Origin of the sequence: Cognatundibacterium luofuense, assembly GCF_018139685.1 — a bacterium.
GTDB lineage: Bacteria > Pseudomonadota > Gammaproteobacteria > Burkholderiales > Burkholderiaceae_D > Undibacterium > Undibacterium luofuense.
Map to the genome: position 1 here is coordinate 1 of NZ_JAGSPN010000012.1, position 57,671 is coordinate 57,671.

Sequence of the window (57,671 nt, forward strand, 5' to 3'; positions counted from 1 at the left end):
GACTGCCCGGATTATTAAAGGTAATAGTCTGAGCAGCTTTCGGTGTCACCGCTGTCGATGCGGACGATGCACTGCCTGTACCGGCACTGTTCGTGGCGGTCACTGTAAAGGTGTATGCCGTGCCGTTGGTCAGACTGTTAACCGTAATCGTACAAGCCGATGGACCGGTACATGAACCGGTAAATCCGCCCGGACTGGAGGTCGCTGTATAAGTCGTAATTGCTGCACCACCATTCGAAGCCGGTGCGGTAAAGGTCACTGTTGCTGAACCAGTACCTGCGGTTGCGCTGACACTGGTCGGTGCACCCGGAACCACCGCCGCAACCGCGAAGGTTTGCTGTACCTGGGTCGCTGCATTGTACGTACCGTCACCTGCCTGATTCGCATTGATCGTACAGTTGCCTGTCGTCACAAAGGTCAGTGTGCTGCCGGACACAGTACACACGCCTGTTGTTGCACTGGTAAAGGCAACGCTCAGACCGGAGCTTGCTGTCGCGCTCAGAGTCGGGGTCGTACCGAAGTTCTGGCTGCCCGGATTATTAAAGGTAATCGTTTGTGTGGCTTTCGGCGTCACCGCTGTCGATGCGGACGATGCACTGCCTGTACCGGCACTGTTCGTGGCGGTCACTGTAAAGGTGTATGCCGTGCCATTGGTCAAACTGTTAACCGTAATCGTACAAGCCGATGGACCGGTACATGAACCGGTAAATCCGCCCGGACTGGAGGTCGCTGTATAAGTCGTAATTGCTGCACCACCATTCGAAGCCGGTGCAGTAAAGGTCACTGTTGCTGAACCAGTACCTGCGGTTGCGCTGACACTGGTCGGTGCACCCGGAACTGTTTTCGGGGTCACTGCTGTCGATGCGGACGATGCACTGCCGGTACCGGCGCTGTTCGTGGCAGTCACAGTGAAAGTGTAAGCCGTGCCATTAGTCAAACTGTTAACCGTAATCGTACAAGCCGATGGGCCAGCACATGAACCAGTGAATCCGCCCGGACTTGAGGTAGCAGTGTAGGTTGTGATCGCTGCACCACCATTAGAAGCAGGTGCCGTAAAAGTAATGTTAGCGGAAGCATTTCCCGCCGTAGCACTGACGCCAGTTGGTGCCCCCGGTACTGAAACACTCGGCGGAGGAATAACCGTAATCGTTATTCCTTCTGTGTAATTGGAAGTGCCCGTATTGAATTTGTATTGATTAAATGTCTGGTTCGTTGTGGCAGTTCCGATTGTAAATTCAAGATAATCACGGTCAACGGTTTCCTGATTTACGTAAAGCTGAGATCCATTGGAGCCGTTTTGTGGTGTTGTGTCATAGACGCCACTCTGAACCGATATCCCCTGACGGAATCCGTTAACTTTCGGATCACAATTCGAATATTCCGTTGTCGTAAACTCACGTTTATAGACTTTTGCTGTGCCAGAACCTGTAGAGGTCACGTTCGCATCGTTTGCAATATCGAAGGTGATGCTACAAGCGGCCAATGCCGACCCGGCATTTAACATCTGCAAGAAGCCCGCAATCATTAACAAAAACAGAGTACGGAAAACAGAATGTATCAGGCGATTTACGCTACGAGGATTCAGATTCATAAAGCGATCTCACATGTTGATTATCACTATCACAAAAAAAATCATCAAAAAAAACGGCGTTTTTGAGATTTGATAGCAATAGATTTAATTTTTACAATTTTAATTACTCCCATAATAATCTGAAAATTTCACAGAATCCGATTTTCATTTAATTGTCATATTTACCAATTACATGTCAACTACTTGTCTTGATTAAATAAACTCAATCATCATCAGCGTTCTTTAATTTTTTCATTACATGTAAATTAATTTTCATTTCTTTTACATGTTGTTTTTTGTATTTTTTCTCAAACTTTGATTGACGAATAGCGGGTTTATTTTGATGATCATCACCTGATGTTGACATATTCAATATCAATTTTTGATATCAGGAGGTAGGCGTGGATCCATTTTTAGGGGAAATCAGACTCTGTGCATTTTCTTTTGCGCCAAGAGGCTGGGCTTTTTGTAACGGTGCCTTATTACCGGTCAGACAAAATCAGGCTTTATTTGCATTACTGGGGATAACTTATGGAGGCGATGGCGTAAATACCTTCGGCTTACCCGATTTGCGCGGCAGAACTGCGGTCAGCGCGGGGTCAAGTCAGTTGACAGGTACAAACTACACTCAGGGCGCACAGCTTGGTACAGAAACTGTCACTTTGACGTCAGCACAAGTTCCATCACACTCCCATTTACTGCAAGTCAGCACTTCAGCAGGAACAAGCGCCACTATCGGGGCTGCGGTTAACATTCCAGCAACTTCATCAGTAACCGCTCCGGCAGTTCCAGAAGCCACTTATGGTGATGCATCGTCGAATCTGACTGCAATGTCATCCAGAATGTGTCAGCTATCCGGTGGTAATCAGCCCCATGCAAATGTGCAAGCATCGCTGGTACTGAATTACATCATTGCGACGCAGGGAATTTTCCCTTCCAGAAACTAAGGAGAACACGATGGCAGAACCATTTATCGGAGAAATCCGTATTTTTGGTGGTAATTACGCACCGGACGGCTGGCTGCTGTGCAACGGACAATCGCTGCCTATCAGCGGGTATGAGCCTTTATTCGCACTAATCGGCACCACTTATGGCGGCGACGGTGTCAGCACATTTAATATTCCGGATTTACGCGGACGCCTGCCGGTTGGCATGGGTTCCGGGCCAGGCTTAACGCCGCGACAACTGGGTCAACAAATCGGGACGGATTCCGTAACGCTGACAAATACCAATATGCCAGCGCACAACCACACCATTAGTGGTACCACAAACGCAGCCACTGCTACGACGCCTTCAACCAATAGCACATATGGTGTGACCACAAGTACGTTTTACTTTGTCCCTGACGCGGCAATTACTGAAAGCCCGTTTGCGGGTAACGTGCTTTCCAACTCGAACGCTGGAAATTTACCCCACGAAAACAGAATGCCCAGCGTTGCGCTCAGTTATATGATCGCGACAATTGGCGTTTACCCAACTCAACCTTAAGTCCGGAGTAACACATCATGGCAGATCCATATATCGGTGAAATCCGTGCATTCGGATTTAACTTTGCCCCCTATCAATGGGCATCATGCTCTGGCCAGCTCATGCCTATCAGTCAAAACACAGCGTTGTTCAGTATCCTGGGCGTGCAATTTGGCGGGAATGGCCAAAGCACCTTTGGCTTACCAAATTTAAATGGTATGGCTGTGCGTGGGCAACAAAATAACATCTTAAATGATGTTAACGGTGCCGAGACTGTCACACTGACATCACAAACTGTTCCGCCACATACCCATACCGTGGTTGGCCGGAGCGGACGCGCAACGGATAATAAAGCGGCAGGAAATTTACCTGGTCAGTTTGTTAAAGCAACCAAAAACTACACTGTTGCAAACAGTGCAAATTTGCAATTAAATCCGGCGTTAGTCAGCCCGTTCATCGGTAACTCTCAGCCACATGAAAACCGCCAACCGCTGCTGGTCATGAATTTCTGCATCTGCCTGTATGGCAACTACCCATCACGCCCTTAGTCTGACGATGGCTGGCAACAGCCATCGTCCTACTTTTATTGCATCAAAATGACGATTTCCCTCTCCCTTTTTCAGGCTCACACTGGCAGCTGTTTCGATATTTTTTTCGATAATCAACAGCAACTCCGTCTGCAATTACAAGAAGTCAGCCAGAAACCTTGCGAACCTGGCTATCAGGCTTTTTCGTTGCTCTTCTTTTGTGACGGAATTTATCAACTGGAGCAAAACACTTACCCATTGCAACATCCGGAGCTGGGGGAAAACATGATCTTCCTCGTCCCTGTCGCCCAACAAGGAACCGGTGTACTGTATCAGGCAACTTATTACATCAAAGCTGAATGAAAACCTTGATTCCTTCGCATCCAGAGCTGACACTGCGCCCTGTTACAGATTCAGATCACGCATTTTTACTGGAACTATATTGCTCGGTACGCTCTGAAGAATTAGAACCGGCTCCTTGGACACAAGAGCAAAAACACAGTTTTCTGGAGAGTCAGTTTGCACTGCAATCCCGGGCTTACGATGCATACACTGGACAAGCTTACTTTATCGTGAGCGCCAGATCACAGGACATCGGACGCCTGTATCTGCAATATCGCGACGATGCCTTGTCTATCGTTGATATTTCTCTGCTGGGTACATCTCGTGGCTTAGGTTACGGGAGCAGCCTGCTGCATGATGTTATTCAGGCAGCGAATCATTTGTGTAGACCTGTGCAAATTCACGTCGAAAAATTTAATCCCGCAATGCGGTTGTACCAGCGTCTCGGTTTCCTGCCCGTTCAGGACAAAGAAGTGTATCTGAAACTGGAGCGCCCTTTCGACCGGTAATTAAGCACGTCCGCTACGCTGGATACGCTTGTTTATCAATAACAGGAAGAAAGCCGTTCTTTTGGTTTTCTTCCTGACACTGTACTTTTCCGGTAGGGCACAATCAGAACACAGGCCCTCTTCACACCTTATGCATCAACATTGTCCCCACAACGGCTAAACAGGCCGGAAATTCCCTGCAAACCACCACAAATGCGGCATTCCGCACAGGTTTTCACGGACGTCCGCAGAAACAGTGGCTGTCCGGACAGGTGCTTTGACGAGATCTGCATACTCATCGTCTGCGGTGGCGGATCACGGAAACGATGGCGGGAGAAGTAAGGCTGGTGCAGATGCGTTTGATGTCAGATCAAGACGGGATTGCCAGCACAACATTGCCGGAGCCAGACGAAAAGCCGGAAGCACGCTGCTGAGCAGCGGGGAGTATCTGAGCAATTTGAAAATAAATTTTCGTGATTTTGCTTTGAATGGTAAATCAACGTATCATTTTTGCGAAAATCCGGGAACTTTCTGCGCTTTTCTTTCGTCTGTAGCAGGAAATCAGCGTAAAGTACCTGACATGGCATACGGGCAACAGGATTCTGGCCCGGCCTTTGCATTCTGCTCCGGAGACTAGATTGAACAAATTTCTGACCATTCCCGTTTTGCTGGCCGGTATGACCGGCGCGGCAGTCAGCCATGCCGATGAAGGCCAGTGGCAACCGCATCAGTTACTGCAACTGAAAGCGGAACTGAAAAAAACCGGTATCAGCATTCCAGCGGAAAAACTGGCGGATCTGCGTAAGCATCCGATGTCGGCGATTGTGTCGCTGGGCGGCTGTTCGGCTTCGTTTGTGTCGCCGCAGGGTCTGGTGGTCACCAATCATCACTGTGCTTACGGCGCAGTGCAGCGCAATTCCAGCGCGACGCAAAACTATATTGCGAACGGTTTTCTGGCGAAAACCATGGCGGATGAGTTGCCGGCCGGCGCGGATTCGCGCATGTATATCACCGATAAGCTGGAAAACGTGACCGACCGTATCAATGCCGGTATGACAAAAGGCATGAGCGGCAAGCAGCGCCATCAGCATATCGAGAAAAAAATCAAAGAACTGATCGCAGAGTGCGAACAGGATAAGGCTTACCGTTGTTCGGTGCCGAGCTTCCACCGTGGTCTGGAGTATTACCGTATTCGCCAGATGATGATCCGCGATGTACGTCTGGTGTATGCACCGTCGGACAAAATCGGTAATTACGGCGGCGAAGTGGATAACTTCGAGTTTCCGCGTCATACCGGCGATTTTGCTTTCCTGCGTGCTTATGTGGGTAAGGATGGCAAACCGGCCGATCCTTCTGCGGACAATGTGCCTTACCAGTCGAAAGATTTTCTGGTGGTGTCGGCACAGGGTCTGAAAAACGGTGATCCGATTCTGCTGGCCGGTTATCCGGGCCGCACCAGCCGCTATAAGCTGCCGGAAGAAATCCGCTTTGCGCGGGATGTCAGCTATCCGGCACGGGTGGCCGAATCGCGCGCCGATATCGCCACAATCGATGCGGCCACTGCCGGTAATCCGGAATTGCAGGTGCGTTACGCCAGCGTAGTCAAAGGCATTCAGAACGGTTTGAAGAAAACCCAGGGCTTGCTGGATGGCTTCATGCGCAAGGATATTGCGGCGATCAAAGATACGCAGGATGCGGAGTTCCGCAGCTGGATCGCGCAAACCAAGCGTGACGACGCGTTTATTAAAGAGCTGGAAAATGTGATTGCCGCCGACATGCGTTTGTCGGAACGTGAATTCGGCTGGTCGGTTGCCACCAACAGCGATTTGCTGCGTACTGCGCGCACGCTGTACCGTCTGGCACTGGAAAATGAAAAGCCGGATGCAGAGCGCAAAGCCGGTTACCAGCAGCGTGACCGCAGCAGTATCGCCGGTCGCATGAGCCGCCTGCAGCAATCCTTCGCACCGGAAATCGATCTGGCCCGCTTCAGCGCCGGTCTGAACCGTTATGCGGCACTGGGCGCGGCCAGCCATCCTGCCGGCCTGGATGCGCTGCTGCCGAAAGTCAGCGAACTGGCAGTGATGTACACCCAGACGGGTTTGCTGCGCGCCGATGAGCGTCTGGCATGGATGACACGTCCGGTGGCGGAATTCCGCAACAGCGATGATCCGTTTATCCGTCTGGCGGTGCGTCTGCATGATACCGGTATGGCGCTGGAAAATGAACGTGAAGAAAACGATGGCAATCAGTCACGCATCATCCCGCAATACATGCAGGCGGTGATCGACTGGAAGAAATCGCTGGGTAAACCGGTGTATCCGGATGCGAATTCGACACTGCGTGTGACTTACGGCACGGTAGCGCCATACAGCGCACGTGATGGCGTAATCAAAGGTCCGTTCACAACAGTGGAAGGCATCGTCGAAAAACATACCGGCAAGGCCCCGTTCAACGCACCTGCAGCCCTGTTGCAGGCAGTGCGTGAGAAACGTTACGGCGATTTCCGTGATCCGGTGCTTGGCACGGTGCCGGTCGATTTCTTGTCGAGTGCAGATACTACCGGTGGCAATTCCGGTTCTGCAGTGATGAATAAGCAAGGTGAGCTGATCGGTCTGAACTTTGATTCGACTTACGAGTCTATTACCAAAGACTGGTATTTCGATCCGGCAATTACCCGCGCGATTCACGTCGACATCCGCTACATGCTGTGGGTGATGAAAGAAGTGGATCATGCAGATAATCTGCTGAAAGAAATGACGATCCGATTCCCTAAGCGGTGAGTTTGTAGTTCCTGAGTACCAAGTCTGTTACTGCTATTTCAACGGAGCCCTCGTGGCTCCGTTTTTTTATCTACGGAAATCCGGTGCATTCCGCGCTTCCGGTTTATGAAAACTGCATAGCAGAGCCCGCCTGTATGCATTATCGTCATTGTCTTTGCCTGTTTCCGGTGGAGACGCTGCATGCAACCCCGCTTTTTTGATTTCCGCACCCTGCATGATCAGCTGATCCTGCTGTTTGTTCTATTGTGCGCAGCCGTTTGTACCGTTGTCCTGACGGCCTGGGAATTCAGTTTTCCGTTTGTAATGAGTCTGGATCAGCACGGTAATCCGAATGCGTTTTTCGGTTTGCTGTTCTTATTTTTGCTGATCGCTGCGCTGCTGCGTCCGCTGTTATGGCAAATGGGTGGTCACAGCCAGCCTGCACTGCTGTTTTCTTTGCTGACGTCTTCAATGCTCAGTTATCTGTGCGGCTGGACCGGCATCTGTGTGGCAGCGATTTTACTGGCCCGCTTTCTGATCCGGCGCGGCTGAGCTTCAGATATCCACAGGGTCCACTTCCACTGACCACTTCACCCGGCTGCGCAAAGCACGCAGCGCCGGAATCCATTCCCGCAAATACGCCTGCAAGGCCGGACGGGCTGCCGATTCGATCAGCAATTGCGCACGGTCACGGTTCGCTAAGCGGGTCAGTGTCATCGGCACCGGATCATGCACCATGATCTGCGGATGACTGAGCAGTTCTGACGCCTCTTTCAGAAAAGCCACAGCCTGCGCCAGCTCTGCGGCTTCAGCGCGCAATAAAGCCTGATACACATATGGCGGAAAACCGGCTTGCTGGCGCTCGAGCAAGATGTCTTTGGCAAAACCCGGATAATCATGGCGCATCAGCGCGTGATACAGCGGATGATCGGGATAGCGGGTCTGCACCAGTACTTCGGCCGGGGTCAGATTGCCACCGGCGCGCCCTGCCCGTCCGGCCACCTGCATCAGTTGCGCGAACAAACGCTCACTGGCGCGGTAATCCTGAGAAAACAGCGCCGCATCCGGATTCAGCGCAGCCACCAGCGTCAGGCGTTTAAAGTCATGGCCTTTGGCGACCATTTGCGTACCGACCAGAATATCGACTTCGCCGTCATGCACCTTGTCAAATGCGGCCTCGGCACTGCCTTTCAGGCGGGTGGAATCAGCATCAATCCGGAATACGCGAGCCTCGGGGAACAGCGTTGCCAGCACTTCTTCCAGCCGCTGTGTACCGCGTCCCAGTGGTTGTAAGTCGATATTGCCGCAATCCGGACAAGTATGCGGGATCCTTTGTTCCAGTCCGCAATGGTGGCAACGCAAACGGTGATCGCGCTTATGCAGCACCAGATTGGCGCTGCAGCGCGGACAAGGGCTGACCCAGCCGCAGGCTTCGCAACTGAGCACCGGTGCATAGCCGCGCCGGTTCAGGAACAACAGCGACTGTTCGCCGGCTTCCAGCCGCTTCGTGATCGCGGTAATCACGCGCGGACTCAGGCCTTCGCTGGGGCGTTCACGCTCGAGATTCACAATCCGTATCAGCGGCAGGGTGGCATCTTCGACCGCACGCTTGGTCAGAGTGCGCAACTGGTAACGTCCCTGCTGTGCGGCATACCAGCTTTCCAGCGAAGGCGTGGCCGATCCCAGCAGCACCGGAATCGCACGCTGATGCGCGCGCCAGATGGCCAGATCACGCGCACTGTAGCGCAAGCCTTCCTGCTGCTTATAGGACACATCATGCTCTTCATCGATAATGATCAGACGCAGCTTAGGTAAGGACGCCAGTACCGCCAGCCGTGTTCCCAGCAATATGCGTGCATGTCCCAGATGTGCGTTCAGCCAGTGCAATGTACGCTCACCTTCAGACAAGCCGCTGTGCAGGGTGGCAACCGGCATGCCAGGAAACCGGGTGCGCAAATGGTTTTCCAGTTGCGGTGTCAGATTAATTTCCGGCACCAGAATCAGAATCTGTGCATCCGGTTCCTGCGCCAGCAAACGGGCTGCACTCTGCAGATACACTTCGGTTTTACCGCTGCCGGTGACGCCGAACAGCAAGTGGGTGGCAAAGCCATTGCCCTGGCATACTGCATCCACAACCGCCGCCTGCTCTTCATTCAGCACCGGAGCAGTGCTGACCTGCCAGACCGGCTGTGCAGGCTGCTTACTGATTTTTTTGAGTGCCTTGTCCAGCGCGACGGTTTTCAGCGCTTTCAGGTTTTTGGGCAGTGCGGGCAGCATCACTTCACCAACCGGACGGTGATAATAAGCAGCAGCAAACTGCGTCAGCGCCAGCCATTCCGCGTTCAGTGGCGCCAATTGCGGACGGGTCGCCAGGACGCTGCGGATTTTGTCCGGTGGCACATCTGTTTCCTGCAAAACGTCCATCACCATTGCTGCAACCTGCTGCCGTCCGAACGGCACTAGCACCAGTTGTCCGGGTTGCGGCTGAACCTGCTGTTCCGGTGGCAGAATAGCCGGATCAAAGCGGTAATCGAACAGACTGGCCAGCGGCGTATCAAGCGCCACACGCAGATAAATTGCAGAATTCATGCTGGATTTCAGGACAGTTTTTCACTGTCAGATCAGGGATTGCAGAAGATTGTAAGGAAAAGCCGTACATCTGTGGATAACTTTGTGAAAAAAGACCGCTTGACAGTGATAAAAACTAAGCGGGACGCGGCTTTTGCACGATCTCCCTGTAATTTCGCCCATTTTTTTATTCTTTAAAATCAATAACTTATATTTTTTACGCAGAAGCAACGTCGTTTTTCTGCTAATTCTCCACAGCGCACGGATTTTGTGCATAAGTCACCTGTGCACAGTTTTGTGACGCAATGCGGAAACCCAGTATTCATGCGGCTTTCCAGCCATTTTCCATGTAAAAACCGCAAGCTTGCTGGGTGTTGCCATGCAACATGCAGTGATGGCGCGCCGTCATGCCGGTTTTACAAAAAAACAGCCTGCTGTCCGGCAGGAGCAACAGGCTGAGTATGCTGACAAACGGTGCAGCCAGCACCTTTTTGCGGCCGGTATCAGGCGGCTGTCTGACGCTGACGACGGCTGTATTCGTGTACGGTTTCCACCAGCACGCTGACTGCTTCCGGTGGCGTATGCTGGGAAATACCATGTCCCAGATTAAAGACATGGCCGTGACCTGCCGACGGCGTACCATAGGCGTCCAGCGTCGCAATCACCTGTTCGCGGATCTGCGCCGGTTCTGCAAACAGAACCGCCGGATCAATATTGCCCTGCAGAGCGACTTTATCGCCGGCACGGCGACGCGCTTCGCCCAGATTCACAGTCCAGTCCAGACCAATCGCATCGGCCCCGCTGTCCGCAATCTGTTCCAGCCACAGGCCGCCGCCCTTAGTGAATACGATTGCCGGAATACGCTGACCATCTTTCTCACGCTGCAAACCACTGACGATGCGGCGCATGTATTCGAGTGAGAAAGTCTGATAAGCACCGTCTGCCAGCGCACCGCCCCAGCTGTCAAAAATCATCACTGCCTGCGCACCGGCATCAATCTGCGCATTCAGATAGGTGGTGACTGCCTGTGCATTCAGCTCCAGAATGCGGTGCATCAGATCCGGACGGCTGTACATCATTTTCTTCACGGTATGGAATTCACGTGAACCTTCACCTTCCACCATGTAGCAAGCCAGTGTCCACGGGCTGCCGGAGAAACCGATCAGCGGTACACGACCATTCAGCGCACGGCGAATCGACGTTACCGCGTCATACACATATTGCAGGCTGCCCTCTTCCGGCACACGCAGGTTCTGCACATCGGCTTCTGTCGCCAGACGACGTTCAAATTTCGGGCCTTCACCATCGGCAAAATACAAACCCAGACCCATCGCATCCGGCACGGTCAGAATATCGGAGAACAGAATCGCTGCATCCAGCGGATAACGGTCTATCGGTTGCAGCGTCACTTCGGTCGCAAAATCCGGATTTTTTGCCAGTCCCATGAACGAACCGGCTACTTTACGGGTGGCGCGGTACTCCGGCAGATAACGGCCGGCCTGACGCATCAGCCACAGTGGTGTGTAGTCGGTTTTCTGACGCAGCAGAGCACGCAGAAATGTGTCGTTTTGGAGCGGAGCAAATTGTGAAGACATGGTATTCCGTCTGGGTTTTCTGGGAAAAATGGCCGGCGAATCCATCGTCGGCGCGTATCAGCGTACATTATCGCTGATGATGGGGCTATCCACATCTGATCTGACGCAATTTGCCGGAAAAACACTGTCCACAAACCGGTAAATTTCTGTGGATAACTTTGTGGAGATTTTTTTTCAAAAACAGCGTTTTTTCACAACTGTTAACCACTGTTAACAGAATTTTTATATAAGCACTTGTTTTTAAAAAGATTTTTTTAAAATTCATCGCTGAAGAAAATATTCAGCCTGTTTTTTAAGCACCAAAAACTGTGCATAAGTCTGCAATCCTGATAAAAAAACTACTGTTCGTTTACACAGCATGTGAGTGATCGCTACGCGCCTGAATCCATATGGATCAGATCTCCCCAAGTTGTCCACAAGGCATAATCAGACACTGGTCTGCGTTGCTTGTAAAACGCCGTTGACAACACGCCATGACTATTGTCAGTCAGGAACCCTGATACTGGCATATTCAGGATGTGGCGCAGGATACTTCAGCTGCAGGTTATCCAGAATTTCTCTGACAATATGGGCGATAACCAGATTGCGCTGCGTTTTGGAGTCTGCAGGAACAATAAACCATGGCGCATGCGGTGCATTAGTCGCCCGTACAGCGTTTTCATATGCCCGCTGGTATGCATCCCAGTGCGCTCGCTCTGCAAGGTCTGAGGGATCGAATTTCCAGTGTTTCTGCGGATCTTTCAATCGCTCTTCCAGCCGCTGTTTTTGTTCCGCTTTGGAAATGTGCAGAAAAAACTTCAGAATCACTGTCCCGGTATCAGTCAGCATGCGCTCAAAGTCGCGGATATGACCATAACGCTGTTCGCATTCTTTTTCAGAAATCCAGTCGTGAACACGGGTAATCAGCACATCTTCATAGTGGCTGCGGTTAAAAATCACAATTTCGCCGGCGCCCGGCACAGCTTGATGAATACGCCACAGATAATCATGATCTTTCTCCTGCTGCGTCGGCGCCTTAAACGCCACAGTACGTGCACCCAGCGGATTAATATCCCCAAACACGGCTTTAACCGTGCCGTCTTTGCCCGAAGTATCCATGCCTTGCAGAATAATCAGCAACTTTTTACTACGGGACGCGGTAAACACATCCTGCCATTCTGCAATATGCTGTGCCAGTTCACGCGTCAGTTCTTTATCCAGTTGCTTGGCATCGGGTACACCTGCGGCGGCAGCTCCCAGCCTGCGTAGTCCTGCGTCCTCGTCCTTCAGCGTAAAGTTTTCAGTTGCTCTGAACATATCAGCATATTTCATGTTTTCTCCCCCTGCATCAGTGAATTCGTGCTGCACGTAAGCGATGTTCAACCATCAGACAGGCATCCATGACAACCAGCAAACCGGCACTACGTGCAGTTTCTGCCGCACCTGCGTGAACAATGCCGGATTGCAGCCACAGGCAGCCTGCTCCGTTAGCAATCGCCGCTTCTGTAATGGCGGGAACAGCATCTGCCTGACGAAACACATCTACGATATCCACAGGGCCTGTGGCAGAGGCTTCAGATAAATCGCGCACAATCATTTGTCCACGCCAGATTTGTCCGGCCAGCCCAGGATTAACCGGGATCACTTTGTAACCCTGATCAGCGAGATAGGCAGCAACATAGTGTGAGGGGCGCTCAGGATTAGCAGAAAAGCCAACAACTGCGATTGTTTTTGCTTGCTGCAGGCAGCACAGCACAGGATCAGGTGCTGCGTTACAGCTGCGTATTTGATCTGACATGCTCATTTCCTCAGTAAATTTGCCGTAACGATAAAACCAGTCTGCACAGACCAGACATATTTATTTCTTCAGATAGCGGTGAATGGTTGCCAGCTGTGCGATGGCTGACGCCAGTTCTGCGTGTACTTTGGTGTGATCGACGCTGGCATCACGATGTGCCAGCTCACGCTCAGCGTGGCGACGTGCTTCATTCGCTCTCGCCTCATCCAGATCACGCGCGCGAATTGCGGTGTTTGCAAGAACAATCACTTTATATGGCTGAACCTCGAGAAATCCGCCTGCGACAAAGACCAGTTCCTCTCTTGCCTGCCGCGGCAAGCGGATACGCACTGCACCCGGACGTATACGTGAAATGAGCGGTGTATGCTGAGGATAAATACCCAGTTCACCGCTTTCGCCGGGGAGTACAACAAATTCCGCCGCTCCCGAAAAAATCGCTTCTTCAGCAGAAACTACTTCCACTTGCAAAGTCTGAGGCATGAAAACTCCGTGTATGAAGTATGCAGCGAAAAACGATGGTAAATTTCGTTAGCACGATGCATGAATCATAACGTTCTTTCCATCATCTCAGTACCTGCCGGTCGAGAAATTTGAAACAACAGGTAGCAACAGCGAACCACTTTACGCTGCACCAAAAACAAAAGGCAGCCAGAAGGCTGCCTTTTGCTGTCTTATCCACTGAAAAATCAGCGTTTCTGACGCAATTTCTGAATTGCTGCAAGTTGTGCCACCGCTGCTGCCAGTTCGGCTTGTGCTTTCGCATAGTCGATTTTGGAGTCACGGTTCGCCAGCGCCTGCTCAGCCAGTTTCTTGGCTTCAGCAGCTTTTGCTTCGTCCAGATCATGTCCGCGAATCGCGGTATCTGCCAACACAGTTACACCATCTGGTTGCACTTCAAGAATACCACCGGCCACGAAAACAAATTCTTCGTCAGCACGGCCGCTGATCTTGATGCGCACTGCGCCCGGTTTGATACGGGTGATCAGTGGTGTGTGTTTCGGATAAATACCTAATTCACCGGACTCACCTGGCAACGCGACGAATTCAGCTTCTCCGGAGAAAATAGATTCTTCCGCAGAAACCACGTCAACGTGAATTGTGTGTGCCATGTTAGACCCTTTGTATACGCTTGAAAAAGCTTATGCTGCGGTCACGGGTACCGCAGCATGACTCACTGCATTAAGCAGCCAGTTTTTTCGCTTTTTCGATTGCTTCGTCAATCGTACCTACCATGTAGAACGCTTGTTCTGGCAGGTGATCCAGTTCGCCGGAAGCGATCATACGGAAGCCGCGGATAGTTTCTTTCAGTGGTACGTATTTACCAGGCGCGCCGGTAAACACTTCAGCAACGTGGAATGGCTGAGACAGGAAACGCTGCATTTTACGTGCACGTGCAACGATCAGTTTGTCTTCAGGAGCCAGTTCGTCCATACCCAGAATCGCGATAATGTCACGCAATTCTTTGTAGCGTTGCAGAGTACCCTGAACAGAACGTGCTGTTTCGTAGTGCTCAGCACCAACAACTTGCGGATCCAGCTGACGGGATGTGGAATCCAGCGGGTCAACCGCAGGATAAATACCCAGCGCAGCGATGTCACGGGACAGAACAACAGTGGAGTCCAAGTGAGCGAAAGTTGTAGCAGGAGACGGGTCAGTCAAGTCATCCGCTGGAACATATACAGCCTGGATCGAAGTAATCGAACCGGTTTTTGTAGATGTAATACGTTCTTGCAGACGGCCCATTTCTTCTGCCAGCGTAGGCTGATAACCCACCGCAGACGGCATACGACCCAGCAGCGCGGATACTTCAGTACCGGCCAGAGTGTAACGGTAGATGTTATCTACGAAGAACAGAACGTCACGGCCTTCGTCACGGAAAGATTCCGCAATGGTCAGACCAGTCAGCGCAACGCGCAGACGGTTACCAGGCGGTTCATTCATCTGACCGTAAACCATCGCTACTTTGGAGTTTGGCAGATTGTCGAGGTCAACAACTTTTGCGTCAGCCATTTCGTGATAGAAGTCGTTACCTTCACGGGTACGCTCACCAACACCGGCAAACACGGACAGACCACTGTGTGCTTTAGCGATGTTGTTGATCAGTTCCATCATGTTAACGGTTTTACCTACACCCGCACCACCGAACAGACCAACTTTACCACCCTTCGCGAACGGGCAAACCAGATCAATAACTTTAATACCGGTTTCCAGCAGTTCCTGGGATGGGGACAGTTCGTCGTAAGCTGGCGCTTTACGGTGAATAGATGCAACGTTGTCCTGGCTGACAGGGCCACGTTCATCGATAGGGTTACCCAGTACGTCCATGATACGGCCCAGTGTTGCAGGACCGGTAGGAACCATAATAGGTTTGCCAGTGTTCGTAATGATCATGCCGCGACGCAGACCGTCAGAAGAGCCCAGCGCAATGGTACGGACCAGACCGTCACCCAATTGCTGCTGAACTTCCAGAGTCAGCTCGGAGCCTTCCATTTTCAAGGCATCGTAAACCTTAGGCATCGCGTCGCGTGGGAATTCAACGTCCACAACCGCGCCGATACACTGAACGATTTTGCCAGTTGCCATGTTCGTTCCTTCAATAATTTTAGATTCAGTTTAGACCGCTGCCGCACCGGCGACGATCTCGGAGAGCTCTTTGGTAATCGCAGCCTGACGGGTCTTGTTGTAGACCAGCTTCAGTTCTTTGATCACATTACCCGCATTTTCACTTGCCGCCTTCATCGCCACCATACGGGCCGACTGTTCGGACGCCATGTTTTCAGCAACAGCCTGATAAATCAGCGCTTCAACATAACGAATCAGCAATTCATCAATCACGGTTGGCGCATCCGGCTCATAGATGTAATCCCATGAATGGGAAGACTCATCTGCCTTCAGCTTGTCAGAACTCAGTGGCAGCAATTGCTCCAGCACTGGTTCTTGTTTCATCGTGTTGATAAAACGGGTATATGTCAGGTAAACCGCGTCGAGCTTTCCTTCCTGATAAGCATCCAGCAATACTTTTACCGGACCAATCAGTTTATCGAGGTGCGGTGTGTCGCCCAGTTGTACAACCTGGGAAACCACTGGTGCACCGATACGATTCAGGAAGCCAAGGCCTTTATTACCAATCGCAACCGTTTCAACTTGTAAGCCTTTACCTTCGAGTTCACGCAGCTTCTGGGTAACCAGACGCAGGACGTTGGTGTTCAAGCCACCGCACAGGCCTTTGTCTGTTGTCACCACGATCAGGCCGATTTTTTTGGCCTGATCTTGCTGAATCATGAAAGGATGCGTGTACTCTGGATTGGCTTGTGACAGGTTCGCAGCGATATTACGAATTTTCTCACTGTATGGACGGGCAGCACGCATACGATCCTGCGCTTTACGCATTTTCGATGCAGCTACCATTTCCATCGCTTTGGTGATCTTTTTCGTATTTTCTACGCTTTTGATCTTGCCACGTATCTCTTTGCCTGCAGCCATGAGTATTGACTCCTTCTAGCTACAGTCGATTAATATGCGCCGGATTTTTTGAAATCAGCAATTGCGGCAGCCATGGCAGCTTCGCCATCTTTGTCCAGTTGCTTGGTTTCTTCGATCTTAGCGAGCAATGCAGCGTGGCTGGTCTTCAGGAAGTTATGCAGACCGGATTCGAACGACAGAACGCTCGTAACGGCAACATCATCCAGATAGCCTTTGTTTGCTGCAAACAGGCTCGCTGCCATCAGAGAGATAGACAGTGGAGAATATTGTGCCTGTTTGAGCAATTCAGTAACGCGCGCACCACGGTCCAGCTGCTTACGGGTTGCTTCGTCCAGATCGGAAGCAAACTGCGCAAACGCTGCCAGTTCACGGTACTGCGCCAGGTCGGTACGGATACCACCGGACAGATTCTTAATAACTTTAGTCTGCGCAGCACCACCAACACGGGAAACAGAAATACCAGCGTTAATCGCCGGACGAATACCGGAGTTAAACAGATTGGTTTCCAGGAAGATCTGACCGTCAGTAATCGAAATAACGTTAGTCGGAACGAACGCAGAAACGTCACCAGCCTGAGTTTCAATAATCGGCAACGCAGTCAGAGAACCGGTTTTGCCTTTTACTTCACCCTTGGTGAATGCTTCAACGTAGTCAGCGTTAACACGCGCTGCACGTTCCAGCAGACGGGAGTGCAGGTAGAATACGTCACCTGGGTATGCTTCACGGCCTGGTGGGCGGCGCAGCAGCAGGGAAACCTGACGGTAAGCAACCGCTTGTTTGGACAGATCATCATAAATGATCAGTGCGTCTTCACCACGATCACGGAAGTATTCACCCATTGCGCAACCGGAGTATGCAGCAACGTATTGCATCGCTGCAGATTCAGATGCAGTCGCAGCAACAACAATGGTGTAATCCATTGCGCCGTTTGCTTCCAGAGCACGTACCACGTTTTTGACGGATGATGCTTTCTGACCGATCGCAACGTAGATACAGGTCATGTTCTGACCTTTTTGATTGATGATCGCATCAATCGCTACAGCTGTTTTACCAGTCTGACGGTCACCAATGATAAGCTCACGCTGACCACGACCAACCGGAACCATCGCATCAATCGCTTTCAGACCTGTTTGCATAGGCTGAGAAACGGATTCACGGGCAATAACGCCCGGAGCGATTTTTTCGATCGGTGCAGACAGGGCTGCATTGATCGGGCCTTTGCCATCGATAGGCTGACCCAGCGCGTTAACAACGCGGCCGCACAGTTCAGGACCAATCGGCACTTCCAGAATACGGCCGGTACATTTAACGGTATCGCCTTCGGAAATGTGCTCGTAGTCACCCAGAATAACGGCACCAACGGAGTCACGCTCCAGATTCAGCGCCAGACCAAATGTGTTACCAGGGAATTCCAGCATCTCACCTTGCATCGCGTCAGACAGACCGTGAATGCGGCAGATGCCGTCGGTTACGGAGATGACCGTACCTTGATTACGGATCTCAGCGGAATCACCAAGGCCTTGGATCCGGCTCTTGATCAGCTCGCTGATTTCAGATGGGTTGAGTTGCATACTAACTCCTAATATGTATTACGTTCTTACGCTGTCAGAGCGGCCTGCATTTTCTGCAGCTTTGCGCGAACCGACGTATCGAGCACCTGATCACCAACCACTACACGCACACCACCGATCAGAGAAGAATCCACTGTAACGGTCGGGTGCAGCTTGCGGCCAAATTTCTTTTCCAGTGTCGCAGCCAGCTCATTGACCTGATCTGCTGTCATTTCAAAAGCGCTGGTAACCTCTGCATCTGCTGCACCTTCGTGTGCATTTTTCAGAGCATGAAACTGGAACGCGATTTCCGGCAGCAAAGTCAGACGGTCATAGTCAGCAATGGTGTTGATAAAGTTTTTCACTTCATCATTTGCTGGCGTTTTGAGCGCAGACAGGAAAATCTCAGCGCGCTGAGCGGCCGAGACTTTGGGGTTGTGTGCAAGAGCTTGTACATCGGGATGCGCAGCTACCTGTGCAATTTCAGAAACCAGTTCTGCCCAGGAGGACAGATTACCGGCCTGAGCAACACGGAACAGCGCTTCTGCGTAAGGACGAGCGATCGTTGCGAGTTCGGCCATGATTACAGCTCGGTTTTGAGTTGAGTCAACAGATCTGCGTGAGCGGATGCATTGATTTCACGCTTCAGAATCTGCTCTGCGCCTTTCACTGCCAGTACGGCAACCTGGTCGCGCAGCTCTTCACGTGCTTTAGTAACTTGATTGTCAGCGTCTGCTTTAGCAGCAGCGATGATGCGCGCAGCTTCAGCAGCCGCTGCATTTTTCGCTTCTTCGATGATCGCCAGTGCACGCTTTTCTGCGTCGCCAACACGTTTCTGGCCTTCTTGCGCTGCTGTTGCCAGCTCAGCCTGAACACGTTTTTCTGCAGCCTGCATTTCTGCACGGCCACGGTCAGCAGCTGCCAGACCGTCCGCGATTTTATTGCGGCGTTCATCAAGTGCAGCGATGATTGGCGGCCATACGAACTTCATGGTGACCAATGCCAAAACAAAGAATACTATGCACTGATAAAATAAAGTTGCATTTAAGTTCACGGTATTTCCTTATCTAAATGGATCAAGCCGGAAGCGAAAACCACTTCCGGCACAGAAAGGAAAAATCGTATTACGCGCCGAATGGTTTCGCGAAAACGAACAACATTGCAATACCAACACCGATCAGGAACGCAGCGTCGATCAGACCTGCCAGCAGGAACATCTTGGTTTGCAGAGTGTTCATCAGTTCTGGTTGGCGAGCAGAAGCTTCCAGATACTTACCACCCATCAGAGCGATACCGATACATGCACCGATCGCGCCCAGACCGATAATCAGACCGCAAGCCAAAGCAACTAAACCCAGAGTTGTCATGATATTTCCTCAAAAAAAATTAAAATGAACCAAAAAACAAAAACACAAGAATGAAATCGCGCTTGCCGCTTATTCTAACCAGATGCTTAGTGCGCATCATGAGCCTGACCAATGTACACCAGGGTCAGCATCATGAAAATAAACGCTTGTAAGAACACGATCAGAATATGGAAAATCGCCCAGGCAGAACCTGCAATCACCTGGCCGATACCGCCACCGACACCAACCATACCGCCAAGCAGTGCGATCAGCAGGAACAGCAGTTCGCCGGCAAACATGTTACCGAACAACCGCATACCCAGGGAAACCGTTTTTGCAGCGAACTCGATCAATTGCAGCAGCAGATTGAAAGGCGCCATTTTAATGCCAAACGGAGCGGACAATAATTCGTGAATAAAACCACCCAGACCTTTGATTTTGACGCTGTAGTACAGCATCAGCAGCAATACGCCGAGGGAAATACCAATCGCGCCGTTCAGGTCAGCGGTTGGCACTACGCGGTGGTGCATCTCTGCGGAAATACCCAGCAGAGGGAAAATCAGACCGGAGAACAAATCAACCGGCAGGAAATCGAGGGAGTTCATCAGGGAAACCCAGACAAACACGGTCAGTGCCAGCGGAGCGATGAAAGAACGGTCACCGTGCACGATGGATTTGGATTGCTCTTCCACCATTTCGACCAGCATTTCAACAGCCGCCTGGAAGCGGGTTGGTACGCCGGAAGTCGCCTTGCGGGCGGCAAGACGCATAATAATCAGTCCGAGAATACCGCAGAAAATGGACCAGAACAGCGTGTCCATATTCACGATAGAAAAATCTACGATGTTTTCCTGATGCTTGGTCGATAAATGTCCTAAGTGATGGACAATATATTCCGACGCGGATGGTGCGTGCTCAGTTGCGCTCATGGTCGTTGTCTAAACAATAAAATGAAATAACTTTTCAGTACCAGAATGAAGGCGATCACAAATGCCGCCCAGTTCACTCCCGGATACCAGATCACCACTGCCCCCATCAGGGCCAGGGTCATTGCAATCTTTACAAATTCGCCGATAAAAAATGTTACCGGTGATGCTCCGTCCACACGTTTGGTGCCGACATACAGCCGCAACGCAAAAAACGCATTCGGAACTGCACAGCAAACGCCGCCTGCCAGAGCAGAATACGCTGCTGATGTATCACTGACGAGTCCGGCTAACACTGCCACGATGAGGGCTGTTGCCAGCTGCAACAGGACGATCCTGGCCATACACCTTCCTCTTATTCACTAACGAAAGTTGTTTTCGCCGCCGTGTTGCAGAATTATTTTTGGCAGGGAAAATTCTCGTCAACTAAAACCACGGAATTATACGTGTTAGTTCGTAGCAACGTCAAACTTTCGTTACATCGGAATTCGGGACTGAAATCGGCGTTTTTGCGTCAGATAACCGAAAATCCAGCCATTCCTGCACAATCTGCCATCCGGCATCCCAGTTTCCGAGTCCGGAATCACTGTTGATATGTCCGCAGTTACCCACATCCCATACCGGCAATTGCCATTTTTCGGCCCAATCAAAGGCTTTCTCTGCATCACGCCACGGATCATCACGCGAAATAACGACTTTACCCGGTACATGCAGCGGAATTTGTGGCACCGGCGCAAAATCCTGTGCCGGAAAACCACTACGCTCAGCATCCGGAGTTGCAACCAGCAGTACACCGCGTATCTGCAGAGACGCACCAAGTCCGGGACAACCTGCACGTAACCAGTGCAACAGCAAAATACATCCCAGACTATGCGCGACGAAAATGACATCTTGCTGACAGAGGCTGACACGCTGGCTCAGCGTCGTGAGCCATTGCGTCAGTTCTGGCTGATCCCAGTTATCCTGCATTACCCTGTGTACTTGCGGATGCTGTTGTTCCCAGCGTGTTTGCCAGTGTTCAGGACCAGAGTTGTACAGACCGGGTAATGTCAGAATATGCATGTTGTTTATTGGCCACGGATTTTCAGCAGAATTCCATCCAGCGTGTCCAGATCAGCAAAATCAATGATCAGCTGACCTTTGCCGCGCTGGCCCATTTTCAATACCACCTGCGTTGCCAGTAAATCGGCAATCTCTTCTTCCAGACGTTTGATATCGCGGGATTTTTCCGGTTTTTCACGGCTTTTTGGCGTACCAGTCTGTTCCGCCGTCGTTTTCGCGACCAGTTTTTCTGCTTCGCGTACTGACATGCGCTTGGCGACAATCTGATTTGCCAGCTGAATCTGGGTTGCTGCATCGGTTGCCAGCAAGGAACGGGCATGGCCCATATCAATATCACCAGCCATCAGCATGGTCTGCACCGGTTTGGCCAGATTCATCAGACGCAGCAGATTCGATACGGCGCTGCGTGAACGGCCGACCGACTGCGCAGCCTGTTCATGCGTGAAGTTGAAATCAGTGATCAGGCGATGGATACCCTGGGCTTCCTCCAGCGGATTTAAGTCTTCACGCTGCATGTTTTCGATCAGCGCCATTGCAGCGGCAGCCTGATCATCCACATCTTTCACCAACACCGGCACTTCTTCCATACCGGCCAGTTGCGAAGCACGGAAGCGGCGTTCACCGGCGATGATCTCATAGCGGGTTTTGCCGCCTTCATTACCGATCGGTCTGACCAGAATCGGCTGCATCAGACCCTGTGCTTTAATCGAGGCTGCCAGCTCTGCGAGCGCGCCTTCATCCATACGGGTACGTGGCTGATATTTACCTGCCTGCATTTGTGAAACCGCAAGCGTGGTCGGGGCTCCGGTGACAGTAGGTACTGACTCAGCAAAGTCCGATGCACCACCGAGCAAGGCATCCAGCCCGCGTCCCAGTCCTTTTTGTTTTTTCACTACCATGTTTATTTATCCAGCTTTTTAATACGTTCTACCATTTCGGCACCGAATGCGATGTAAGCCTGCGCGCCCTTGGAGGACGGGTCAAACACAACACCGGGCATACCATACGAAGGCGCTTCTGCGAGCCTCACGTTACGCGGAATCACGGTACGGAAAACCTTGTCGCCGAAATGCTGCTCCAGTTGGTCAGACACCTGTTGTGACAAGGTCATGCGCGGATCAAACATGACGCGCAATAAACCGACGATTTTCAGATCCGGGTTCAGGCTGGCAGACACTTTTTTGATGGTATTCGCCAGATCCGACAAGCCTTCGAGCGCGTAGTATTCGCACTGCATAGGAATAATCACTCCGTGAGCGGCACATAAGCCGTTCAGCGTCAGCATCGATAAAGCCGGCGGGCAATCGATCAGTACGAAATCGTAATCTTTATCCACAGCTGCAATCGCATCGCGCAAACGTTTGTCGCGGTTTTCCAGCTCCACCATTTCCACTTCCGCACCGGCCAGTTCACGGTTGGCTGGCAGCACATCAAAGTGGCCGGTTTCGGAACGCTGACGCGCTGTGGCGATATCCGCCATACCGAGCAACACTTCGTAAACCGAGGCAGTCAGCCGGGCTTTGTTGATGCCCGCGCCCATGGTGGCATTGCCTTGCGGATCGAGATCGATCAGCAATACACGCTGTTCCAGCTTAGCCAGACCGGCAGCCAGATTGACGGTGGTAGTTGTTTTGCCCACCCCACCCTTTTGATTGGCAACGCAAAAGATTTTTGCCATAAAAACCATCCTATGGTGAATTTGTTATTTCCTGCTCATTGTCCCATGATCAGGCAGCAGTTTTCTGTATAAAAATCAGATGTCGTTCTGCATCCAGCCCCGGCACGGTCAGCGGACGCACTTCTTTGACTTCCCAGCCTTCCGGTAAGCGCTCCATTTCACCCTGCGGATGCACACCTTTCATCGCGATAAAGCGTCCGCCTTCAGCCAGCAAATGCTGCGACCAGTTGACGAAATTGTTCAGCTCAGAGAAAGCGCGTGAGGTAATCACGTCAAACGGCTGATTCACCTGCAGGGATTCAACGCGGGCGCTGTAGACCGTGACATTGTTCAGTCCCAGTTCTGCTTTGGCCTGATTCAGAAATGCTGTTTTTTTGCTGACAGTATCAATCATGGAGATTTTCTTGTCAGGATAGCAAATCGCCAGAATCATGCCCGGCAATCCGCCACCGGAACCGACATCCAGCACATTCTGCGCTTCGGTGAATGCCGGAACCGCAGACAAAGAATCGAGGACGTGGTGCGTCATCATTTCTTTCGGATCGCGGATGGCGGTCAGGTTATACACAGAATTCCACTTAGACAATATTATCAAATAATTAATAATTTTATCTTGTTGTTCTTTTGTTAACTTTATGCAAAGTGCATCCAATCCTGACTCGAGCATGGGTCTCAGATTTTCGATATGGTTTGTGGTCATGCATCGACTCCGCTTGCAGATGTTTCACGTGAAGCAGACTCAAATTCTTTGAAACCGTGCTTCTTCAAATGGATCAGTAATAAAGACATCGCAGCCGGGGTTACACCGGAAATGCGACTGCACTGCCCCAGCGTCTCTGGCTGATGCTTGTTCAGTTTTTGCTGGACTTCAATCGACAAGCCTTGCACTTGCAAATAGTCGAAACCAACCGGCATACGCAAATGTTCGTAATGGGCCTGACGTTCCACCTCTTTGGCCTGACGGTCGATATAACCGGCATACTTGATCTGAATCTCAACTTGTTCGCGTACCGCCGGATCATCCACTGCAGGCAAAGCCAGTTCCTGTCCTTCGGTTCCACGCAAACTCATCAGACTGTCATAAGTCACTTGCGGACGACGCAGCAGATCAGCCAGCGAATATTCGCGTTCCAGTGCTTTACCTGCCACACGTTCCGCTTCGGCAGCACTGACGATGCGCGGGTTGACCCAGGTCGAGCGCAGACGCTGCATTTCACGTGAAACAGTCTCACGTTTGGTTTCAAACGCTTCCCACTGTGCCTGTGTGACACAGCCCAGCTTGTAGCCTGTTTCGGTCAGACGCATATCAGCATTGTCTTCACGCAGACTCAGACGGAACTCGGCACGTGAAGTGAACATACGGTATGGTTCCTGCACGCCTTTGGTAATCAGATCATCGACCAGTACACCGAGATAGGCTTCATCACGGCGCGGGGTCCATGACTCTTTGCCCCGTGTTTGCAATGCCGCATTCAGACCTGCAAGCAAACCTTGTGCTGCTGCTTCTTCATAGCCGGTCGTACCGTTGATCTGTCCCGCAAAGAACAAGCCTTCAATCTGACGGGTTTCCAGTGATGCTTTTAAGCCGCGCGGATCGAAGTAATCGTATTCAATCGCATACCCAGGACGCAGGATGTATGCGTTCTCCAGACCACGCATAGAGCGCACCAGCTCCAGCTGAACATCAAACGGCAAACTGGTGGAGATGCCATTCGGATAGAACTCATTGGTAGTCAGACCTTCCGGTTCCAGGAAAATCTGATGTGATTCTTTGCTGGCAAAACGGTGAATTTTGTCTTCAATCGACGGGCAGTAACGCGGACCTACCCCCTCAATTACCCCGGTATACATCGGGCTGCGATCCAGTCCGGCGCGGATAATGTCGTGGGTTTTTTCATTGGTGTGGGTAATCCAGCACGGTACCTGACGCGGATGCATCGCCGTATTGCCCATGTAAGAGAACACCGGCACAGGATCCAGATCACCCGGCTGCTCGGACAACTGCGAAAAATCGATGCTGCGGCCATCAATACGTGGAGGCGTACCGGTTTTTAAACGGCCTTGCGGCAGTGCCATTTCTTTTAAACGGGCGGATAAAGAGATCGCCGGCGGGTCGCCTGCGCGGCCAGCCGCATACTGATTCAGGCCAACGTGGATTTTTCCGTCGAGGAAAGTACCCGCCGTCAGCACCACAGCGCGGGCTTTGAAACGGATACCAACCTGCGTAACAGCGCCCACGACACGGTTACCTTCGAGGATTAAATCATCCACCGCCTGCTGGAAAATCCACAGATTCGGCTGGTTTTCCAGACGACTGCGAATCGCTTGTTTGTACAAAATCCGGTCTGCCTGCGCACGGGTTGCGCGTACAGCCGGACCTTTAGAGGAGTTCAGAATTCGGAACTGGATACCGGATTCATCGGTGGCGATAGCCATCGCACCGCCGAGTGCATCGACCTCTTTGACCAGATGTCCCTTGCCGATACCACCGATGGAAGGGTTACAAGACATCTGTCCGAGGGTCTCAATATTGTGGGTCAGCAGCAGAGTCGCCTGCCCCATGCGGGCGGAAACCAGTGCTGCTTCTGTCCCTGCATGACCGCCTCCGACGACGATCACATCAAATTCTTTTGGATAATACATAGCGCGTTTAAACTACTTTTTACGAAAGGAATTTCGATTATAGTTTGTTTTAATTCGCGACCATGTGAAATCAGGAAAAATTAAAGGGTATGTTTCACGTGAAACATACCCTTTATCATGCAGATGAATGTCTGAGCGGAGATCGTTAAGCTGAAAACACTGATTAAAATTTAAGCAGAATGACCGGGACATCACCCCAATGTTTCACGTGAAACATTACACGTCAGCTCAGCGGAAGAAGGCATCATAGCTGGTTTTTATTATCAAACAAACAACTACAAGTAAGAAGATTTTGCGTACAAATCCGCTGCCGTGACGGATTGCAAGACGACTGCCAAGCAAAGAACCACCAACCTGACACACCGCCATCAGCGCACCGAGTGCCCAGATGACATGACCGCTGACACCGAATAACAACAAAGCTGAGGCATTGGTCGCCACATTCAGTACCTTGGAAACAGCCGATGCGCGCAGGAAATCGTAGCCAAAAAAGCGGACGAAACAGAACACAAAGAAGCTGCCGGTACCGGGGCCGAAGAAGCCGTCATAAAAACCAATCACCGCAGCAACAGCGGCAGCCAGCCAGATTTCCTGCCGTCCGGCGAAGCGGGGTTTGTCGGTAACACCCAGATCTTTTTTGACGAAGGTGTACACCGCCACCGCGCCGAGGATGAAAGGCAGCGCTTTACGCAGGTAAGTCGGCGGCACGATGGTCACCAACCAGGCACCGAAGAATGAGCAGACAAACGCTGCCAGCGCACCGCTGAGCAACAGTGCAGGACGGATTCTGACAGTGCGCAGATAGTTTTGCGCCGCCACCATCGTGCCCCAGATACTGGCCAGTTTATTGGTGCCCAGCAGCGTTGCCGGCACGGAACCGGGCATCACCGAGAACAGCGCGGGTACCTGAATCAACCCGCCGCCGCCTACCATTGCATCCACAAATCCGGCAAAAAACGCCGCACCGCCTAATACCAGCCATTCGATTCCCACACCTGTTCTCCCTGCAAATACATGCTGTTGTGCAGTCTGCCCTGTTGCAGACCAGCCGCTCAGCATAACAAGCTGCGCCAGCCTGTCCAGATACAGATCAGGCTGGCGGATCAGCGACAGTGCTGCGCAGCGCTCAAAAACACAAAAAATGGCCTGAAATGCGGATTCCGGTCACAAAAAAAACCGACGTCCGCGCATTCTCTGGCTGAGCGGGCAGGTGCAAAATCGCAATCGGCACAATCATCGCTATTCTGACCTGCGATCCACGACTGCTCAGACATAAAAAAAACCGCCAGACACAGGCTGGCGGTTGCAGGCGAATCAACGGAACAATCAGCCGGATGCGGCGGCTCTGCGTGACTGCCACCATGCGACCAGCTCCCCCACCAGCCCGCGCCGGAACAGCAGCACGCACAGCACGAAGATCAGACCGAGCACCATGGTCACCGAATCGCCGAGGCTGCGGAACCATTCGATGCGGGTCAGATCCGCCAGCGCCGATCCGATTTCTCCCATTTTGTCTTCCAGTGCAATGATCAGGATCGCGCCCACCACCGGCCCTGTCAGCGTGCCGACACCACCGACCAGCGTCATCAGCACCACCAGTCCGGACATCGCCCAGTGCACATCACTGAGCGTGGCAAAACCAAGCACCAGCGCTTTCAGCGCACCTGCCAGCCCTGCCAGTGCAGCCGACAATACAAAGGCCAGCAACTTGATCTGATCGGCATGAAAGCCCAGCGAGACTGCCCTCGCCTCGTTATCGCGCACCGCTTTCAGAACTTGTCCGAACGGCGAATGCACAGCGCGCACCACCAGCAGAAAACCGGCCACCGTCAGCGCCAGCACCAGATAATACAAATGCAAGTCCTGACTCAGATCAATCAAGCCGAACAGACGGCCACGCGGTATGCCCTGCAAGCCATCCTCGCCACCGGTGAACTTTGCCTGCAGAAACACGAAGTACAGCATCTGCGCCAGCGCCAGCGTAATCATGGTGAAGTAAATTCCCTGCCGCCGGATCGCCAGCCAGCCCACCACCAGCCCGGTCAGCGCCGCAAACAACACCGCCAGCACCAGCCCTGCTTCTACCGGCAAGCCGGCATCACGCAGTGCCCAGCCAGCCACATAGGCCGCGCCGCCAAAGAATGCCGCGTGACCAAATGAGTTCAGTCCGGTGAAACCGAGCAGTAAATTGAAGGCGCAGGCGAACAGACAAAAACACAGCACCTTCATCAGAAACACCGGATACAGGATCAGCGGTGCTGCCAGTAATGCCGCCACCACCAGACCGGCGCCAAGTTTGTATCGCATCCTGTTCTCCTTATTTCTCTTTGCCGAACAAACCGGCAGGCCGTACCAGCAACACCAGCGCCATGATGATGAAGACCACGGTCGAGGAAATTTCCGGATAAAAGACTTTGGTCAGACCTTCGATGACGCCGAGCGCGAGACCGGTCAGCACCGATCCGAGAATGGAACCCATGCCGCCGATCACCACCACCGCAAACACCGTGATAATCAGATTCGAGCCCATCAGCGGCGATACCTGTATCACCGGCGCCGCCAGCACACCGGCCAGCGCCGCCAGCGAGACGCCGAAGCCATAGGTCAGCGTCACCATCAGCGGCACATTAATGCCGAAGGCTTCCACCAGCCGCGGGTTTTCCGTACCGGCACGCAGATAGGCGCCGAGCCGGGTTTTCTCGATCAGAAACCAGGTTGAAAAACAGACCACCAGCGATGCCACCACCACCCAGGCACGGTAGTTCGGCAAAATCATGAAACCGAGATTGGTCGCACCGCTCAGCGCTTCCGGCACTGAGTAAGGCTGACCGGACACGCCGTACACCGAGCGGAAAGCACCTTCCAGCATCAGCGTTAAACCAAAGGTCAGCAGCAGAACGTATAAATGATCGAGCTGATACAGGCGGCGCAGCATGGTGCGCTCGATCAGCATACCGAAGGCACCGACCAGCAGGGGCGCCAGCACCAGCATCAGCCAGTAATTCAATCCCAGATATTCCAGCCCCATCCACGCCAGAAACGCACCGGCCATGTACAAAGCACCGTGCGCAAAATTAATGACATTCAGCAAGCCGAAGATCACGGCCAGCCCGAGTGACAGCATCGCGTAAAACGAGCCATTGACCAGACCGAGCAATAACTGGCTCAGCAAAGCCTGTAAGGGAATCCCGAACAAATCCATTAATGCACCATCTCCGTCGTGCACAATCTGCGACTTGTACACAGCCGCAGATTGTCAGATTGAAAATACGCTCAGATCAGCCGCCTCCCCCCGCCGCACTGCATTTCACAGCGCAACGGGGATAAGCCGGATTATTTCCACAGGCTGCACTTGGACTCCGCTTTGGTGGTGAACGCCTGTTCGCCCGGAATGGTCTGGATCACTTTGTAGTAATCCCAGGGTTCTTTGGATTCCGATTGTGGTTTCACCTGCATCAGATACATATCCTTGATCACGCTGCCATCGGCGCGCAGATAGCCGTCGCGGATATAAAAGTCTTTGAACTTCATACTGCGCAACTTGGCCATTACTTTTTCAGGATCATCCGAACCGGCTGCTTTGACCGCATTCAGGTATTGCATGGTGGCGGAGTAATCGGCTGCCTGCAGGCTGGATGGCATTTTTTTCATCTTTTCGAAATAGCGGCGCGCCCACGCGCGCGCTTCCGGTGTCTGGTTCCAGTACCAGCTGTCGGTCAGATACATGCCCTGCGTCGCGTTCAGCCCCAGCGAATGGATGTCATTAATGAACATCAGCAAACCAGCCAGCTTCATGGTTTTGGTCACACCGAATTCATTCGCGGCTTTAACTGCATTGATGGTATCGCCACCGGCATTTGCCAGCCCCAGAATCTGGGCTTTGGATGCCTGTGCCTGTAACAGGAAGGAAGAAAAATCTGAAGCGGACAAAGGATGTTTGACCGTACCGGACACCGTACCGCCATTCGCTTTGACGACTTTCGCGGTATCCGATTCCAGCGCCGCACCAAACGCATAATCCGCAGTCAGGAAATACCAGGACTTACCGCCCTGCTTAACCACCGCAGCGCCAGTACCCTTGGCCAGCGCAACAGTGTCATACGCATAATGCAGCGTATATGGCGAGCACTCTTCATTGGTCAGCACTGCAGTACCGGCACCGATAGAAATGAACGGGCGCTTTTTCTCGGCCGAGACTTTAGCCATCGACAAAGCCGCACCGGAGTTGGTGCCGCCGATCAGCATATCCACACCTTCGCGGTCAAACCATTCGCGTGCTTTAGATGCAGCGATATCCGCCTTGTTCTGATGGTCGGCTGTGACCAATTCAATCTTTTTCCCCAGCACATTACCGCCGAAATCCGCAATCGCCATACGGATCGCCTCTGCACCACCCTTACCATCAATATCGGAATACACGCCGGATAAGTCGGTGATAAAGCCGATTTTCACCACATCACCGGATACCTGCGCCTGTGTACTGGCATGCACACTGAGCGTGGCCGCGACGGCCAGACTGATCACTTTCCATTGCAGTTTCATTTGCTGACTCCAGACTGGGTTAAACAAGAATGTGCACAAGCTGTGCGTTATGCACAGTTGCGACAAATCGCAACTGTTTTGCCATACAGAATTTCAGACACCAAGCAACTGATGCAGCACCGGCATTTTTTCGCTCAGCGAAGCTGCACCGAATTGTTCAACAATCTCACCATGCTCCATCACATAAAAATGGTCGGCCAGCGGTGCAGCGAAACGGAAGTTTTGCTCCACCATCACGATCGTGTAACCCTGCTGCTTCAGGGTGGTAATCATGCGTGCCAGTGCCTGCACAATCACAGGTGCCAGCCCTTCGGAAATTTCATCCAGCAGCAGCAAACGCGCGCCGGTGCGCAGAATCCGCGCAACTGCCAGCATTTGTTGTTCCCCGCCGGATAAGCGTGTTCCCTGACTCTGACGGCGTTCGTACAGGTTAGGAAACATTGCATAAATTTCATCAAGTGACATGCCCGCCGTTTCACGTGAAACCCGTGGCGGCAATAACAGGTTTTCTTCGGCAGACAATGAGGAAAAAATGCCGCGCTCTTCGGGGCAGTAACCCACGCCAAGATGGGCGATTTTGTGTGCAGGCAAATGAATGGCTTCCTGACCGTGGATACGTACCGATCCACTGCGGCGGCCGGTCAGCCCCATCACAGCACGTAAGCTGGTGGTACGACCCGCGCCATTGCGGCCGAGCAGGGTCACGACTTGTCCAGCTTCGACTTGCAGATTCACGCCGTGCAGAATATGCGATTCGCCATACCAGGCTTGCAGATCGCGGATTTCCAGTGCGTAGCTCATCCGTGCGCTCCCTGCAATTCAGCATCGCTGCTGCCCATATACGCTTCCATCACACGCGGATCTGACGACACCTCGGCATAACTGCCTTCCGCCAGTAATGCGCCGCGCTGCAATACCGAGATACGGTCACAAATGCCGGAAACGACCTGCATATTGTGTTCCACCATCAGGATGGTACGACCGGCAGAAACACGTTGTATCAGCTCAGTCACGCGGTGTACGTCTTCATGGCCCATGCCTTGCGTCGGCTCATCGAGCAGCATCAGTTCCGGCTCCATCGCCAGCGTGGTGGCAATTTCCAGTGCCCGCTTACGGCCATACGGTAAGTCCACCGTTTTCACATCGGCCAGTGCGGCCAGATCCACCGTTTCCAGCAATGCCATCGCCTGTGCATCCCATTGCTTCAACACACGGTCGCTGCGCCAGAACTGAAAACTGCTGCCGAAGCGGCGCTGCAAACCGATGCGCACATTCTCCAGCACACTCAGATGCGGAAAGACGGCAGAAATCTGAAACGAACGGATGATGCCCAGCCGCGCCACCTGTACCGGTGTCAGCTTCGTGATATCGCGCCCATTGAACAGAATCTGACCGGAAGTCGGCGCCAGAAAGCGGGTCAGTAAATTAAAGCAGGTAGTTTTACCAGCCCCGTTGGGGCCGATCAGCGCATGGATATGTCCGCGCCGGACTTGCAGATTGACTTCACTGACGGCGGTGAATCCTTTGAATTCACGCGTCAACAGACGGGTTTCCAGGATGACGTCGGTCATCTTGTCTCCTTGTTGCGAACCACGAATGACAGCACTGCGCAGCGCTCACACATTCCCAGTGCCTACCCACAACAATCACTCTCTGCGGAGTGTTCTGCATCCCGCTTCACACGGTAATGCCGTTTTTTGAAGTTTGAAACCTGAAGCTGGATAACACGCCATCTGCTGACAACGTAAAGACCTGCAGACCAGACGGCGTTGTAAAACATCTCTGTTGATTATCCGGCATGTCACGGCATGCCGGTGCTGGTATTGCGTCAGAAACAACAATTTCTACGAAGCTGACAACGCATCCTGCAACATCATTTGTGCCGCTTTCTCGGCAATCATCAGTGTCGGTGAATTGGTGTTACCTGATGTAATCCGCGGCATGACCGATGCATCCGCAATCCGTAATCCGCTCAGACCACGTACCCGCAAACGGCTGTCGGTCACTGCCTGTTCATCCTCTGCTTTGCCCATCCGGCAGGTACCGGACGGATGGAAAATGGTCGTGCCGATATCACCGGCAGCGTGCTGCAATTCCTGTTCGCTCTGGCAATGTAATCCGGGTCTAACTTCCTCCGGCTGATAGGCTTGCAATGCCGGTGCAGCAACAATGCGGCGCGTCAGACGCAAAGCCTGTGCTGCGACCTGCAGGTCATAGTCGGTACTCAGATAATTCGGTGCAATCTGCGGAGCCTGTTGCGGATCAGGACTACTGATCTGCACACTGCCGCGTGAGGTCGGACGCAAATGGCAGACGCTGGCTGTGAAGGCCGGAAACGGATGTAAAGGATCGCCGAATTTATCCAGCGATAAAGGCTGCACATGGTATTGCAGATCCGGTGTCGCCACCGATGCATCCGAACGGGTGAACAAACCCAGTTGTGACGGCGCCATTGCCATCGGGCCGCTCTGGCGCAGCAGATATTCCAGGCCAATTGCCGCTTTATTCCACCAGTGCTGCGTTAAGCCGTTCAGGGTAGGTACGCCCTGCACTTTATACACAGAACGCAATTGCAAATGATCCTGCAGGTTTTGCCCGACGCCGGACAGCGTATGCAGCGGCGTAACACCAGCCGCCTGCAGGTGCGCCGGATCACCGATACCGGATAATTGCAGCAAGGCCGGACTGCCGACCGCACCTGCCGCCAGCACAGTTTCGCGTCTGGCCTGCGCCTGCCAGCGCGTACCACCGCCGGTGAACTGAACGCCGGTACAGCGGCGCGTATCGTTCACATCGTCAAACAATAAACGTTCCGCCTGACAGCCAGTCATAATGGTCAGATTCGGCCGGCGCGATGCTTCGCGCAGATACGCTTTGGTGGTATTCCAGCGTATGCCGCGTTTCTGGTTCACCTCAAAATACGCACTGCCTTCGTTATCGCCACGGTTAAAGTCTTCTGTGTACGGAATACCGGTTTCAGCTGCCGCAGCACGGAAAGCATCGAGAATTTTCCATGACAGGCGCTGCTTTTCCACGCGCCACGGGCCACCGCTGCCATGCCAGCGGTCTTCACCACCGTGATAATCTTCACTGAGGCGGAACCATTCCAGCACTTTGTCCCAGCGCCAGCTGTCATCGCCGCATTCATCCGCCCAGTGGTCGTAATCACTGGCCTGCCCGCGCATATAAATCATGCCGTTAATCGATGAGCAGCCACCCAGCACTTTACCGCGCGGATATAACAAACTGCGCCCGTGTAAACCTTGTTCAGCAGCGGTGCGGTACATCCAGTCCGTGCGCGGATTGTTAATGCAGTACAGGTAGCCAACCGGCACATGTATCCACAGATAATCATCCTTACCACCCGCTTCGATGAGCAATACTTCATGCTGCGGACTGGCGGATAAACGATGCGCCAGCGCACAGCCGGCGGTACCGCCACCAACCACAATAAAATCATAGATTCCGGCAGACTGCATACAGTAATCTCCCATTGCTTCAGGACGACGGATGCATCAGTTGCTGCACCAGTTCTGCTGCTGACAATCGCTGACAACGGGCGACACCCTGCCCCGCCCACAAGGACATCAGCTCCGGATTGTCATGACGTGCCGCCTCGGCGCGAATCGCCGTGGTCAGCGCATTCTGTACCGGATAAGCCGGAACCCGATCCGCATGTTTATCCAGTAAACGCATCAGCCGGTTATCCAGCCCGCGTGCCAGACGTCCTGATATCGCACGGGTTTGCCGTGTGGTATCGCTGCTGGCTGCAAGTAAGCGTTCTTTATACACTTCCGGAATACCGGATTCATGACAACACAGAAACGCCGTTCCCAGCTGCGCCAGCGCCGCGCCTTCAGCACGAATCCGGGCAATATCCTGCGCCGACATCAGGCCACCGGCAGCAATCAGCGGTATGTGCATATGCGGCAGACACTGTGCCAGTAACTCGTGCAAGCCCAGCGTTGCGGCTTCCTGCTGTCCGATAAAAGTACCGCGATGCCCGCCTGCCTCCGTACCTTGCAGACACACGGCATCCGCACCCATAGTCTGCCAGACCTGGGCTTCTGCCAGCGTCGTGGCTGTTCCCACCACCAGAATGCCGGCATCATGCAAACGCTGAATCTGACTGCCATGCAGCACATCAAAGGTAAAACTGGCAACGGCTGGTCGGGCGGTAATCACGGCTTCCAGCTGCTCTTCAAAATCCAGACACCAGCGCGCCGGTACCGGTACGCTGTCCCAGCCCAGCTCATGACAAAACGGCCGCAATACGGCGCGCGCGGCCTCGACTTCTTCCTCCGCAGGACGCGGGCGACTGAGGACAAACAAATTAATGGCGAAGGGTTTATCCGTCAGGCGACGAATCAGTTCTGCCTGTTCGATAATTGCCAGCGGTGGCAGTAATGCCGCTGCCAGCGAACCCAGCCCGCCGGCCGCAGAAACAGCCGCGACCAGTTCCGGTGTGGTTGCACCACCCGCCATCGGTGCCTGAATCAGCGGCAGCGGGCACAGCGAAAGAAAGTCCTGCATGATGTCTCCGTATTGTTAGAACTCATTTCATAAATACCCGCGAGATGCGTTTGTCTCATAGCGCGGGCTGGCAAGGCGGACAAGGCAGTGAATAGCGGTGCTATTCACAACGCGTCCAACGCTGTCCAGCGTGCGCTATGAGGCAAACCCTCCGGGAATGGAGGTGCCGGGCGCATTGCTTTGTTGCGTCGCTTGCACAGGCACCAGCCTGTGCTGCGCAACGGCGCCGCGCACTGCATCCCGGCACCTCGCGTTCGCACTCGTGGCTATTTATGAAATGAGTTCTAGAATTGTGCTTAAGCCATGCAAACGACAAGAACAATTACTTCGCCACCGGCATCGTAAATTCCGCCCCTTTTGCGATGCTGTCCGGCCAGCGCTGCATGACCGATTTATAGCGGGTATAAAAGCGCACACCGTCTTCGCCGTAAGCATGCAAATCACCGAACAGCGAGCGTTTCCAGCCACCGAAAGAATGCCATGCCATCGGCACCGGAATCGGGACATTCACACCCACCATACCGACCTGTACGCGGCGGCTGAATTCGCGTGCTGTATTGCCGTCAGAGGTAAATAAAGAAACGCCGTTACCAAACTCGTGACGGTTAATCAGTTCCAGTGCAGCGGCAAAATCCGGTACACGTACCACGCACAATACCGGTCCGAAAATTTCTTCACGGTGGATGGTCATGCCTTCTCTGACATGATCAAACAAGGTGCCGCCGAGGAAAAATCCCTGCTCATGTCCTGCGACAGTCAGTTCACTGCCATCGACCAGACATTGCGCACCTTCATCTTTTCCTTTCTGAATATACGACTTAATTTTTTCTTTATGTGCTGCGGTAATGACTGGCCCCATCTCGGATTGTTCATCCATACCGTTACCGATCCGTAAGGCTTTTACACGCGGAATCAGTGCCTGTACCAGATCATCTGCGACAGCGCCGACAGCCACGGCCACCGAGATCGCCATACAGCGTTCACCGGCGGAACCGTAAGCTGCGCCCATCAGTGCATCAACTGCCTGCTCCAGATTTGCGTCCGGCATCACGACCAGATGATTTTTTGCACCACCGAGCGCCTGCACCCGTTTTCCGTGACCTGTTCCTTCTGAATAAATATATTCAGCAATCGGCGTGGAGCCGACGAAGGATAAAGCTGCCACCTGCGGATGACTGATTAAACGATCGACTGCCGTTTTATCACCCTGCACTACGTTGAACACACCGTCCGGTAAGCCAGCCTGTTTCAGCAAGCGGGCAATCAGCAAAGAACAGGAAGGATCGCGTTCAGACGGTTTCAGGATAAAGCTGTTACCGGTGGCCAGCGCCAGCGGTGCCATCCACATCGGTACCATGAAAGGAAAATTGAACGGCGTGATACCCGCCGTCACACCCAGCGGCTGACGCAGATTGTAGTTATCAATGCCACCGCCGATATTGTCGGAAAACTGGGTTTTCAGCAGTTGCGGCATACCGCAGGCAAACTCCACCACTTCAATGCCGCGTGTCACTTCACCCATTGCATCGGAAAACACTTTGCCGTGTTCTGCCGTAATCAGTGCCGCAATCTCGCGGTGATGCTGATCGAGTAATTCTTTAAAGCGGAACATCACCCGTGCACGACGCAGCGGCGCGGTTTCAGCCCATTCCGGTGCGGCAGCAGCAGCGGCGGCAATCGCCTGATCAACGATGGCGTTGTCTGCCAGCACCACCTGTTCTGTCAACTGACCGGTGGCCGGGTTATACACAGGCTGGCTGCGGCTGCCTTCCGGTACCAGGGTTTGTCCGTTAATCCAGTGTCCTATCATCCGAGTTCTCCTTGCTGTAATCCGGTTGAGCTTACGCAAAGGCTTAACAGAAATCCAATCAGTCTTTATCAACGAACATATAAAACATGCTTATAATTACCAAAAAGATACTTTTAACAGGATAACAATGGATCTGATTCAGTTACGTGCTTTTGCCGCCGTCGCCCGTGAAGGCAATCTGACCCGTGCAGCGGAAAAACTGCATGTAACCCAGCCAGCCGTCAGTCTGCAACTGAAGGCGCTGCAGGAAGAATTGCAATTGCAGTTATTCACACGCGGCGGCAGTGGCATGACGCTGACAGAACACGGTGCGAAATTACAACCGTTCGCCGAACGGGCACTGGCCAGCGCGCAGGAATTCCGTCAGGCGGCGCTGGCGCTGTGCTCCACTGTTTCCGGTGAACTGGCGATCGGCACCATCCTCGATCCGGAATTCACACGGCTGGGCATGTTCCTGAAACGGCTGGTGGAAAGTTATCCGCAGTTATCCACAAGACTGCAGCACGGCATGTCAGGTCAGGTGCTGCAAGCCCTGCGTCAGGGTCAGCTGGATGTTGGTTTTTATCTCGGTGAATTACCTGTGGATTGCGCTGAGGCTATCCACAGCGTGACGCTGACACAATTCACTTACCGTGTGCTGGCGCCGGCTGGCTGGCAACAACGGGTGCAGGGCAAAAACTGGGAACAACTGGCGCAATTGCCGTGGATATGGACACCGCCCGAGTCAGTGCATTCACGTCTGCTGTTACCGATTTTTGAGCAAGCCGGTGTACAACCGCAGCAGGTCGCACTGGTTGATCAGGAACCCAGCATGCTGGATCTGGTGAAATCCGGTGTCGGACTGAGTTTAATCCGCGAATCGATCGCAGTGCGCGAAGCACAAACCCATGATCTGGTGATTGCCGACAGCGTGAGCCTGCAAACCGGTATGCACTTCATTTGCGACCGTAAGCGAGCCGAAGAACCCGTGATCGCTGCGGCGCTGCATCTGATTCAGCAATGCTGGCAGGGCATGACCAGTTTGCCGGATCTGTGACAGTGTCTGTTCCTGCTAACAAAATAAGATTGTGACTGTGGCGAACTGGTACAGAAATCACACTGCCATGATTCCCCGCAGCAATGCAAATCGCATACGCCGTTATAATAATTGCCCGCTTCCGGCATGCTGTTGCACGCTGAGCGGCCATACCACGTCGCGCAGTCTGCTGTTCACCGTTACTCAACCATCAGGTTTACCGTGCTGAAAGTATTGTCGATTCCCTTCATTGCCGCTTCCTTATTCGCCAGTGCCGCAGCGCAGGCGCAAAGCATACAACTGTATATTCAGGAATATGGCCCGTTCACCCACACCGACCCGCAAAGCGGTGAAATCAAAGGTTTTCTGACAGAAAAAGTCGCAGAAATCATGAAGCGTGCAAAGGAAACACCGGTATTCACCAGTACATCGCTGGCACGCGGCCTGAACTCGGCAATGACAGAATCAAACGCCTGCCTGTTCGGTTTCCGCCGTACACAGGAACGGGAAAAGTTTTTTAACTGGGTTGGCCCGCTGACAACGGATACCTGGGTACTGTACAAACGCCGTGATGATCAGCGGGTGCTGAAACAGTTTGAAGATGCAAAGACATACAGCATCGGTTCCTACAAAAATGCCGCAACCGGTTTACAACTGACAGAACAGGGCTACAACATCCAGTTCGCCAGCACCGATGAAGACAATCCGCGTCTGCTGATCAACAAACGCATCGATTACTGGATCGTATCGGAATCGCACGGTATGTTTCTGGCGCAGCAGCAAGGCTTCGGCAATGATATTGCCCGTGCCGTCAAATACCGCCAGATCGAGTTATACATGCTGTGTTATCCCGGTATGGATAAGCAGCGTATCGACAACTTTAACCGGATTAACAAAGAGCTGGACCACGAAGGTCTGACCGAAAAACTGCAGCGTAAATACGGCATACGCTGAGTTTTTTCTTTGTCCCGTGAGCCGCATTTTGTACAATGCCGCCCTGACATTCTCTCTGAACGAAAGATCACTATGCTCAAACATGTTGCCCCGTTCGTGCTGGCGCTGGCCAGCCTGACTGCCCTGCCCGCAATCGCACAAAGCACGGCACCGGATGCGGCTGCACAAGCCAGCGGTTTGCAAAAAATCGATGTGAAAACCGGTGAAGGCCGCGAATTGCAACCGGGCCAGACTGCGATCGTGCATTACAGTGGCTGGCTGTATGACTCGTTTGCGCCAAGAGAGCGCGGACAACTGTTTGACAGTTCCTCCGGCCGCACACCGCTGACCTTCCGCGTCGGTGCCGGACAAGTGATCAAAGGCTGGGATCTGGGTGTAGCGGGAATGAAAATCGGTGGCAAACGCACACTGGTGATTCCGTCTGAACTCGCCTACGGTGCGCGTGGTGCGGGCAATATGATTCCGCCGCACTCGACCCTGATTTTTGATGTGGAACTGATTGATATCCGCTGACCGGACCACCGGACTATTCACTCAGCGCCATCGCCGGCACTGTCCGGTGAGCGCTGATTGTGCAGAAGTCCGCATCTGCTATTGACGGAGAGCCGGACTTTCTGCCGACGACCGCCGGATCGCTGTGCCGGAGTCCGCATTTGGGGTCAAAAATGGCCTGTGGCGGGGCTGCCGCCTGTTCAGTGCGGTTCTTTATGATGCTCGCTGGTGTACATCACATAGAAAAAACCGGATAACACCAGCGCCGTGACCAGTGTTCCGAGAATAAACACCCATTGCTGCGGTGCCGGAAAAATAAACACATACCAGCCGTAAATGCACTGCCCCATCAGCAGCATCGCCGCAATCCACCAGATGCGCGCCGAACGTCGTAAACGGGCAACGCTCAGCAACAGCAGCGCCAGCAAAGCGCAGCCAAAAAACATCAAGCCATCCAATTCCGTCTCCCCCTGCCGGTGAACTTTTCTGCCCTTCAGACTACTGCTGACATCAGCATGATCTGCGCAACGTATTCACACTTAAATTTTAACAATAAGTAAATTATCATAAATTCATGACAATAAGGTAAAGCATGTGTAACAAGGGCAAACAGTTGCATCAGTACTTGCTTTTCCTAACTGCACTGTTCAGCCGCACATTCGGGCGCTAACATACTAGTCAACACGGACTTTTTCAGATTGCCATGCCATACCTGTTAGCCCTTGATCAGGGCACATCCAGTTCACGCAGCATCCTGTTCAACCTGCAGGGTGAAATCGTTGCCTCCGCACAACGGGAATTCCGTCAGTTATTCCCGCAACCCGGCTGGGTGGAACACGATCCGATGGAAATCTGGGAAAGCCAGCTCGCCACCTGCCATGCGGTCATGCGGCAAGCCAGTATTCGGGCATCCGACATTCTGGCGATCGGGATCACCAATCAGCGCGAAACCACCATCGTCTGGGATAAAAAAACCGGCCAGCCGCTGGCGAATGCTATTGTCTGGCAAGACCGCCGCACCGCAGATCAATGCGAACAATTGCGTGCTGCCGGACACACCGAGATGTTGCGACAGAAAACCGGACTGGTACCTGACCCGTATTTTTCCGCGACCAAACTCAGTTATTTACTGCAACAGATCCCGGACGCGCATGCACGTGCCGCGCGCGGAGAAATCGCTTTCGGCACCGTCGACAGCTGGCTCTGCTATCAGCTCAGCGACAGACAATTGCATGTGACTGACGTCAGCAATGCCTCGCGCACCATGCTGTTCAATATTCATACCGGTCAGTGGGACTCAGAATTACTCGATTTGTTCAACATTCCGGCAGCCGTTTTGCCGACGGTCGTACCATCCGCGTATAAGGTCGGCACCACGCGCCTGTTCGGCGCTGAAATCCCGCTGTGCGGCATCGCCGGTGATCAGCAGGCGGCATTGTTCGGACAAGCCTGTCTGCGCCCCGGTATGGCAAAAAATACCTACGGCACAGGCTGCTTCATGCTGATGCATACCGGCCCGCGTGCCGCATTGTCCTCCAATGGTCTGATCACCACATCTGCCTGCAGCGCTGACGGTACACCGGCATATGCGATGGAAGGCAGTGTGTTTATCGGCGGTGCGGTGGTGCAATGGCTGCGCGATGGTTTACAAGCCATACGTTCGTCACCGGATGTGGAATTACTGGCGGCCAGCGTCCCGGATTCCGGCGGCGTGGTATTTGTACCGGCCTTCACCGGACTCGGCGCACCTTACTGGGATGCCAGTGCCAAAGGCGCCATCCTTGGTCTGAGCCGTGGTACCACCGTTGCCCATATCGCGCGCGCCGCGCTGGAATCCATCGCATTCCAGACCACCGTAGTCCTGCAGGCGATGATGCGTGATGCGGTGGCACCGCTGGCCGAACTGCGGGTTGATGGCGGTGCGGCGGCAAACCAGTTACTGCTGCAGTTTCAGGCAAATCTGCTGGGGATTCCGGTGGTCCGTCCGCAAGTCACAGAAACCACAGCGCTGGGAGCGGCATTACTGGCTGGTCTGGGCGCTGGTGTTTTCGCGTCAGAACAGGAATGCGCCAGCCTCTGGCGTCAGGATCGCCAGTTCCTGCCAACCATGAGCCGTGATCAGGCCGGGCAACTGATGCATGACTGGGAAACCGCGATCCGTCAGGTGCGCTGCCCATGAAACTACTGATCCGTATGCTGATTCTGGCCATCCTGATGCTCGTCATCGCAGCAGGGCTGATCGCATTACAGCCGGATCATTTTCAGGTCAGACGCAGCATCCGCATACAAGCTGCGCCAGCCACCATTTTCCCGCTGATTTCACAATCCAGAGCCTGGGCAGAATGGACTTACTGGCACAAAGCGGATCCGGAAATGCAACGCCAGTACAAAGGTCCGGCACAGGGAAAAGATGCGGAATGGGAATTTCAGAGCCGCACTCAGGGCAATGGCGGCGTCCGTTTTACCGAAGTCTATGCGGATCAGGCCGTGTATTACGAAACCCATCTGGAAGGCTTACTGCGCCATGCAAACGGCAGTCTGGTACTGGTCCCCGAAGGCCCGCAGCAAACCACCGTATTATGGGAAATTCATGCAAATACCGGTGATAACTGGCTGGCAAGAGCGCTGGTACCGTTTGCAGACAGGATCATCGGTTCTGAATTTGAAACCGGACTGCAAAAACTGAAAGAAGTCTCCGAACAATCAGCGCAGCGGGCACACTAAGGCGTCCGCATCCGTTACACTGTGCCCTCTGTCCGAACGAAGTATTCCCCGATGAAATCCAAGCTGATCCTGACGCTGGCGCTGTGCTGCACCAGCCTGACCGCCGCTGCGCAATCCAAACCTGCCCAGACGCCGGCAACCCAACCGGTATTCGTTGTCACGCAGGAATATGTGCCTGCATCTGCGGTCAAAATCAATGTGCCGACCATGCCGGAAGCAGAGCCGGCAAAACCTGTAAAAGAAGTGACAGCCAAAGATGTCTGGAGCGGTCCCGTCGGCGTACACGGTATTCCATTGCTGCTGATTATGTCGATGCCGGTAATCGCATCGCTGTATTTCGCGTATCAGATCTTTTTATTTTTCCGTAACCGCCGCCGCAAACTCTCGATCCGTCATCAGGAACGATAAAACCCGCCTGTCATCTGCCCGGCAACACACCGGGCAGGCTTCACACAATCTTCACAAAACGGTCACCGGATTGTCATTTTGATCTCCTATTGTGTTCTGACACAACAAACAGGAGACTTCCCATGACAAGCAAAGCTCTGATCGACAGCGCAGTCATCAATTCCACCACTGCAGGCAGCAAAGGTCTGGCAGACCGTCTGTTTGCACACTGGTTCAGTCGCCTCGTCTACGCACAAATCTGGGAAGATCCGCAATCGGATATCGATGCGCTGCAACTGGAACCCGGCTCCCGTATTCTGACGATCTCTTCCGGCGGCTGTAATGCACTGGCTTACCTGAGTACACGTCCGTCAGTGGTGCACGCAGTCGATCTGAATGCCGCACATCTGGCGATGCTGAATATCAAACAACAAGCAATCCGCCATTTACCTGACTATGCATCGGTACTGAGTTTTCTCGGCGACGCCGGTCAGGAAGATAATCTGAAACGGTATCAGCGCCATATCCGCGAACATCTGGACAGCAATGCCCGTGCATTCTGGGAAAAGCGCAGCCTTAACGGGAAACCACGTTATCACTATTTCACCCATCAGACATATCAGCAGGGCTTGCTCGGAGAATTTATCGGTTTGTCACACTGGCTGGCACGCAGACTCGGCGGCGATCTGAGCAAAATGATGGAAGCGCGCGATCTGCAGGATCAGGCCCGTTTGTTTGAACAGTATGTTGCGCCGGTATTCGATACTGCCTTCTTCCGCTGGATCGCGCGTCAGCCAGTGGCTTTGTACAGCCTCGGTATTCCGCCATCGCAGTTTGAAGAGTTACGCAAAGATGCGCCGGATGGTTTGCATTTACTGTTCCGCGAACGCATGCGTCATCTGGCCTGTGATTTCCCTCTGCAGGAAAACTGCTTTGCGCATCAGGCCTTTGCCCGACGCTACGACACCCGCTGCCAGACCGCATTGCCACTGTATCTGCAGGAACAGCATTTCAGCGCGATTCGCAGTCATATCGACCGCGTCCACACACATCACACTACCCTGACTGCATTCCTGCAACACCAGCCGAATAACAGTCTCGATGCATATCTGTTCCTGGATGCGCAGGACTGGATGGATCAGGGCCAGCTGACCGGCTTATGGCGCGAAGTTACCCGTACCGCGGCACACGGTGCACGCGTCGTGTTCCGTACCGGCGGCAGCCAGTCACCGCTGGAAGACAAACTGCCATCCGGCATTCTGCAGCAATGGGAAACCGACCCCGAACATAACCGCCGCTTATATGCAACCGATCGCTCTGCGATTTACGGTGGTATGCACCTGTACCGCAAACGCTGATCATAGGTGCTGTCTTGAATACGCCTTTACCATCTTCACAGGTGGCGGAGGCTCTTTGGCTGATGACCGCGAAAGCCCGCGGCGGCAGCCACTGGGTCAGTAATGCCGCTTGTCAGATCGAACAACTGGACTGGGCGGGGCAACATTTGCCGGTCAGTCTGCTGCAGACATCTGCCAGCACGACCGCCTATACCTGCAGTCCGTATTCAGCCTGGATACGCTATCCGCGCGACGAGCTGCGCCAGCAGGCTGCCGCACCGTGGCAAACCCTGACTGCGGCTGCAGCGGCCGTCGCTTTATCACCGCTGGCTGCCATGATTCTGCGCTGCGGTCTGGACCGCGCTGCCATCATCGGCAATCATCTGGTATCCACCAATCTGTATCAGCCCTGGCATCAGGAACAGGTCGCCAGCCTGCCCGCCGTACTGCGGCGTCAGTATCCGGAACGGCCTTGGATGATACGTAATCTGTGTCACAGCCTGCATCACGACACCATAGAGCAATTGGAACAGCAAGGCTGGTTAATGCTGCCGGCCCGCCGGATTTATCTGTGCGATCCTGCCGATCCGGCTGTGTGGAAGCACAATCATGTGAAACAGGATGCCAAACTGCTCAAACGACAAGATGTCAGCCTGATTCATCATGATCAGCTACAACCAGCAGATATTCCGGTCCTGCGTCATTTGTTCCGGCAAGTGTTTATCCACAAGCACTCAGCTCTGAATCCGGATTTCAGCGAAGATTTCTTCGCACTGTGTCTGGAAACACGTTTCCTGCAATTGTTTGCGCTGCGCTATGAGGGGAAATTATGCGGCGTACTGGGTTTACAACGTGAACCGCATTCAGGCTGGGCGACGACGCCGCTGATTGGCTACGACACCACTCTGCCCGCAAAACTGGGCTTATACCGTCATCTGATGGCTTTGTTACTGGATCAGGCGAGAGAACAGCAACTACGCCTGCATTACAGCTCCGGCGCTGCAAGTTTCAAAATGGCACGCGGCGGTCAGGGCAAAACCGAATACAGCGCCATCCATCTTGCCCATTTACCCGGTTGCCGCCAGTTGACCGGTCAAATGCTGCACCGTGTATTACAACAATTTGCACCGCCTTTGCTCGAAAAAGCAGATTCTCTGCGTCACTGAATATCCGGCGGGCCTTTTTATCAGGCCAGCCCGGCACCGATTTGTCCGCCTGAAAACCGTCCGGCATCACAAAAAAGTACGCTGCTTTCCTGTGGAAAAGCACTGGCTTTATCCACGGAAAATTTGGGGAAAAGCCTGAATTTTTTCAGGCGACAATTTTTTATCCCGAAACTGCCAGCAATTCTTACATGGTTTATCAATAGCTCTGTACATACGATAAGTCACTGTAAACGTGGATGTTTACTTACTTATCCACAGCAAAGTACCTGTGTTAACTATCTCTACTACAGATATATATCTCTATTAAATTCATACAAAAGCTTCCGGAAACTTTTCTGCAAACCGGATCTTTTCAAAAAACCGACTTCTGCGTTTTTAAAAAAAAGACTTCCGTTTTTTGTACTTCCTGAAACTGATCTGCACTTGCTCACTTGTCATCTGAACTGATGGCTGAAAATCGGGATGAACAAACTGATACCCCGTCTTTTTTCTGGAGACTTGCCGGAAAACCGGAAAAAATCCGCAAAACACAGTAAACACGACAAAAAACCGGTCAGATGAAAAATATTTTTGTGGATAACCCTGCTCATATCCCCTGTAGCTTTTGTGATCAACTCCCGGTTTACGCAAAACGGGATTTTTTGTTCAGTTAACGTCCGCACTTTTTACAGACTTTCTGCAAAACCTTATCCTGAGAGTAAGCATTTGATTTTGTGGATGTTTACTAAGTTATCCACAAAAAGAACGCCCGTTAACCACTACTACCAATTTTGTATACAGTTATTCATTCTTAAGCTATCCACAGGCATTTTTCAGGCACTCGCTTTTTGCAAAAAAGAGCTTTAGAATCCGTGACTTAGAAAAGCCAGTGCTGTGAAAGACAGTGCAAAAGGCAGTATTGGCAGTACTGTGTCTGCGGCTTTTGTGTGAATAAACTTGAACTTTTCAACCGGTGCGTTAAGTTTTCTCTGTTTGCATTTTTGATTCCTCGTGCTGAACGGAGAAAACCATGAAGAAATGGCTGTTTTGTTGTTTGCTGAGTCCGTTGTCGGTATTTGCCTGTGATTTTTCGGCCGGAAAATTTCAGAAAATCACCGAATCAGAGTTTTCTGCTGAATTGCAACTGGCAAAAAACGGCACTTTTGCGCTGACACGTGAAAGCTGGATGCCCGGTCAGCATCCTTTCCGTGAGTCACATACCTGGCGCGGCAAATGGGAATGCTCAAAAAATAAGCTGACGCTTCACTATGCCGGACAAATTGTTGAAGGCTACTGGGCAGAAGAAAGTTTATCCGGTGCAGGGTTGGCGCAAACGGCTAAATCCTTGCACTTTTCAGCACAAAAAACACAGGATGGTTTGTTTGACGGTACCAGTTTCTGGCCAGAAGCAATTAACCGGCGTTTTGCAGCGATTCAGACAAAGCCGCAACCCGGTCAGAAAAGCTGAAACAGCAGAAATGTCTGATGCAGATGCTGTGAGTTGTGCATCGAAAGAATACTGTGGGAAGGGCTGTACTGTGGATATGCGGGCATCTGTCCACAGTACAGTTGCAGTTTTACCTGGAGTCAGCGTCCTGCCGGCGTCAGTAAGTTTTCAGGATTTCCGGCGGCATAGGCCAGAATATTGCTGAATGCAGCACGGAAATACAGCTCGTAACTGTCTTGCTCAACATAACCGAGATGCGGTGTCAGCAAGACATTTTCCCGGCGCATTAAGGGATCCTGTAAAGCCAGCGGCTCTGTCTCAAACACATCCAGCGCAGCAAAACCGGGATGTCCTGCATCCAGAGAAGCCAGTAAAGCATCGGGCGCAATCAGTTCAGCCCTGCTGGTATTGACCAGCAATGCATCGCTTTTCATGGCTTGCAGATCGTCAGCAGTAATCAGATGACGTGTGTGCTCATTCAGACGTAAATGCAGTGTTACCACATCGGATTCTGCAAAAAAACTGTGTCGGTCCGGTGCAGTTTCCAGGCCGTCAGCCTGTGCACGCAGCTGGCCGGCGTCACTGCCCCACACCCAGGCCTGCATACCAAATGCCCGTGCATAGCCAGCAATCAGTTTGCCGATTTTGCCATAACCCCAGATACCAAGCCGGCGACCTTTCAGAACCCGACCCAGTCCGTTCAGTTCAGGTTTAACGGCAGAACTTTGCCATAAACCCTGCTGCAGCAGATTCGCGTAACCCGGAATACGGCGACTGGCCGCCATGATCAGCGCCCAGGTCAGTTCGGCGGGTGCGGTCGGATCACCGACGCCTTCCGCGATCGCGATGCCCAGTTCGCGTGCCGCCTCCACGTCAATATTGCCGGATACTTTGCCTGTTTGTGAAATCAGTTTCAGATTCGGTAGTTTGTTCAGCACTGCGCGGGTCAGGCGGGTACGTTCGCGTATCAGAACAATGGCATCAAACGGTGCAAGCCGGATCGCCAGTTGTCCGGCGCCGCTGGCGCTGTGCTGAAACACTTTTACTTCGTGTTCTTTCAGTAAATCAAAGCAGCGTAATTGTCTGACGACATCCTGATAATCATCCAGAATCGCGATTTTCATTGGAGTTTTCCCTCGGTTTGATGGCACACGCACCACAGATGAAAGCATTTCACTTTCAAAAAGCATAGTCGTATGCTAACGAAATTGACATAAAAAAGGTTCTCAAGCGTAGCGGCGGGTGTACAATAGTCTGTTAAGTAGCTTTTGATTCTTCTGCCAGCTCCCCAGCAGGTGCTGGTCCGCCGCCCGGATTACCCATCCGTCCGGTTTATTATCCGACAGAACCGCCGCTAGGTTTCTGCATGCTGGAGCTGGAAAACCCCCGGTTTTCATTGTGCTCGCATCTGACCAACGACGATCCTGCCGTGCCGCTACACAGGTTTTTTATTAAACAGGACTTGCAAGCGTGAACCCTGACCGGTTTTCCGGCTCGTGCTTACGCTGAAAAGTCCGAATGGCATTGGAGGTAGTATCGTGAATAACCCTATCATGGAAGGCGTGGTAGCTCTGAACGCACCCGCATACGTTAAGCACCAGAAACTGTTGAACTGGATCGCTGAAATCGCCGCACTGACTAAACCGGACAGCATCTACTGGTGCGACGGTTCCCAGGAGGAATACGATCGTCTGTGCGAACAGATGGTTGCTGCCGGCACCATGAAAAAACTCAGTCAGGAAAAACGTCCGAACAGCTATCTGGCCTGTTCCGATCCGACTGACGTTGCCCGCGTTGAAGACCGTACTTATATCTGTTCCGCGAAAAAAGAAGATGCAGGTCCGACCAATAACTGGATGGACCCTGCAGAAATGCGCGCAACCCTGAACCCGCTGTTCGATGGCTGCATGAAAGGCCGTACGCTGTACGTTGTTCCTTTCTCTATGGGCCCGCTGGGCTCTCCGATTGCGCACATCGGCGTCGAACTGTCTGACTCTCCGTATGTAGCCGTCAACATGCGCATCATGACCCGTATGGGCAAAGCGGTGTACGACGTGCTGGGCGCGGACGGTGACTTCGTTCCTTGCGTACACACTGTTGGTAAGCCACTGGCTGCCGGTGAAAAAGATGTTGCATGGCCATGCAACGATACCAAATACATCGTTCACTACCCTGAAACCCGCGAAATCTGGTCTTTCGGTTCCGGTTACGGTGGCAATGCGCTGCTGGGCAAAAAATGTTTCGCGCTGCGTATCGCTTCCACCATGGGCCGCGATCAGGGCTGGCTGGCAGAACACATGCTGATTCTGGGTGTGGAATCTCCGGAAGGCAAAAAACACTATGTGGCAGCAGCATTCCCGTCTGCCTGCGGTAAAACCAACTTTGCGATGCTGATTCCGGCAATCAAAGGCTGGAAAGTTACCACCATCGGTGACGATATCGCATGGATCAAACCGGGCAAAGATGGCCGTCTGTACGCGATCAACCCTGAAGCCGGTTACTTCGGCGTTGCACCAGGTACCAATACCGCGACCAACTCTAACTGCATGGCTTCCCTGACCGGCAATACGATTTTCACTAACGTCGGTTACACCGATGACGGCGATGTATGGTGGGAAGGTATGAGCAAAGAAGCGCCTGCACATCTGATCGACTGGCAGGGCAAAGACTGGACACCGGAAATCGCAAAAGAAACCGGTCGTAAAGCGGCGCATCCGAATGCACGTTTCACGGTCTCCGCGACACAGAATCCGGTACTGGATCCGGCATGGGATGATCCTGCAGGTGTACCGATCTCCGCGTTCATTTTCGGCGGCCGTCGTTCCACCACCGTACCGCTGGTGACTGAAGCCCGTAACTGGGTAGAAGGCGTGTACATGGCAGCAACCATGGGTTCTGAAACCACTGCTGCAGCGGCTGGTCAGCAAGGCGTGGTACGCCGTGATCCGTTCGCAATGCTGCCATTCATGGGTTACAACATGAGTGACTACTTCCAGCACTGGCTGAACATGGGCAAAAAACTGGAAGAAGCAGGCGGCACACTGCCGGCAATTTACTGCGTCAACTGGTTCCGTACAGATGAAAACGGTAAGTTCGTATGGCCGGGCTTCGGCGACAACATGCGCGTACTGAAATGGATGCTGGAACGTATCGAAGGCAAAGCCGGTGCAGGCACAGAACACCTGTTCGGTACCAGCCCTGAATACGGCGATCTGAACTGGGAAGGTCTGAACTTCACTGAACAGCAGTTCGCACAAATCACTTCCATCGACAAAGCAGCATGGGAAGCTGAGCTGAAACTGCACGCTGAACTGTTCGACAAGCTGGCTTACAATCTGCCGGCAGAACTGGAACAGCACCGCCAGAAACTGGAAAGCGGTCTGGCATCGCTGTAATCCGCAACACGGTGCCTGCGAGCTGATATCCGCAGGCCTTGTGAACAAAACCCCTGACAGTGTGAACTGCAGGGGTTTTTTGTTGTGCGACAGGCTGTAAGAGCTGCCTGCCCGTCCATGCCGGTTCAGACGATCTCAGCGCCAACACATCATGCAGAAATCGTCATTTCACAAAAACGGAGAGCCGGACTTTCTGCCGACGACCGCCGGATCGCTATGCTGAACTCCGCATTTAAGCCATTTTCAGCCAGTTTTTGGCTTCACATCGTGCCGGCGCAGGCTGATCCGCGTCACAGCCTGCGACATTCGTCACCGGTCATTTTGGTAAATTGCGGATGCTGTCGCCTTTACCGTGGCACCGGGCATCCCGCCAGCGCCGCTTCATCGTCCGAAAAAACAAAAAAGCACCATTTCCCGCCAGGGCGATGGTGCTTTTTACTGAATATCTGCACGGCGGCAAGTGGCGCACCGTTCAGATTTTTGTGTTGCGATGCAGTATCAGGTACGTGCGCTCATTGCCTGCAGTTCAGCAGCCATGGCAGGTGAGCTCAGTTCGCTGTCATTCGCCAGACGACGCAGCGTCAGACGGGTGCGCAGCAAACGTTCTGCTGTTTCCTGTGCGCGGCTGCGTGCCGGGAACAGGCTGACCCAGAACGCGCGGGCGATACCGGACAACAGAGGACGGAAAGTAAAAAACACGCTGGTCAGTACCACCAGGCAGGCAAACAGTTGCAGAGTCGTAGTGACGCCGCTGACAACAACATCAGAAGTAGCCCAGCTGGCTGTGGTTGGGAGTGCAATATTCAGGAAAGACATGATGAAATCCGCTTGTATCGTAAGATAATGAGTGCATAATATTGCAACGCAACATAACATTCCAATTCCGATTTCTGATAAATGCTATACGGTTTGTGAATGGAATAAAAAACATCCCTGCAGGATGGTAATAAGAACGGGGAATAACGGTGCCCTCGCCGGCATCACCATTTGAGTGAGCGGAGACTACACATGAATTTTCTTACCCTGGATCTGAATTTGCTGCGGGTGTTTGATGCGGTGATGATTGAACAGAATCTGACCCGTGCCGCAGACAAACTGGCTATGACCCAGCCGGCTGTATCGAATGCCTTAAAACGTTTGCGCTATTCGCTGAACGATGAATTGCTGATCCGCACCGCCTACGGTGTGAAGCCGACACCGCGCGCCGAAGCGCTGTGGCCTGTCATCCGGCAAGCTTTATCCACGCTGGAATCTGCGCTGGCGCCGGGTGCCTTCGATGTCTCGCAGGCCGCAGTAACCTTCCGAATGGCGATGGCCGATGCGACTGCTGCCTTGTGGATGCCAACCCTGATGCGCGCGATTCAGTCCGAAGCACCGGGTGTCAAAGTACGCATGATGCCGCTGACCACGCGCGAACCACGTCCTATGCTGTTGCGCGGTGATATTGATATCGCAGTCGGTTTTTTCCCCGGCGTGGTCGCGCAACTGACTGGCGGGCAAGCTGCCGGTAACAGCGCAATCCGCCATGAACGCTTATACACTGGTCATTACGTCTGCGTGATGCGCAAAGATCATCCGCTGGCGCACAGCAAACTGACAGTTGATGATTACTGCAACGCGAATCACTTGCTGGTCAGTTTTTCCGGTCGTGCCCACGGCCTGATTGATGAAATTCTGGCTGCCAGCGGCCGCGAGCGCCGCATCCTGCTGACCGTCAATCAATTCTTCACCGCGGGTCGCGTAGTTGCGAATTCGGATCTGATCACGGTACTGCCGCGCCATCTGATTTCCGCCACCGGCATGACCGATGCGCTGATCTGCAAAGAATTGCCGTTTGAAACGCCGGAAGTCCACGTCGATATGCTGTGGCATGAACGCGATGGCCGCAATCCGGCGCATAAATGGCTGCGCGATAATCTGGTCAATATGACCCATTCGAATCTGGTGCCGGAACTGGAACAGGACGTCGCCCCGCTGCACGACTGAGGCCGCGCAGAACGGCTGCGCGGATTCCAGTTACAATCGCGGCTGGACTTAACAGGCAGACGAATTATGTTTACAGGAATTGTTCAGGGCGTGGCCCGTATTGCAGATATCCGCGATGTGCCCGGTTTGCGCACTTTCCGCATCGCTTTTCCGGCTGGTTTTGCTGCCGGTCTGGAAATCGGTGCCAGCGTTGCGGTCGATGGTGTCTGCCTGACCGTCACAACCCTGCATGGTGACGATGCTGCCTCGTTTGATGTCATGCAGCAAACCCTGAATATCACCACGCTGGGCCAGTATCAGACTGGTCAGGAAGTGAATGTCGAACGTGCCGCGCGCGACGGTGCGGAAATCGGTGGTCATCCTTTGTCCGGCCATGTCGATTTTGCCGCCAGTGTGGCTGCGGTACGTGAACTGGAAAACAATTACGTACTGCGTATTGCCGTGCCGCAACAATGGTTGCCTTATCTGTTTGCGAAGGGCTATGTCGCGATCAATGGTGCCAGCCTGACAATCGCAGAAGTCAATGTGGCCGAAAGCTGGTTTGAAGTCTGGCTGATTCCGGAAACCCTGCGCATGACGGTCTTCCGTCATAAACAAGTCGGTGCTGCGCTGAACATAGAAATCGAACGCAGCACACAAGTCATTGTCGATACTGTACGCCGCCAGCTGGCCGATACACTGGCGCCTTTGCTGCCGGCACTGGAACAGGTATTGCAGCAACAGGGCGGTGCAGATGCTTTGCGCATACTGACCGGCAAACTGCGCTGATCCTCTGTCGAAAAATTCCCGGCTGGCGCTGAACACCATTGCGTGTCCGCCGGCCAACATATTGCTTGATACAAATTGTCAAATCAGCAGCGAAAACCTGCACAGTCTTACTTTCCGGAACTAGAATGAAACTGCCCTGATGCCGTCGCAATGTCGTGCATCCAGATCTGAGGAGTTTCCTATGCAATTCCTGCAAGCTGAAGAACCGTCTCTGCCACCGTGGAAAGTACTGGTGGTGGATGATGAGCCGGACGTCCACACCGTCACGCGGCTGACGCTCAGCCGTTTCCGGCTGGACGGCCGCAGCCTGCAATTTCTGAATGCCTACAGTGGTGCCGAAGCCCGCAAGATGCTCAGCGAACATCAGGATATCGCGCTGATCTTTCTCGATGTGGTGATGGAAACCGAAACCGCCGGACTGGATGTGGTGCGCTGGTTACGCGGTGAAATGGGCAATACCTTCACCCGCATCGTGTTACGTACCGGCCAGCCGGGGCAGGCGCCGGAAGAAAGTGTGATCGTTGAATACGATATCAATGATTACAAAGAAAAAACCGAACTAGACCGTAAAAAACTGTTCACCACCACCTTCGCCGCGCTGCGCGCTTACCGCGACATCATGGAAGTGGAACAGGCGCATCGTTTCCAGCTGTCTTACCGTGAAGGTCTGGAGCGTGTGATTGATGCCTCCGCCCATATTTTCCGACAGAGAAACTTACACGATTTTGCACAGGGCTTGCTGCAACAAGTCGTTGCACTGCTGCAGCTGGAACACAGTATGTTGCTGCGGGTACGCGGTGCCAGCGGTATTCAGGGCGCTGACCGCTATGAAATTCTGGCACGGCTTGGTGATGAAGAACAGGCGACCGAAGCATTTGATACGGTATTGCTGGAACAGTTGGACGCCACTTGCGTCAATAAAATATCCCATTTATACGGCGATACTTTCATCGGTTATTTCCCTAACCGCAGCGGTAAAACTTCGTTGCTGGTATTGCAGGGTGTGCATGATGTTTCGGAAATCGATGCGAAGCTGCTGGAAGTGTTTTCATCCGGCGTGGCGATTGCATTTGATAATATTTTATTGAATCAGGAAATTTCCGATACCCAGGGCGAACTGATTATGCGTCTGGGTGATGTGGTCGAATCACGTTCGCATGAAGCGGGCAACCATGTGCGTCGCATGTCAGAAATCAGCTATATGATTGCACTGCAATCCGGCATGGATCCGGAAGAAGCGATGATACTGCGACAGGCAGCGCCTATGCATGACATCGGAAAAATCGCCACGCCGGATGCGGTTTTGCTGAAACCGGGAAAACTGGATGCGGACGAATGGGAAATCATGAAACAGCATCCCGAAGTTGGCATGTCAATACTGGCCGGATCGCAACGCCCGATTTTAAAGGCTTCCGCCATCATTGCGCACCAGCATCACGAACGCTATGACGGACACGGTTATCCGCAAGGTCTGGCGGGCGAAGATATTCATCCGTTTGCACGGATTGTGGCGGTAGCGGATGTATTCGATGCGCTGATTCAGAAACGGGTCTACAAACCTGCATGGCCTGTCGATCAGGTGCTGCAGCACATGCAGTCAGCAGCCGGAGCACATCTTGATCCTTACTATGTCAATATATTAATTGAGAACGTCGATAAGGCGCTCGAAATCAACAGCCGTTATCCCGATTAATATTGACGTATTCAGATGCCGCTGCCAGCCAGTGATTTATGCGTTTTCGGGAACCGGATTTCATAGCGCAATCCCCGTCCCGCTTCGCTGTATGCTTTGATTTGTCCACCCAGTAAGCCGGTAACCAGGTTATACACAATGTGCGCACCCAGACCACTGCCGCCCTGCCCGCGTCGCGTTGTGAAAAACGGTTCAAACAAATGCTGTAAATTCTCAGCCGACATTCCGCAGCCATTATCTTCGTAGTCAAGAAACACCGTTTCCTGATCAAGTCTGACTTGTATCCGGATACTGGCTTCACTGATATTTTCCAGACCGTGTGTCAGCGAATTCATGACCAGATTCGTCAGTATCTGCGATACGGCACCCGGATACGTGTGTAACTGCAGATTTTCCGGGCAATTCAGCGCGATTTTTACCTGACGCAGTCGCAATTTTGGCTGCAGTGCGAGCAGGGTTTCATCCAGATAGCGCTTCAGATCAAAATGGCGTGCAGCATCATGCGACTGATCCACGGCAACTTGTTTAAAACTGCGTACCAGCGCTGCACCACGCTGACTGTTTGTGGTCAGTATCCGTAGTGATTCATCGCAGATATCGAAAAATTCTTCCAGCATTTTCTGGGTCAGTGTTCCCTGCTGCAAGGCCTGACGTGTCAGTTGCACTTCCTCAGCCAGATGACTGGTTGCCGTCACTACAATTCCCAGCGGCGTATTGATTTCATGCGCAACACCGGCCACCAGACGACCGAGCGAAGCCAGTTTTTCCTGATGTATCAGTTCAGATTGTGCTGTGGTCAGAGCTTGCAGGGTTTCTGTCAGTTCGCGGTTGGATTTTCCCAGTGCTTCACTGGCTTGCAAACGCGCCAGTGCCGCTGCCACATGGCTTGCGACAAAGCTCAGCAATTCCAGATCAGCATCGGTATAGCTGAGATCCGGATGATAGCTCTGGATGATAATCACACCGAATAAATGCTCATCAGCGAGTAATGGCGCGCCCATCCAGCTGTAGGCAGACAGATTACCGAGAATTTCAATTTCACCGCTGGCTGACATCCGTTCCAGCCGTTCGCGGCTGAACAATTGTGCCTGACGGGATTGCACCACATACGACGTCAGGCCGCGTCCGAGCGGAAAGCGGATACCTGTCTGGTCACCGTCAATTTCATCGACAAAATATGCGATGCGGAACTCGGATGTGGCAGGTTCAAATAAAGCCACCATGAAATTCGGTACCGGAATCAGCTGGCCGATAATCTGATGCAGACGCGCGAATTTGCGGTCACCGACGGAAGTGACGATGGATAATTCTGCGATCTGATACAGCACGCGCTGCAGGGTTTCGGCACGTTGTTTTTCTTCGATTTGCTGATGCAGGGCAGCGGTACGTTCGCGTACCAGATGTTCCAGCTGATCCACACTGCGCAGGCTTTGCAGGGTAGCGGAAACATGCGCTGCGATCAGGCCGAACAAAGCCTGATCTTCTTCGGTGTATAACTGGTCAGCGCGGTAACTCTGAATCACCATCGCACCGAATGCATTGCGGAACTGATCGAGTAAAGGATAACCAATCCAGTGTTCAGAACGGGTGCCGTAACCCCAGGCTTTGTGTGAATCCTGTTCCGCTGTCATCACCAGCGGTTTGCGGTTCAGAATGACTGATGCGGTCGGCGATTCTTCTGCTGACTGCAGTGTGAATCGTTTTTCCGGATCAAGTGGCACATCGACTTCGTCGACTTCATATACGAAACGGATGGTGTTATCCGCTGCATCGTACAGCGCTACATAAAAATTGGCCGCATACATGATGCGGCCAATGATCTGATGTACCTCGCGCAGAAAACCGGAAATATCGTTTCCACTGGCAGAGATTCTGCTGATTGCCAGTATCGCGTCCTGAACAGCTTCCAGTCTTTCCAGGCGGGCTTGCATGATCGTTTTATTTGATCGGCAGGCAGGTCGTGTTTTTGACCTCTTCCATCACTGCGTAGGTATGGGTTTCCCGCACACCGTTTAACTGCAGCAGAGATTTGCCGAGGAAATCACGGTAAGCATTCATGTCTTTGACACGGGCTTTGACCAGATAGTCAAAACCACCTGCCACCATATGACATTCCAGCACTTCCGGAATTGCCTGCACGCCACGGCGGAAAGCATCGAACACGTCCGGTGTGGTACGGTCTAATACCACTTCGATAAACACCAGCAGTGCCACATCCAGCAGATGCGGATTCAGTTGCGCGGTGTAACCGAGGATGTAACCGGCTTCCTGCAGTTTACGGACGCGCTCCAGACAAGCGGCCGGCGACAGGTTAACGCGGTTTGCCAGTTCGACGTTACTGATACGGCCGTCATTTTGTAATTCGGCCAGAATTCTTTTACTGATTTTGTCTAGCATAAGAAACGGTGAAGATGGATCGGATTGGTTTTTAATAATATTCGGCGATATTTTCTCACAAAAGACAAAATTTTGATATGTCCGAAGATTTCCAGAATTAATCCTTGACGAGCATCTATACAATGAAACGATATTCGTTTTTATGGTTAATTTAAAATGCCCACCAATTTGCCAGTCAATTCCCAGCCGTTTGCTGCGCTGCGCGCAGAACTGTTGTCTAGTCAGACTTCCCTGCGTCAGGCCATTACTGCTGCATACCGCCGCGATGAAGGCGATACGGTTAAATGGTTGTTATCTCAGGTAAATCCACATACCAGTTTGCAACCAGATGTTGAAAAACTGGCACACCGTCTGGTCAGCTCGGTACGTCAGCAACGTACCCGTGCTTCCGGCGTGGATGCGCTGATGCATGAATTCTCACTGTCTTCCGAAGAAGGCGTGGCGCTGATGTGTCTGGCGGAAGCGCTGTTGCGTATCCCGGACAGCCAGACCGCAGACCGCCTGATTGCTGACAAAATCAGCAAAGGTGACTGGGCAAAACATCTGGGCGAATCCCCTTCCCTGTTCGTCAATGCCGCGACCTGGGGTCTGCTGATTACCGGCAAGCTGGTCAGCTCTTCCAGCCAGAACGGTCTGGGCGCGGCGCTGACCCGTCTGATCGCCAAAGGCGGCGAACCGCTGATACGCAAAGGTGTGGATCTGGCGATGCGTATGCTGGGTAACCAGTTCGTGACCGGTCAGACGATTGAAGAAGCCTTGCGTAACAGCGTGGAAAATGAAAAACGCGGTTACCGTTACTCTTACGACATGCTCGGTGAAGCGGCGCTGACAGCCAAAGACGCCGAGTTCTATTACAAAGCCTACGAAACCGCGATCCACGCGATCGGTAAAGCTTCCGCTGGCCGTGGCATCAAAAACGGTCCCGGTATTTCCGTGAAACTGTCCGCGCTGCATCCGCGTTATTCGCGTGCACAGCACGAACGTACAATGACGGAACTGCTGCCGCTGCTGAAAAAACTGCTGGTGCTGGCGAAACAGTACAACATCGGTCTGAATATTGATGCGGAAGAAACCGACCGTCTGGAATTGTCGCTGGATCTGATGGAAGCGCTGGCCTTTGACGCGGATCTGAAAGGCTTTGAAGGCATCGGTTTCGTGGTACAGGCTTACCAGAAACGCTGCCCGTTCGTGATTGATTATCTGGTCGATCTGGCACGCCGCAGCGGCAGCAAATTCATGATCCGTCTGGTTAAAGGCGCTTACTG

The 57,671-nt window shown here is 52.8% G+C and carries 57 protein-coding genes (1 of these 57 running past the window's edge); 22 read left to right on the top strand and 35 right to left on the bottom strand.

Annotated features, from left to right (window positions below):
- On the bottom strand, positions 1-1,591 hold a 1,591-nt coding region (locus KDM89_RS14865; RefSeq protein WP_329604676.1), incomplete at its 3' end, for a beta strand repeat-containing protein.
- A gap of 202 nt (positions 1,592-1,793) precedes the next feature.
- The gene (locus KDM89_RS14870) at positions 1,794-1,937 is read right to left on the bottom strand and encodes a hypothetical protein (RefSeq protein ID WP_212688707.1); all 144 of its coding nucleotides are present in this window, start codon (positions 1,935-1,937) and stop codon (positions 1,794-1,796) included.
- A 34-nt stretch (positions 1,938-1,971) separates the two neighbouring features.
- Here KDM89_RS14870 and KDM89_RS14875 point away from each other — a divergent pair, with 34 nt between their 5' ends.
- The 7 genes from KDM89_RS14875 to KDM89_RS14905 all read left to right on the top strand — a co-directional run bounded on the left by KDM89_RS14875 (position 1,972) and on the right by KDM89_RS14905 (position 7,705).
- A complete protein-coding gene (locus KDM89_RS14875) occupies positions 1,972-2,517 on the top strand; it encodes a phage tail protein (RefSeq protein WP_212688708.1) in 546 nt (181 codons plus the stop codon).
- Between the two features lie 10 nt (positions 2,518-2,527).
- On the top strand, positions 2,528-3,058 hold the full coding sequence (locus tag KDM89_RS14880; protein ID WP_212688709.1) for a phage tail protein: 531 nt from the start codon (positions 2,528-2,530) through the stop codon (positions 3,056-3,058).
- Between the two features lie 17 nt (positions 3,059-3,075).
- Positions 3,076-3,585 carry a phage tail protein gene (locus tag KDM89_RS14885; RefSeq protein WP_212688710.1) on the top strand — a complete coding sequence of 170 codons (510 nt, stop codon included), beginning with the start codon at positions 3,076-3,078 and terminating at the stop codon, positions 3,583-3,585.
- Positions 3,586-3,633: 48 nt separating this feature from the next.
- Positions 3,634-3,927 (top strand): DUF6916 family protein, encoded by a 294-nt coding sequence (locus KDM89_RS14890; protein WP_212688711.1) that lies wholly within the window; start codon positions 3,634-3,636, stop codon positions 3,925-3,927.
- Positions 3,924-4,415: a GNAT family N-acetyltransferase gene (locus KDM89_RS14895; protein WP_212688712.1), complete on the top strand. Its 492-nt coding sequence runs from the start codon at positions 3,924-3,926 to the stop codon at positions 4,413-4,415. The genes KDM89_RS14890 and KDM89_RS14895 overlap by 4 nt, the downstream gene beginning before the upstream one ends.
- 617 nt (positions 4,416-5,032) lie before the next feature.
- Complete coding sequence (locus KDM89_RS14900; protein ID WP_438947525.1) at positions 5,033-7,174, top strand: S46 family peptidase; 2,142 nt, start codon at positions 5,033-5,035, stop codon at positions 7,172-7,174.
- 180 nt (positions 7,175-7,354) lie between these two features.
- Positions 7,355-7,705: a hypothetical protein gene (locus KDM89_RS14905; RefSeq protein ID WP_212688713.1), complete on the top strand. Its 351-nt coding sequence runs from the start codon at positions 7,355-7,357 to the stop codon at positions 7,703-7,705.
- A 3-nt stretch (positions 7,706-7,708) separates the two neighbouring features.
- On the opposite strand, the gene KDM89_RS14910 is transcribed toward KDM89_RS14905, so the two are convergent.
- On the bottom strand, positions 7,709-9,742 hold the full coding sequence (locus KDM89_RS14910; RefSeq protein WP_212688714.1) for a primosomal protein N': 2,034 nt from the start codon (positions 9,740-9,742) through the stop codon (positions 7,709-7,711).
- 482 nt (positions 9,743-10,224) lie between these two features.
- Entirely contained in the window at positions 10,225-11,316 is a 1,092-nt protein-coding gene (hemE, locus tag KDM89_RS14915) for a uroporphyrinogen decarboxylase (RefSeq protein ID WP_212688715.1), read from the bottom strand.
- Between hemE and KDM89_RS14920 the strand changes: the two genes are divergently transcribed.
- Complete coding sequence (locus tag KDM89_RS14920) at positions 11,315-11,458, top strand: hypothetical protein (protein ID WP_212688716.1); 144 nt, start codon at positions 11,315-11,317, stop codon at positions 11,456-11,458. The genes hemE and KDM89_RS14920 overlap by 2 nt on opposite strands.
- Positions 11,459-11,799: 341 nt before the next feature.
- Here KDM89_RS14920 and KDM89_RS14925 read toward each other — a convergent pair whose 3' ends face one another.
- The 26 genes from KDM89_RS14925 to KDM89_RS15050 form a co-directional block, all read right to left on the bottom strand.
- A complete protein-coding gene (locus KDM89_RS14925; RefSeq protein WP_212688717.1) occupies positions 11,800-12,627 on the bottom strand; it encodes a PPK2 family polyphosphate kinase in 828 nt (275 codons plus the stop codon).
- A gap of 16 nt (positions 12,628-12,643) precedes the next feature.
- Entirely contained in the window at positions 12,644-13,093 is a 450-nt protein-coding gene (locus KDM89_RS14930; protein WP_212688718.1) for a CoA-binding protein, read from the bottom strand.
- Positions 13,094-13,153: 60 nt separating this feature from the next.
- On the bottom strand, positions 13,154-13,573 hold the full coding sequence (locus tag KDM89_RS14935) for a F0F1 ATP synthase subunit epsilon (RefSeq protein ID WP_212688719.1): 420 nt from the start codon (positions 13,571-13,573) through the stop codon (positions 13,154-13,156).
- 206 nt (positions 13,574-13,779) lie between these two features.
- Positions 13,780-14,202 carry a F0F1 ATP synthase subunit epsilon gene (locus tag KDM89_RS14940; RefSeq protein WP_189356624.1) on the bottom strand — a complete coding sequence of 141 codons (423 nt, stop codon included), beginning with the start codon at positions 14,200-14,202 and terminating at the stop codon, positions 13,780-13,782.
- Positions 14,203-14,272: 70 nt separating this feature from the next.
- Entirely contained in the window at positions 14,273-15,676 is a 1,404-nt protein-coding gene (atpD, locus tag KDM89_RS14945; protein ID WP_212688720.1) for a F0F1 ATP synthase subunit beta, read from the bottom strand.
- A gap of 30 nt (positions 15,677-15,706) precedes the next feature.
- Entirely contained in the window at positions 15,707-16,576 is an 870-nt protein-coding gene (atpG, locus tag KDM89_RS14950; RefSeq protein WP_212688721.1) for a F0F1 ATP synthase subunit gamma, read from the bottom strand.
- 29 nt (positions 16,577-16,605) lie between these two features.
- Positions 16,606-18,147, bottom strand: coding sequence for a F0F1 ATP synthase subunit alpha (gene atpA / locus KDM89_RS14955; RefSeq protein ID WP_212688722.1), 1,542 nt, complete (start codon positions 18,145-18,147; stop codon positions 16,606-16,608).
- A gap of 26 nt (positions 18,148-18,173) precedes the next feature.
- On the bottom strand, positions 18,174-18,707 hold the full coding sequence (locus KDM89_RS14960; protein WP_212688723.1) for a F0F1 ATP synthase subunit delta: 534 nt from the start codon (positions 18,705-18,707) through the stop codon (positions 18,174-18,176).
- 2 nt (positions 18,708-18,709) lie between these two features.
- Complete coding sequence (locus KDM89_RS14965; RefSeq protein WP_212688724.1) at positions 18,710-19,180, bottom strand: F0F1 ATP synthase subunit B; 471 nt, start codon at positions 19,178-19,180, stop codon at positions 18,710-18,712.
- Positions 19,181-19,250: 70 nt separating this feature from the next.
- Positions 19,251-19,496, bottom strand: coding sequence for a F0F1 ATP synthase subunit C (atpE, locus tag KDM89_RS14970; protein WP_212688824.1), 246 nt, complete (start codon positions 19,494-19,496; stop codon positions 19,251-19,253).
- A gap of 83 nt (positions 19,497-19,579) precedes the next feature.
- A complete protein-coding gene (gene atpB, locus KDM89_RS14975; RefSeq protein ID WP_212688725.1) occupies positions 19,580-20,401 on the bottom strand; it encodes a F0F1 ATP synthase subunit A in 822 nt (273 codons plus the stop codon).
- Positions 20,398-20,742 carry an ATP synthase subunit I gene (locus KDM89_RS14980; protein WP_212688726.1) on the bottom strand — a complete coding sequence of 115 codons (345 nt, stop codon included), beginning with the start codon at positions 20,740-20,742 and terminating at the stop codon, positions 20,398-20,400. Before KDM89_RS14980 ends, atpB begins: the two co-directional genes overlap by 4 nt.
- A 121-nt stretch (positions 20,743-20,863) precedes the next feature.
- A complete protein-coding gene (locus KDM89_RS14985; protein WP_212688727.1) occupies positions 20,864-21,460 on the bottom strand; it encodes an RBBP9/YdeN family alpha/beta hydrolase in 597 nt (198 codons plus the stop codon).
- 5 nt (positions 21,461-21,465) lie between these two features.
- Positions 21,466-22,359, bottom strand: coding sequence for a ParB/RepB/Spo0J family partition protein (locus tag KDM89_RS14990; RefSeq protein WP_212688728.1), 894 nt, complete (start codon positions 22,357-22,359; stop codon positions 21,466-21,468).
- 2 nt (positions 22,360-22,361) lie between these two features.
- A complete protein-coding gene (locus KDM89_RS14995) occupies positions 22,362-23,138 on the bottom strand; it encodes a ParA family protein (protein WP_212688729.1) in 777 nt (258 codons plus the stop codon).
- 49 nt (positions 23,139-23,187) lie between these two features.
- Entirely contained in the window at positions 23,188-23,838 is a 651-nt protein-coding gene (gene rsmG / locus KDM89_RS15000) for a 16S rRNA (guanine(527)-N(7))-methyltransferase RsmG (protein ID WP_212688730.1), read from the bottom strand.
- Positions 23,835-25,781, bottom strand: coding sequence for a tRNA uridine-5-carboxymethylaminomethyl(34) synthesis enzyme MnmG (gene mnmG / locus KDM89_RS15005; protein ID WP_212688731.1), 1,947 nt, complete (start codon positions 25,779-25,781; stop codon positions 23,835-23,837). Before mnmG ends, rsmG begins: the two co-directional genes overlap by 4 nt.
- Before the next feature lie 228 nt (positions 25,782-26,009).
- Positions 26,010-26,768 (bottom strand): TSUP family transporter, encoded by a 759-nt coding sequence (locus KDM89_RS15010; RefSeq protein ID WP_329604681.1) that lies wholly within the window; start codon positions 26,766-26,768, stop codon positions 26,010-26,012.
- Between the two features lie 339 nt (positions 26,769-27,107).
- Entirely contained in the window at positions 27,108-28,088 is a 981-nt protein-coding gene (locus KDM89_RS15015) for a branched-chain amino acid ABC transporter permease (protein ID WP_212688733.1), read from the bottom strand.
- A 10-nt stretch (positions 28,089-28,098) separates the two neighbouring features.
- On the bottom strand, positions 28,099-28,983 hold the full coding sequence (locus tag KDM89_RS15020) for a branched-chain amino acid ABC transporter permease (RefSeq protein WP_212688734.1): 885 nt from the start codon (positions 28,981-28,983) through the stop codon (positions 28,099-28,101).
- Between the two features lie 131 nt (positions 28,984-29,114).
- A complete protein-coding gene (locus tag KDM89_RS15025; RefSeq protein ID WP_212688735.1) occupies positions 29,115-30,323 on the bottom strand; it encodes an ABC transporter substrate-binding protein in 1,209 nt (402 codons plus the stop codon).
- Positions 30,324-30,416: 93 nt separating this feature from the next.
- Entirely contained in the window at positions 30,417-31,124 is a 708-nt protein-coding gene (locus KDM89_RS15030; protein ID WP_212688736.1) for an ABC transporter ATP-binding protein, read from the bottom strand.
- Positions 31,121-31,894 carry an ABC transporter ATP-binding protein gene (locus tag KDM89_RS15035; protein WP_212688737.1) on the bottom strand — a complete coding sequence of 258 codons (774 nt, stop codon included), beginning with the start codon at positions 31,892-31,894 and terminating at the stop codon, positions 31,121-31,123. Before KDM89_RS15035 ends, KDM89_RS15030 begins: the two co-directional genes overlap by 4 nt.
- Before the next feature lie 273 nt (positions 31,895-32,167).
- Positions 32,168-33,802, bottom strand: a complete 1,635-nt coding sequence (locus tag KDM89_RS15040; RefSeq protein ID WP_212688738.1) for a GMC family oxidoreductase — start codon at positions 33,800-33,802, stop codon at positions 32,168-32,170.
- 19 nt (positions 33,803-33,821) lie between these two features.
- Positions 33,822-34,856, bottom strand: coding sequence for an NAD(P)H-dependent flavin oxidoreductase (locus KDM89_RS15045; protein WP_212688739.1), 1,035 nt, complete (start codon positions 34,854-34,856; stop codon positions 33,822-33,824).
- Positions 34,857-35,178: 322 nt separating this feature from the next.
- Positions 35,179-36,666, bottom strand: coding sequence for a CoA-acylating methylmalonate-semialdehyde dehydrogenase (locus tag KDM89_RS15050; protein WP_212688740.1), 1,488 nt, complete (start codon positions 36,664-36,666; stop codon positions 35,179-35,181).
- A gap of 127 nt (positions 36,667-36,793) precedes the next feature.
- Between KDM89_RS15050 and KDM89_RS15055 the strand changes: the two genes are divergently transcribed.
- From KDM89_RS15055 to KDM89_RS15065, 3 genes are all read left to right on the top strand, one after another.
- Entirely contained in the window at positions 36,794-37,702 is a 909-nt protein-coding gene (locus tag KDM89_RS15055; RefSeq protein ID WP_212688741.1) for a LysR family transcriptional regulator, read from the top strand.
- 126 nt (positions 37,703-37,828) lie between these two features.
- A complete protein-coding gene (locus KDM89_RS15060; RefSeq protein ID WP_212688742.1) occupies positions 37,829-38,635 on the top strand; it encodes a substrate-binding periplasmic protein in 807 nt (268 codons plus the stop codon).
- A gap of 72 nt (positions 38,636-38,707) precedes the next feature.
- Complete coding sequence (locus KDM89_RS15065; RefSeq protein ID WP_212688743.1) at positions 38,708-39,148, top strand: FKBP-type peptidyl-prolyl cis-trans isomerase; 441 nt, start codon at positions 38,708-38,710, stop codon at positions 39,146-39,148.
- Positions 39,149-39,327: 179 nt separating this feature from the next.
- Here the strand turns inward: KDM89_RS15065 and KDM89_RS15070 are convergent, their stop codons facing one another.
- Positions 39,328-39,585, bottom strand: a complete 258-nt coding sequence (locus KDM89_RS15070) for a hypothetical protein (protein ID WP_212688744.1) — start codon at positions 39,583-39,585, stop codon at positions 39,328-39,330.
- A 245-nt stretch (positions 39,586-39,830) separates the two neighbouring features.
- On the opposite strand from KDM89_RS15070, the gene glpK reads away from it, so the two are divergent.
- From glpK to KDM89_RS15100, 6 genes are all read left to right on the top strand, one after another.
- Entirely contained in the window at positions 39,831-41,306 is a 1,476-nt protein-coding gene (glpK, locus tag KDM89_RS15075) for a glycerol kinase GlpK (protein WP_212688745.1), read from the top strand.
- On the top strand, positions 41,303-41,851 hold the full coding sequence (locus KDM89_RS15080; RefSeq protein WP_212688746.1) for an SRPBCC family protein: 549 nt from the start codon (positions 41,303-41,305) through the stop codon (positions 41,849-41,851). Before glpK ends, KDM89_RS15080 begins: the two co-directional genes overlap by 4 nt.
- A 51-nt stretch (positions 41,852-41,902) precedes the next feature.
- Positions 41,903-42,259, top strand: coding sequence for a hypothetical protein (locus KDM89_RS15085; protein WP_212688747.1), 357 nt, complete (start codon positions 41,903-41,905; stop codon positions 42,257-42,259).
- Between the two features lie 122 nt (positions 42,260-42,381).
- Positions 42,382-43,596, top strand: coding sequence for a BtaA family protein (locus KDM89_RS15090; protein ID WP_212688748.1), 1,215 nt, complete (start codon positions 42,382-42,384; stop codon positions 43,594-43,596).
- Between the two features lie 14 nt (positions 43,597-43,610).
- Positions 43,611-44,741 carry an SGNH/GDSL hydrolase family protein gene (locus tag KDM89_RS15095; RefSeq protein ID WP_212688749.1) on the top strand — a complete coding sequence of 377 codons (1,131 nt, stop codon included), beginning with the start codon at positions 43,611-43,613 and terminating at the stop codon, positions 44,739-44,741.
- Positions 44,742-45,750: 1,009 nt separating this feature from the next.
- Positions 45,751-46,188: a hypothetical protein gene (locus tag KDM89_RS15100; protein WP_212688750.1), complete on the top strand. Its 438-nt coding sequence runs from the start codon at positions 45,751-45,753 to the stop codon at positions 46,186-46,188.
- Between the two features lie 119 nt (positions 46,189-46,307).
- Here KDM89_RS15100 and KDM89_RS15105 read toward each other — a convergent pair whose 3' ends face one another.
- On the bottom strand, positions 46,308-47,291 hold the full coding sequence (locus tag KDM89_RS15105) for a D-2-hydroxyacid dehydrogenase family protein (protein ID WP_212688751.1): 984 nt from the start codon (positions 47,289-47,291) through the stop codon (positions 46,308-46,310).
- Positions 47,292-47,705: 414 nt separating this feature from the next.
- Between KDM89_RS15105 and KDM89_RS15110 the strand changes: the two genes are divergently transcribed.
- Positions 47,706-49,562: a phosphoenolpyruvate carboxykinase (GTP) gene (locus KDM89_RS15110; RefSeq protein ID WP_212688752.1), complete on the top strand. Its 1,857-nt coding sequence runs from the start codon at positions 47,706-47,708 to the stop codon at positions 49,560-49,562.
- A gap of 498 nt (positions 49,563-50,060) precedes the next feature.
- Here KDM89_RS15110 and KDM89_RS15115 read toward each other — a convergent pair whose 3' ends face one another.
- Positions 50,061-50,378: a hypothetical protein gene (locus KDM89_RS15115; RefSeq protein ID WP_212688753.1), complete on the bottom strand. Its 318-nt coding sequence runs from the start codon at positions 50,376-50,378 to the stop codon at positions 50,061-50,063.
- A gap of 192 nt (positions 50,379-50,570) precedes the next feature.
- On the opposite strand from KDM89_RS15115, the gene KDM89_RS15120 reads away from it, so the two are divergent.
- The 3 genes from KDM89_RS15120 to KDM89_RS15130 all read left to right on the top strand — a co-directional run bounded on the left by KDM89_RS15120 (position 50,571) and on the right by KDM89_RS15130 (position 54,009).
- Positions 50,571-51,548 carry a LysR family transcriptional regulator gene (locus KDM89_RS15120; protein WP_212688754.1) on the top strand — a complete coding sequence of 326 codons (978 nt, stop codon included), beginning with the start codon at positions 50,571-50,573 and terminating at the stop codon, positions 51,546-51,548.
- A gap of 66 nt (positions 51,549-51,614) precedes the next feature.
- A complete protein-coding gene (locus tag KDM89_RS15125) occupies positions 51,615-52,316 on the top strand; it encodes a riboflavin synthase subunit alpha (protein ID WP_212688755.1) in 702 nt (233 codons plus the stop codon).
- A gap of 181 nt (positions 52,317-52,497) precedes the next feature.
- Positions 52,498-54,009 (top strand): HD domain-containing phosphohydrolase, encoded by a 1,512-nt coding sequence (locus KDM89_RS15130; RefSeq protein ID WP_212688756.1) that lies wholly within the window; start codon positions 52,498-52,500, stop codon positions 54,007-54,009.
- Positions 54,010-54,020: 11 nt separating this feature from the next.
- Here KDM89_RS15130 and KDM89_RS15135 read toward each other — a convergent pair whose 3' ends face one another.
- Together KDM89_RS15135 and KDM89_RS15140 are read right to left on the bottom strand one after the other, a co-directional pair.
- Complete coding sequence (locus KDM89_RS15135) at positions 54,021-55,940, bottom strand: ATP-binding protein (protein WP_212688757.1); 1,920 nt, start codon at positions 55,938-55,940, stop codon at positions 54,021-54,023.
- Between the two features lie 7 nt (positions 55,941-55,947).
- Positions 55,948-56,406, bottom strand: a complete 459-nt coding sequence (locus KDM89_RS15140; protein WP_189356690.1) for an Lrp/AsnC ligand binding domain-containing protein — start codon at positions 56,404-56,406, stop codon at positions 55,948-55,950.
- Positions 56,407-56,562: 156 nt separating this feature from the next.
- Between KDM89_RS15140 and putA the strand changes: the two genes are divergently transcribed.
- A protein-coding gene (gene putA / locus KDM89_RS15145; protein ID WP_212688758.1) for a trifunctional transcriptional regulator/proline dehydrogenase/L-glutamate gamma-semialdehyde dehydrogenase crosses the window boundary here: on the top strand, positions 56,563-57,671 show its 5' end (the start). It continues 2,545 nt past the right edge of the window; 1,109 of the gene's 3,654 nt are visible here — the first part of the coding sequence; it begins with the start codon at positions 56,563-56,565; the stop codon falls past the right edge of the window.

Bases quoted from the DNA above. Each gene is read 5' to 3' on its own strand.
- KDM89_RS14870 (WP_212688707.1), bottom strand. From the start codon at position 1,937: ATGTCAACATCAGGTGATGATCATCAAAATAAACCCGCTATTCGTCAA.
- KDM89_RS14880 (WP_212688709.1), top strand. From the start codon at position 2,528: ATGGCAGAACCATTTATCGGAGAAATCCGTATTTTTGGTGGTAATTAC.
- KDM89_RS14885 (WP_212688710.1), top strand. From the start codon at position 3,076: ATGGCAGATCCATATATCGGTGAAATCCGTGCATTCGGATTTAACTTT.
- KDM89_RS14890 (WP_212688711.1), top strand. From the start codon at position 3,634: ATGACGATTTCCCTCTCCCTTTTTCAGGCTCACACTGGCAGCTGTTTC.
- KDM89_RS14895 (WP_212688712.1), top strand. From the start codon at position 3,924: ATGAAAACCTTGATTCCTTCGCATCCAGAGCTGACACTGCGCCCTGTT.
- KDM89_RS14905 (WP_212688713.1), top strand. From the start codon at position 7,355: ATGCAACCCCGCTTTTTTGATTTCCGCACCCTGCATGATCAGCTGATC.
- KDM89_RS14910 (WP_212688714.1), bottom strand. From the start codon at position 9,742: ATGAATTCTGCAATTTATCTGCGTGTGGCGCTTGATACGCCGCTGGCC.
- KDM89_RS14920 (WP_212688716.1), top strand. From the start codon at position 11,315: ATGGTATTCCGTCTGGGTTTTCTGGGAAAAATGGCCGGCGAATCCATC.
- hemE (WP_212688715.1), bottom strand. From the start codon at position 11,316: ATGTCTTCACAATTTGCTCCGCTCCAAAACGACACATTTCTGCGTGCT.
- KDM89_RS14925 (WP_212688717.1), bottom strand. From the start codon at position 12,627: ATGAAATATGCTGATATGTTCAGAGCAACTGAAAACTTTACGCTGAAG.
- KDM89_RS14930 (WP_212688718.1), bottom strand. From the start codon at position 13,093: ATGTCAGATCAAATACGCAGCTGTAACGCAGCACCTGATCCTGTGCTG.
- KDM89_RS14935 (WP_212688719.1), bottom strand. From the start codon at position 13,573: ATGCCTCAGACTTTGCAAGTGGAAGTAGTTTCTGCTGAAGAAGCGATT.
- KDM89_RS14940 (WP_189356624.1), bottom strand. From the start codon at position 14,202: ATGGCACACACAATTCACGTTGACGTGGTTTCTGCGGAAGAATCTATT.
- atpD (WP_212688720.1), bottom strand. From the start codon at position 15,676: ATGGCAACTGGCAAAATCGTTCAGTGTATCGGCGCGGTTGTGGACGTT.
- atpG (WP_212688721.1), bottom strand. From the start codon at position 16,576: ATGGCTGCAGGCAAAGAGATACGTGGCAAGATCAAAAGCGTAGAAAAT.
- atpA (WP_212688722.1), bottom strand. From the start codon at position 18,147: ATGCAACTCAACCCATCTGAAATCAGCGAGCTGATCAAGAGCCGGATC.
- KDM89_RS14960 (WP_212688723.1), bottom strand. From the start codon at position 18,707: ATGGCCGAACTCGCAACGATCGCTCGTCCTTACGCAGAAGCGCTGTTC.
- atpB (WP_212688725.1), bottom strand. From the start codon at position 20,401: ATGAGCGCAACTGAGCACGCACCATCCGCGTCGGAATATATTGTCCAT.
- KDM89_RS14980 (WP_212688726.1), bottom strand. From the start codon at position 20,742: ATGGCCAGGATCGTCCTGTTGCAGCTGGCAACAGCCCTCATCGTGGCA.
- KDM89_RS14985 (WP_212688727.1), bottom strand. From the start codon at position 21,460: ATGCATATTCTGACATTACCCGGTCTGTACAACTCTGGTCCTGAACAC.
- KDM89_RS14990 (WP_212688728.1), bottom strand. From the start codon at position 22,359: ATGGTAGTGAAAAAACAAAAAGGACTGGGACGCGGGCTGGATGCCTTG.
- KDM89_RS14995 (WP_212688729.1), bottom strand. From the start codon at position 23,138: ATGGCAAAAATCTTTTGCGTTGCCAATCAAAAGGGTGGGGTGGGCAAA.
- rsmG (WP_212688730.1), bottom strand. From the start codon at position 23,838: ATGACCACAAACCATATCGAAAATCTGAGACCCATGCTCGAGTCAGGA.
- mnmG (WP_212688731.1), bottom strand. From the start codon at position 25,781: ATGTATTATCCAAAAGAATTTGATGTGATCGTCGTCGGAGGCGGTCAT.
- KDM89_RS15015 (WP_212688733.1), bottom strand. From the start codon at position 28,088: ATGCGATACAAACTTGGCGCCGGTCTGGTGGTGGCGGCATTACTGGCA.
- KDM89_RS15020 (WP_212688734.1), bottom strand. From the start codon at position 28,983: ATGGATTTGTTCGGGATTCCCTTACAGGCTTTGCTGAGCCAGTTATTG.
- KDM89_RS15025 (WP_212688735.1), bottom strand. From the start codon at position 30,323: ATGAAACTGCAATGGAAAGTGATCAGTCTGGCCGTCGCGGCCACGCTC.
- KDM89_RS15030 (WP_212688736.1), bottom strand. From the start codon at position 31,124: ATGAGCTACGCACTGGAAATCCGCGATCTGCAAGCCTGGTATGGCGAA.
- KDM89_RS15035 (WP_212688737.1), bottom strand. From the start codon at position 31,894: ATGACCGACGTCATCCTGGAAACCCGTCTGTTGACGCGTGAATTCAAA.
- KDM89_RS15040 (WP_212688738.1), bottom strand. From the start codon at position 33,802: ATGCAGTCTGCCGGAATCTATGATTTTATTGTGGTTGGTGGCGGTACC.
- KDM89_RS15045 (WP_212688739.1), bottom strand. From the start codon at position 34,856: ATGCAGGACTTTCTTTCGCTGTGCCCGCTGCCGCTGATTCAGGCACCG.
- KDM89_RS15050 (WP_212688740.1), bottom strand. From the start codon at position 36,666: ATGATAGGACACTGGATTAACGGACAAACCCTGGTACCGGAAGGCAGC.
- KDM89_RS15055 (WP_212688741.1), top strand. From the start codon at position 36,794: ATGGATCTGATTCAGTTACGTGCTTTTGCCGCCGTCGCCCGTGAAGGC.
- KDM89_RS15060 (WP_212688742.1), top strand. From the start codon at position 37,829: ATGCTGTTGCACGCTGAGCGGCCATACCACGTCGCGCAGTCTGCTGTT.
- KDM89_RS15065 (WP_212688743.1), top strand. From the start codon at position 38,708: ATGCTCAAACATGTTGCCCCGTTCGTGCTGGCGCTGGCCAGCCTGACT.
- glpK (WP_212688745.1), top strand. From the start codon at position 39,831: ATGCCATACCTGTTAGCCCTTGATCAGGGCACATCCAGTTCACGCAGC.
- KDM89_RS15080 (WP_212688746.1), top strand. From the start codon at position 41,303: ATGAAACTACTGATCCGTATGCTGATTCTGGCCATCCTGATGCTCGTC.
- KDM89_RS15085 (WP_212688747.1), top strand. From the start codon at position 41,903: ATGAAATCCAAGCTGATCCTGACGCTGGCGCTGTGCTGCACCAGCCTG.
- KDM89_RS15090 (WP_212688748.1), top strand. From the start codon at position 42,382: ATGACAAGCAAAGCTCTGATCGACAGCGCAGTCATCAATTCCACCACT.
- KDM89_RS15100 (WP_212688750.1), top strand. From the start codon at position 45,751: ATGAAGAAATGGCTGTTTTGTTGTTTGCTGAGTCCGTTGTCGGTATTT.
- KDM89_RS15105 (WP_212688751.1), bottom strand. From the start codon at position 47,291: ATGAAAATCGCGATTCTGGATGATTATCAGGATGTCGTCAGACAATTA.
- KDM89_RS15115 (WP_212688753.1), bottom strand. From the start codon at position 50,378: ATGTCTTTCCTGAATATTGCACTCCCAACCACAGCCAGCTGGGCTACT.
- KDM89_RS15120 (WP_212688754.1), top strand. From the start codon at position 50,571: ATGAATTTTCTTACCCTGGATCTGAATTTGCTGCGGGTGTTTGATGCG.
- KDM89_RS15125 (WP_212688755.1), top strand. From the start codon at position 51,615: ATGTTTACAGGAATTGTTCAGGGCGTGGCCCGTATTGCAGATATCCGC.
- KDM89_RS15130 (WP_212688756.1), top strand. From the start codon at position 52,498: ATGCAATTCCTGCAAGCTGAAGAACCGTCTCTGCCACCGTGGAAAGTA.
- KDM89_RS15135 (WP_212688757.1), bottom strand. From the start codon at position 55,940: ATGCAAGCCCGCCTGGAAAGACTGGAAGCTGTTCAGGACGCGATACTG.
- KDM89_RS15140 (WP_189356690.1), bottom strand. From the start codon at position 56,406: ATGCTAGACAAAATCAGTAAAAGAATTCTGGCCGAATTACAAAATGAC.